Origin of the sequence: Promicromonospora iranensis (genome assembly GCF_028994775.1) — a bacterium.
In the GTDB taxonomy this organism is placed as follows: Bacteria; Actinomycetota; Actinomycetes; order Actinomycetales; family Cellulomonadaceae; genus Promicromonospora; species Promicromonospora iranensis_A.
In genome coordinates this window covers 1-57,671 of record NZ_JAJQMN010000015.1, presented here as the reverse complement: position 1 = coordinate 57,671, position 57,671 = coordinate 1, and the positions used below count along the sequence as shown (strand labels likewise).

Here is a 57,671-nt window from a genome sequence, read left to right as displayed (position 1 = left end):
ACACCCTGGCCCAGCACGCGCAGGCCAGCGGCGCCAAGCTGCTCCAGCGCACCAAGGTCACGGGTCCGCTCCGCGACGACGACGGGCGGGTCGTCGGTGTCACCGCCCAGCCGCTCGACGCACGCGGTCGCGCGGACGGCCCGGTCACGGAGCTGCGCGCGCCCGTGGTGGTGGCCGCCGACGGCGTCAGCTCCCGCTTCTCGCTCGCGATCGGCCGTGAACGTCGCGACGACCGCCCCATGGGCACCGCCGTCCGCGCCTACTACCGCACGCCGCGGCACGAGGACCCGTTCATGGAGTCCCACCTCGAGCTGTGGGACGGCGAGCCCGGCAAGAGCGACCTGCTCCCGGGCTACGGCTGGATCTTCCCGCTCGGCGACGGCACGGTGAACGTGGGCCTCGGCAGCGTCCACTCCACCCCCGCCAGGCAGTCGGCGGCGGGTATCGACTACCGGCGCCTCATGGAGACCTGGCTGGCCAAGAGCGCACCGGAGGGCTGGGACCTGGTGCACGAGCCGGAGCGCGGCCCGATCCGTGGCGCGGCCCTGCCGATGGGCTACAACCGCGGCCCGCTGTACGCGGACGGTGTGCTCCTGGCCGGCGACTCCGCCGGCATGGTGAGCCCGTTCAACGGCGAGGGCATCGCCTACGGGCTGCAGGCCGGCCGGGTCGCCGCCGAGGCGATCAGCCAGGCCCGCCACAAGAGCACCGACGCGGCCCGGGAGGCCACGCTCGGTACCTACGCCGACCGTATGCGCGAGGACCTCGGTGGCTACTACACGCTGGGCCGTTGGTTCGTGCGGCTCATCGAGCACCCCGAGATCATGCGGCTCTGCGTCCGGTACGGGCTGCCCCGCAAGGTAGTCATGCAGTTCACGCTCAAGCTCCTGTCCGACTGCTACGAGCCGCAGGGCGGCGACTGGATCGACCGCGTCATCGCGGGTCTGACCAGGGTGGTCCCCCGCTCATGAGCAGTCCCACGCAGAGCCGTCGCACGCAGCGCATCACGCATCGAGAAGGCACGTCGTCCACGAAGGGCACAGCATGAACCCCTACGTACCGATCCTGATCCTCATGGCGATCGGGGCCGTCCTGGCGCTCGGTGGTGTCGCCGCGAGCGCCGTCATCGGCCCCAAGCGGTACAACCGCGCCAAGCTCGACTCGTACGAGTGCGGCATCGAGCCGACGCCGCACGCCGTGGGCGGCGGGCGGCTGCCGATCAAGTACTACCTGGTGGCGATGACATTCATCGTCTTCGACATCGAGGTCGTCTTCCTCTACCCGTGGGCCGTGGACTTCACGACGCTCGCGACGTTCGGGCTGGTGTCGATGCTGGTGTTCCTGGCGTTGATCACCGTGCCGTTCGTCTACGAGTGGCGCCGCGGCGGTTTCGACTGGGTCTGAGCAAGCGACTTTTCATGCCCGGCGCCTGACGGTGCCGGGCAGCGACGCCGGGCGGGTCCCGGCAGCAAGGAGGGGACATGGGTGTCGAGGAAGCGCCGTCAGGTTTCCTGCTGACGACGATCGAGGATCTCGCCGGGTACCTGCGCAAGGCTTCGGTGTGGCCGGTCACGTTCGGCCTGGCCTGCTGTGCCATCGAGATGATGGCGGCGGGTGCGTCGCGGTTCGACCTGTCGCGGTTCGGCATGGAGGTGTTCCGTGCGTCGCCGCGCCAGGCCGACCTGATGATCGTCGCGGGCCGGGTGAGCCAGAAGATGGCCCCGGTGGTGCGCCAGGTGTACGACCAGATGAGCGAGCCCAAGTGGGTGCTCTCGATGGGTGTCTGCGCGTCGTCCGGCGGGATGTTCAACAACTACGCGATCGTGCAGGGCGTCGACCACGTGATCCCGGTCGACATCTACCTGCCCGGCTGTCCACCGCGGCCGGAGATGCTGATCAACGCGATCCTCGGGCTGCACGACCAGATCCAGAACGCGCCGCTCGGCGTGAACCGGATCGAGGCCGCACGTGCCGCGGAGGCCGCGGCCATGGAGGCCACGCCCACCTTCGAGATGAAGGGTCTGCTGCGATGAGCGACGTCACGCCAGGCGGGGACCAGAAGGTCGCGGCCGGCGCGGTCCAGCCACCCGAGGGCGCCTCCACCCTGGAGATCGTCGAGGTGAAGCGCGGCATGTTCGGCGCCGACGGCTCGGGCGACACGTCCGGCTACGGCGGTCTGATCACCCCGATCGCGATGCCGGCGGCGTCGGCCCGGCCGTACGGGAGCTGGTTCGACCAGGTGGTCGACGTGCTGACCGAGGTGCTGACCGAGGCGGGCGTGCCGCCCGAGGCGGCGATCGAGAAGGTGGTCGTCGACCTGCACGGCGCCGACAGCGCGGAGGCGCAGCAGGCGGAGCTGACGATCGACGTCGCCCGCGAGCACATCGTCGCCGTCTGCCAGGCGCTGCGCGACGACCAGGACCTGCGCTTCGAGCTGTCGCTCGGCGTGAGCGGCGTGCACTACCCGCACGACGCCGGCCGGGAGCTGCACGCGGTCTACCACCTGGCCTCGGTCACGCACTCGCGCCGGCTGCGGCTGGAGGTCGCGGCACCCGACGACGACCCGCACATCCCGTCGACCACGTCCGTGTACCCGTCGAACGACTGGCACGAGCGCGAGACCTTCGACTTCTTCGGCATCGTCTTCGACGGCCACCCCGCCCTGACCCGCATCGAGATGCCGGACGACTGGGTGGGCCACCCGCAGCGCAAGGACTACCCGCTCGGCGGCATCCCCGTCGAGTACAAGGGGGCCACGGTGCCCCCGCCGGACACGAGGAGGAGCTACTCATGAGCGCTCCGACAGACCACCGGCCGCACGCACCGCATGCGACCAGGCCCGCCGGGAACGAGGACATGGCGTCCACGGTGCGCGCCTTCGAGGCGTACGGCGACGGCGACTGGGACGACATCGCGCGCGAGGCGATCGGCGAGGAGCGGATCGTCGTCAACATGGGTCCGCAGCACCCGTCCACGCACGGCGTGCTGCGCTTGATGCTGGAGATCGACGGCGAGACCGTCACCGAGGCCCGCGCCGGCATCGGCTACCTGCACACGGGCATCGAGAAGAACATGGAGTTCCGGACGTGGACGCAGGGCACCACGTTCTGCACCCGCATGGACTACGTGGCGCCCCTGTTCCAGGAGGCCGCGTACTGCCTCGCGGTGGAGAAGCTCCTCGGCGTCACCGACGACGTGCCCGAGCGTGCCTCCGTGATCCGGGTCCTGATGATGGAGCTCAACCGGATCGCCTCCCACCTGGTCTGCCTCGGCACCGGCGGCAACGAGATGGGCGCCACCACCGTGATGACCGTCGGGTTCACCGCTCGTGAGGAGATCCTGCGTCTCTTCGAGGCAGTGACCGGCCTGCGCATGAACCACGCGTACATCCGGCCCGGCGGCGTCGCCATCGACGTGCCCGAAGGGTTCACCACGCAGGCCCGCGCGGCGCTCAAGAACGTGCGCGGCTACCTCAAGCAGCTGAGCGACCTCATGCTCGCCAACCCGATCTTCAAGGCGCGCCTGACCGGGGTCGGCGTGCTCAACCTCTCCGGGTGCATGGCGCTCGCGGTGACCGGCCCGGTGCTGCGTTCCACCGGCCTGCCGTACGACGTCCGCAAGGACAACCCGTACTGCGGTTACGAGACGTACGACTTCGACGTGCCCACCTCGAAGGGCGCCGACTGCTACGACCGCGTGGTGCTCCGCGTCGAGGAGTGCTACCAGTCCCTCAAGATCGTCGAGCAGACCCTGGAGCGGCTCGACCGCACCGAGGGCGAGCCGGTCATGGTGGCCGACAAGAAGATCGCCTGGCCGGCTCAGCTCGCGGTCGGCGGCGACGGCCAGGGCAACTCGCTGGAGCACATCAAGAAGATCATGGGCACCTCCATGGAGGCCCTGATCCACCACTTCAAGCTGGTCACCGAGGGCTTCCGCGTCCCCGTCGGCCAGGCCTGGCAGACCGTGGAGCACCCGCGGGGGGAACTGGGCGTGCACGTCGTGTCCGACGGCGGCACCCGCCCCTACCGCGCGCACTTCCGCGACCCCTCGTTCAACAACCTCCAGGGCGTGTCCGTGATGTGCGAGGGCGGCCAGGTGGCCGACGTCGTCGTCGCCGTCGCGTCGCTGGACCCCGTGCTGGGAGGTGTGGACCGATGACCGCAGATCCGGTAGAGACCGCGACGAGGACCCGCTACGACGCGGACACCCTGGCCGCGCTGACCGCCGACGCCACGGCGATCATGGAGCGCTACCCGAACCCGCGGTCCGGCCTGCTGCCGATGCTGCACCTCGTGCAGTCGATCGACGGCTACGTGAGCCGGGACGGCATCCTGTTCTGCGCCGAGATGCTCGGCATCACCGCCGCGGAGGTCTCGGCGGTCGCCACCTTCTACACCCAGTACAAGCGCCACCCCAACGGCACCTACACCGTCGGCGTGTGCACGAACACGCTGTGCGCGGTGATGGGCGGCGACGCGATCTTCGACGAGCTGAGCGAGCACCTCGGTGTCGGGCACGACGAGACGACCGACGACGGCGCGATCACCCTCGAGCGCGTCGAGTGCAACGCCGCCTGCGACTACGCGCCCGTCGTGATGGTCAACTGGGAGTTCTTCGACAACCAGACGCCCGAGACGGCGACGGCGCTCGCGGACAAGCTGCGCCTCGGCGAGGACGTCGCCCCGACGCGCGGAGCCGCGTCGGTGTGCTCGTTCAAGCAGATGAGCCGGGTCCTGGCCGGGTTCAACGACGGCCGCGCCGACGAGGACGCCGGCACGGGCGAGCCGACGCTCGCCGGCCTGCGGATCGCCCGCGAACGCGGCTGGACGGCGCCGGACGGTCCGGACTCCGAGCCCGACCGGCGGGGCGAGACCATCACGGGCGAGCCCGGGTCGAGCGCGGAGCGCCGGCCCACCACGCCGTCGGACACCCAGGTCGGCAAGGACAAGAAGCCCGGAGAGGACGCGAAGTGACCCTCACACCGGTTCTCACCGACACGTGGGACAAGGACCGCTCGTGGCGCCTGGCGACCTATGAGCGCGCCGGCGGCTACGCAGGCCTCAAGAAGGCGCTGAAGACGGAGCCCGCCGACCTCGTGCAGGCCGTGAAGGACTCCGGCCTCCGCGGCCGCGGCGGCGCAGGCTTCCCCACGGGCATGAAGTGGGGCTTCCTGCCTCCGCCCGACGGCGGCCCGCGCTACCTCGTCGTCAACGCCGACGAGTCCGAGCCGGGTACCTGCAAGGACATCCCGCTCATGCTCGCCAGCCCGCAGCACCTGATCGAGGGCGTGGCGATCACGAGCTACGCGATCGGCTGCGACCACGCGTTCATCTACGTGCGCGGCGAGGTGCTGCACGTCTACCGCCGGCTGCTGAACGCCGTCGAGGAGGCGTACAAGGCGGGCTACCTGGGCAAGAACATCCTGGGCTCGGGCTACAACCTCGACGTCACGGTGCATGCCGGGGCCGGCGCCTACATCTGCGGTGAGGAGACGGCGCTGCTCGACTCGCTCGAGGGCCTGCGGGGCCAGCCGCGGCTCAAGCCGCCGTTCCCGGCCGTCGCCGGCCTGTACGCGCGGCCGACCGTCGTGAACAACGTGGAGTCCATCGCCTCGGTCCCCGCGATCGTCGCCAAGGGCGCCGACTGGTTCTCCTCGATGGGCACCGAGAAGTCGCAGGGCCACGGCCTGTTCTCGCTGTCGGGCCACGTGACACGGCCCGGCCAGTACGAGGCGCCGCTCGGCATCACGCTGCGCGAGCTGCTCGACCTGGCCGGCGGCGTCCGCCAGGGGCACGAGCTGAAGTTCTGGACCCCGGGCGGTTCGTCGACGCCGATCTTCACGGCCGAGCACCTCGACGTCCCGCTCGACTACGAGTCCGTCGGCGCTGCCGGGTCGATGCTCGGCACGCGCGCGCTGCAGATCTTCGACGAGACGGTGTGCGTCGTCCGTGCGGTGTCGCGCTGGACCGACTTCTACGCGCACGAGTCGTGCGGCAAGTGCACACCGTGCCGCGAGGGCACCTACTGGCTCAAGCAGGTGCTGCACCGCATCGAGGCCGGCGAGGGGCAGGACAGCGATCTCGACCTGCTGCTCGACCTGTGCGACAACATCCTCGGCCGAGCGTTCTGCGCCCTGGGTGACGGCGCCACCTCGCCGATCACCTCCAGCGTCCAGCTGTTCCGCGAGGAGTACCAGGCGCACATCGACGGCCACGGCTGCCCGTTCGACCCGAGCGCGTCGGCACTCTTCGCGTACACCCCCAAGACACGGACTCCGGGTGCCCTCGCGGGCGCCGGCGCGGGAGGTCACTGATGACCGTCACCACGAACAACCCCACCAGCGAGGCCGCGCCGGTCGAGCTGGTCACCTTCACGATCGACGGCACGGAGGTCAGCGTCCCCAAGGGCACGCTGATCATCCGGGCCGCCGAGCAGGCGGGGATCCAGATCCCGCGGTTCTGCGACCACCCGCTCCTGGCGCCCGCCGGCGCCTGCCGGCAGTGCCTCGTCGAGGTGTCCATGCCGGACCGGGAGGGCAACGTCCGGCCCATGCCGAAGCCGCAGGCGTCCTGCACGATGACCGTCGCGCCCGGCATGATCGTCAAGACGCAGCACACCTCCGCGGTCGCCGACAAGGCGCAGCAGGGGGTCATGGAGCTGCTGCTCATGAACCACCCGCTGGACTGCCCGGTGTGCGACAAGGGTGGCGAGTGCCCGCTGCAGAACCAGGCGATGTCGAACGGCCGCGCGGACTCGCGGTTCACCGACGTCAAGCGGACGTTCCCCAAGCCGATCGCGCTCTCCACGCAGATCCTGCTCGACCGTGAGCGCTGCGTGCTGTGCCAGCGCTGCACGCGGTTCAGCGAGGAGATCGCCGGGGACGCGTTCATCGCGCTGCAGGACCGCGGCGCGCACCAGCAGATCGGCCGGTTCGACGAGGGTGTGCTCGGGTTCGCGGGCGAGCCCGTCGGCCCGGTGGACCGCCCGGTCGGTGAGGCCACGAACGACACCTCCGGCCGGCCGTTCTCGTCCTACTACTCCGGCAACACCGTGCAGATCTGCCCGGTGGGTGCGCTCACGGGCGCGGGTTACCGGTTCCGCTCGCGGCCGTTCGACCTGGTCAGCACCGAGAGCATCGCCGAGCACGACTCCTGCGGCTCCGCGATCCGCATCGACCACCGCCGCGGCCAGGTGCTGCGCCGGCTGTCGGGCGAGGACCCGGTGGTCAACGAGGAGTGGATCACCGACAAGGACCGCTTCGCCTTCACCTGGCAGTCCGCGGCGGACCGCATCACCACGCCGCTGGTCCGGGAGAACGGCGAGCTCCGCCCGGCCTCCTGGGTCGAGGCGCTGGAGATCGCGGCGGCCGGCCTGACGCAGGCCCGGCAGGCCGGCGGCGTCGGCGTGCTGCCCGGCGGTCGGCTCACCGCCGAGGACGCCTTCGCCTGGTCCCGCTTCGCCCGTACGGCGCTGGGTACCAACGACGTCGACCAGCGGTCTCGCGTGCACTCCGCGGAGGAGGCCGAGTTCCTGGCCCACGTGGTGGCCGGTTCGGGCGTCGGCGTGACGTTCGGCGACCTCGAGCAGGCGCCCGCGGTGCTGCTCGTCGGCCTGGAGGCCGAGGAGGAGGCGGGCATCACGTTCCTGCGGCTGCGCAAGGGCGCCCTGGGTGGCGGGGCGGGTGGCAGGACTGGCGGGACGAAGGTCTTCGCGGTGGCCCCCTACGCGACGCGGGGCCTGACCCGCATGAACGGCACGTTGCTGCCGGCCGCGCCCGGGACCGAGGCCGAGTGGCTGACCAGCCTGACCACCACCCTTCGCGGCGGTCTGTCCCCGGCGGACGCACCGACGTCGGACATCGACACCAGCGCCCTGGCCCAGCCGGGCGCCGTGATCCTCGTGGGCGAGCGCCTCGCCGGGTCGCCCGGTGCGTACGCGGCAGCCCTCGGCCTCGCGGAGGCGACGGGCGCACGTCTCGCGTGGATCCCGCGCCGTGCGGGTGAGCGCGGCGGCGTCGAGGCGGGCCTGCTGCCCGGGCTGCTGCCGGGCGGCCGCCCGGTGGCGGACCCCGCCGCACGCGCCGAGATCGCCCAGGCCTGGGGCGCCGAGGTCCCGGAGACCCCGGGCCGCGACACCGCAGGCATCCTCGCGGCGCTGGCGGACGGCACGCTGGGCGGCGCGATCGTCGGTGGCGTCGAGCTCGCCGACCTGCCCGACCCGGCCGCTGCCCGTGCGGCGCTCGACGCGGCGGGCTTCGTGGTGAGCCTCGAGGTACGTGCCTCCGAGGTGACCGAGCGGGCCGACGTCGTGCTGCCCGTCGCGCCGCCCGTGGAGCGTGCCGGCTCGTACTGGAACTGGGAGGGCCGCGTGCGGTCCTTCGGCGCCGCGCTCGAGTCGAGCGCACTGCCCGACCACCGCGTGCTGCACGTGCTGGCCCAGCACTTCGACGTCGACCTGCAGGCGGCGTCGCCGACCGAGGCGCACCTCTCCATCGCCATGACGCAGCGCAACGCCTGGACCGGTGACCGGCTGACGGTCGAGGCCGGCGCACCGGCCGAGCCGCCCACCATCGGTCCGGGGCAGGCGGTGCTCGCCACCTGGCGGCTCCAGCTCGACGCGGGGCGCGGCCAGGACGGCGAGCAGTTCCTCGCCGGCACGGCGAAGCGGCCGGTGGTCCGCATGTCCGCCGCCACGGCGGCCGGCTTCGGTGCGGCCGACGGCGACCGCGTCGCCGTCAGCACGCAGCGCGGTGCCATCGAGGCGCCCGCCGTGATCACCGACGACATGGTCGACGGCGTGGTGTGGCTGCCGCTCAACAGCGCGGGCTGCCGCGTGCACGACACGCTCGGCGCGGCGGCCGGCGACCTCGTCACCGTCACGGTGGCCGAACGCACGGAAGGAAACGCTCGATGAACCCGGTGATCCTGGCCGCGGCCGCACCCGGCGTGACCGCCGACTTCTCGCAGGAGACCATCTGGGCCTCCATCGTGAAGGCCGTGCTGATCGTGGTGTTCCTCCTGACCAGCGTGCTCTTCGCGATCTGGTTCGAGCGCAAGGTCGTCGCACGCATGCAGGTGCGCCCCGGCCCCAACTGGCACGGGCCGTTCGGCCTGCTGCAGTCGCTCGCGGACGCCATGAAGCTCCTGCTCAAGGAGGACCTGACGGTCACGCGGGCCGACCGGTTCGTGTACCTGCTGGCACCGATGATCTCGGTGTTCTGCTCGCTGCTCGTGTTCGCCGTCATCCCGTTCGGTCCGAGCCTGCCGTTCCCGTGGACGGACTGGACGACGCCGGCGCAGCTCACCGACTTCCCGGTCGCGATCCTGTACGTGCTGGCCGCGGCGTCGCTCGGCGTCTACGGGATCGTGCTGGGCGGGTGGGCCTCCGGCTCCACCTACCCGCTGCTCGGCTCCGTGCGCTCGACGGCTCAGGTGATCAGCTACGAGCTCGCGATGGGCCTGTCGCTGGTGAGCGTGTTCATCATGGCGGGGTCGATGTCGACGTCGCAGATCGTGGACAGCCAGACGCAGATCTGGTGGTTCATCCCGCTCGCTCCCGCGTTCGTGATCTACGTGATCTCGATGATCGGCGAGACCAACCGTCTGCCGTTCGACCTGCCCGAGGCCGAGGGCGAGCTCGTCTCCGGCTACATGACCGAGTACTCGTCGATGAAGTTCGCCTGGTTCTTCCTGGCCGAGTACATCAACATGCTCAACGTCTCCGCCGTCGCCGTCACGCTCTTCCTGGGCGGCTGGCGGGCGCCGGTGCCCGACGGGTTCCTCGGCGGCGCCCTCAACGAGGGCTGGCTGCCCATCCTCTGGTTCCTCGTGAAGCTCTGGGGAGTCATGTTCTTCTTCGTGTGGGTGCGCGGCACGCTGCTGCGCCTGCGCTACGACCAGTTCATGGTGTTCGGCTGGAAGGTCCTCATCCCGGTCGCGCTCGGCTGGGTCGTCGTCCTCGCCGTCGTGCAGTGGCTGCAGCGCATCCAGGGCGTCACCTTCCTGGACTTCATCCCATGGATCGTCGGGGGCGCCATCGTCTTCATAGCGATCATGTGGTTCTGGCCCGAGAAGAAGGAAGCGCCACCGGGCGCGGACGCCGACAAGGAGCCCGTCGACGCCTTCGCCGGCGGGTTCCCGGTGCCGCCGCTGCCCGGCGAGAAGCTGCCCCCGTCCAAGCGGTTCGGAAAGGAGGTCCACGGTGAGTGAGCGTCAGGCGAGTGAGTACCAGCCCCTACGGCCCCAGCCGGGGCCCATCGGGGAGATGTTCGCCCCCGTCGCGGGCTTCGGCGTGACGCTGTCGTCGATGTTCAAGCCCACGGTCACGGAGCAGTACCCGCGCGAGAAGGTGCCTACCCAGCGCCGCTTCCACGGGCGCCACCAGCTCAACCGGTACGCCGACGGGCTGGAGAAGTGCATCGGCTGCGAGCTGTGCGCCTGGGCGTGCCCGGCGGACGCGATCTACGTCGAGGGCGCGTCCAACGCGGCCCTGCCGCAGAACGCAGGCCTGGACGTGAACGCGGACGACTCCCACGGGGCCCACATGAGCCCCGGCGAGCGGTACGGCTCCGTCTATCAGATCAACTATCTGCGCTGCATCTTCTGCGGGCTGTGCATCGAGGCCTGCCCCACGCGTGCGCTGACCATGACCAACGACTTCGAGCTGGCCGGCAAGACGCGCGCCGGCATGATCTACGAGAAGCAGGACCTCCTGGCCCCGCTCTCCGAGGGCATGCTGGCCGCGCCCCACCCGATGGTCGAGGGCACCACGGACACCGACTACTACAGCGGTGACGTGCTGGGCCCGACGGCGGCGCAGGTCGACTGGGTCCGCGAGCAGCGGCCGGACGACCCGACGCTGGACGCCGCCGAGGCAGTGGTCTCGGGCAAGGCCCCGGCGCCCACGCAGAGGCAGCACGAGCTGCGCCCGGACGAGGGCCCCGGCGCGGCCGAGAAGTCCGCCGGTGCGGCGGCCGTCGGTTCCGTGCGGTCCGACGCCGGAGTCGACCCCGCCGAGACCATCGACGCATCGGGCGCGCACACCGGCGCCCACCTCACCGGTGGGTCCCGTGGCACGGAGGTGAACGCGTGACCCCCACCGGCCTCGAGATCTCGGGCGGCGAGACCGTCCTGTTCTGGGTGATCGCCCCGCTCATGGTTCTCGCCGCACTGGGCCTGCTGTTCGTCAAGCGGGCCGTGCACGCGGCAATGTGCCTCGTGTTCGTCATGGTCAGCATGGCGATCCTGTACATCGCGCAGGAGGCGCCGTTCCTCGGCGTCGTCCAGGTCGTGGTGTACACGGGCGCGGTGATGATGCTGTTCCTGTTCGTGCTGATGCTCGTCGGCGTCGACGCGTCGGACTCGCTCACCGAGACCATCCGGGGGCAGCGCTGGATCGGCCTGCTCATCGGCATCGGCCTCGCGGCGGTCCTCGGTGGCGTGGTGGCGAATGCCGCATTCCCGCCGGCCCGCGGCCTGGAGGGCGGGGACCCCGGTGGTGTCGCCAACCCACAGGCCCTGGCCCGCGTGCTGTTCGGCGACTACGTGCTGGCCATGGAGGCCGTCGGCGTGCTGCTCGTGACGGCGGCGGTCGGCGCGCTGGTGCTGACGCACCGGCGCCGGCTCACGCCGAGGAAGACGCAGGAGTCGGTGGCCGAGGCGCGCATCAAGGCACTGCCCGACGGTGTCATCCTCACCCCGCTCCCGTCGCCCGGCGTCTACGCCCGGTCCAACGCGATGGACACGCCGGCGCTCGGCCCGGACGGCGAGCAGGTACCGCAGTCCGTGTCGCGCGTGCTGCGTATCCGCGGGCAGGAGCGGCCCGCGCCGCACGGCCCCGCGGTGGTCGTCTCGACGAGCACGGCCCGCGAGAAGACCGGCTCGACCCGCGGGACGACGGCGAGCGCGACCACCGAGTCGGAGAGGGACGCCTGATGGACATCACCAACTACGTGGTCCTGGCCGCCGTGCTCTTCGCCATCGGTGCGACGACCGTGCTGCTGCGCCGCAACGCGATCGTCGTGTTCATGGGCGTGGAACTCATGCTCAACGCGACCAACCTCGCCTTCGTCACCTTCGCCAGGCTGCACGGCGACCTGACGGGCCAGGTGCTCGCCTTCTTCGTCATGGTCGTCGCCGCCGCTGAGGTCGTCGTCGGCCTCGCCATCATCGTGACGATCTTCCGTACCCGCCGTTCGGCCTCGGTCGACGACGTCAACCTGCTCAAGGGCTGAAGGGTAGAGACGTGAACGACGTGATCGGACTCGCCCCCTGGCTGGTCGGCTTTCCGCTGATCGGCGCAGCGATCCTGCTGCTGGGTGGCAAGGCCACCGACCGCTGGGGCCACTGGCTCGGGGTGCTGGCCTCGGCCGCCTCCGCGGTCATCGGCTTCATCCTGATGTTCCGCATGATCGGCACGCCGGCCGAGGAACGTTCCATCGACCACCACCTGTGGACGTGGTTGTCCGCGGGCGGCCTGGACGTGGACCTCGGCCTCCGGCTGGACCCGCTGTCCCTGACATTCGTGATGCTCGTGACCTTCGTGGGCACGCTCATCCACGTGTACTCGGTGGCCTACATGGACCACGACCCGCACCGGCGCCGGTTCTTCGGCTACCTGAACCTGTTCGTCGCGGCCATGCTGACGCTGGTCCTCGCCGACTCCTATCTCCTGCTCTTCGTGGGCTGGGAGGGTGTGGGTCTCGCGTCCTACCTGCTCATCGGGTTCTGGGACACGGGACGGCCCTCGGCCCGGGAGAACGCGGTGGCGGCGAAGAAGGCATTCGTCATGAACCGCATCGGCGACATGGGCCTCATCGCCGCGATGGCGCTGCTGTTCGCCGGGACCGGAGCCCTCGACTTCGGGACCACCCTGTCCGACGATGCTGTCGGCTCGCTCTCCGAGGCCACCGCCACCGCGATCGGCCTCTGCCTCCTGCTCGCCGCCTGCGGCAAGTCGGCGCAGTTCCCGCTGCAGGCCTGGCTGGGTGACGCGATGGCCGGCCCGACGCCGGTGTCCGCGCTGATCCACGCCGCCACGATGGTCACCGCCGGTGTGTACCTCATGGTGCGCTCCGGCCCGATCCTCGAGGCCGCGCCCACCGCGCAGCTCGTCGTGGTGATCGTGGGAGCCGTGACCCTGCTGTTCGGTGCGGTGGTCGGTACCGCGAAGGATGACATCAAGAAGGCGCTGGCCGCCTCCACGATGTCCCAGATCGGCTACATGATGCTCGCGGCGGGTCTCGGCCCGGCCGGGTACGCGTTCGCGATCTTCCACCTGCTCACGCACGGCTTCTTCAAGGCGGGGCTGTTCCTCGGCGCCGGCTCCGTGATGCACGCGATGGGGGACCAGACCGACATGCGGCGCTTCGGCGGCCTGTCGCGGTTCCTGCCGATCACGTGGATCACCATGGGCCTCGGCTGGCTCGCGATCCTCGGGATCCCGCCGTTCTCCGGCTTCTGGTCGAAGGACGGGATCATCGAGGCAGCCTTCATGCCCGTGGAGGGGCAGCCGTGGCGGGCCTGGGTGTTCGGCTCGGTGGCGGTGCTCGGCGCCGCGATCACGGCCTTCTACATGACCCGCCTCTTCTTCATGACGTTCGGCGGACGCCGCCCGCGCTGGACGGAGAACCAGCACCCGCACGAGAGCTCGCCGCTGATGTGGTGGCCCCTGGTGTTCCTGGGCGTCGGCTCCGCCGCGCTGGGTGCCGTGCTCGGTATCGGCGGCACGTTCGTCACCTGGCTGGAGCCGGTGGTGGGGCACGCCGAGCACCACGAGCCGGTGCTGCCGGTTCCCGTGATCATCACCACCACGCTCGTGGTCGTGGTGCTCGGGGCGCTCCTGGCGTTCCGGATGTACGCGGTCGCCCTCGTGCCGGAGGAGGCGCCGCGCGGCTCCGTCCTCACACGGGCGGCCCGCCGGGACCTGTACCAGGACACCGCCAACGAGACGCTGGTGCTCAAGCCCGCACACGGCGTGGCCCGCCTGGTCCAGGTCGGCGACCGTGACGTCGTCGACCGCGGCTGGAGCGTCCTGCCCCAGGCCGTGTCGTGGTTCGGCGCGGTGTTCCGGAAGGCGCAGAGCGGCTACGTCCGCTCGTACGCGGCGGGCATGGCGGGTGGCGTCCTCGTGATCGCCGTCGTCGTCTGGCTCGTGGTCGGCCTCGGTGGTGCCCAGTGATCGGAGGAGAGATGTTTCCCTGGCTGACCGCGCTCATCGCGTGGCCGCTGGTCGGCGCGGCCCTGGTGGGTCTGAGCGCGCTCGGCCTGTCCCGCACCGGTCCGGCGAGCGCCGGGGTGGGCCTCGCCCGTCCGATCGCGCTCCTGTTCTCGCTGGTCGAGGTGGGCCTGCTCGTGGGCGCGTTCATCGCGTTCGACACGGGCGCAGCTGCCGAGCACCAGCTCGCCGAGACCTACCGGTGGATCCCGCAGATCGGCACCTCGTACGCGGTCGGTGTCGACGGCGTCGGCCTCCTGCTCGTGGCGCTGTCCGTGGTGCTGGTCCCGCTGGTGCTGTTGGCCGCCTGGACGGAGCAGGGCCGGGACGAGGTGCGGCTGCGCAGGTTCGTCGGGCTCGTGCTGCTGCTCCAGGCGTTCATGGTCGCGGTGTTCTGCGCCCGTGACGTGTTCCTGTTCTACGTGCTGTTCGAGGCCATGCTGATCCCGGCCTACTTCCTCATCGGCGGGTTCGGGCAGGGCGCCGGACGGCGCAAGGCTGCCGTCAAGTTCCTGATGTTCAGCCTGGGCGGCGGGCTGATCATGCTCGCCGCGGTGGTCTCGCTGTACTTCCTCGGCATCGCGGCGGGCATCGACCGGAGCCAGGTGTTCCTCGTGGACGAGCTGGCGGCCGTCGACCTGGGCACCACCGCCGAGCGGCTGATGTTCGTCGGGTTCTTCATCGCCTTCGCGATCAAGGCACCGATGGTCCCTGTGCACAGCTGGCTGCCCGACGTCGCGGGTAACGCCACCCCCGGCACGTCGACCCTCCTGATCTGTGTGCTGGACAAGGTCGGCACGTTCGGCATGCTGACGCTGTGCCTGCCGCTGTTCCCGGAGGCGTCCCGCTGGGCCGCACCGCTGGTGATCGCGCTCGCCGTGATCTCGGTGCTCTACGGCGCGATCATGGCGATCATGCAGACCGACCTGCTGCGCCTGGTGGGCTGGACGTCCGTGAGCCACTTCGGGTTCATCATCCTGGGCATCTTCACGTTCACGCCGCTGGGTACGGCCGGGTCGAGCTTCATGATGCTCAACCACGGGCTGGCCACCGGCGCGCTGTTCCTGGTCGCCGGGTTTCTCGTGTCCCGGCACCCGGAGAAGTCGCAGAAGATCGCCGACTACAGCGGTCTGCGGTCGGTCACGCCGGTGCTCGCCGGAACGTTCCTCGTGGCGGGCCTCGCGACGCTGTCGCTGCCCGGCCTGGCCACGTTCGTCAGCGAGATCATGGTGCTGGTCGGCGCGTTCGGCGGGTCGCCCGCGGGCTCCGCCGGCTGGGCGGTCGCCGCGGTGCCGGGTGTGGTGCTCGCGGCGGTCTACGTGCTGCTGACCTACCAGAAGATCTTCACTGGAGCACCGGCGGCCGGGCTCGAGGCCCTGCCCGACCTCAGGCTGCGTGAGCGCGTCGTCGCGGCGCCGCTCGTCGTCGGACTCCTGGTGCTCGGCCTCGTGCCGGGCCTGGCCCTGACCTACGTCGACGCGCCGGCCGAGCAGTCGGTGGCGCTCACGTCGGTCGACGAACCGGCGGACGACGCCGCGCAGACGGGGAGCGACAACTGATGTTCGAGGCACCTGAGATCGACTGGCTCGCTCTCGCACCGCTCATCGTGGTGCTCGGCGCGGGCGTGGTCGGTGTGCTCGTCGAGGCCTTCGTGCCCGCACGGGCCCGCCGCATGACCCAGATCGTGCTGACCCTGGCCGCGCTGGCCGGCGGGTTCGCGTTCATCGCGGTGCTGTGGCCGCAGATCGTGGTCCAGCCCGTGCAGGTGGTCGGCGGCAGCGTGACGCTCACGCCCTTCGCGCTCGGTGCGCAGGGCATCATCGCCGTGCTCGCCTTCCTCGGCGTGCTCGTGGTGGCCGACCGCACGGCCACGGGACAGGACGCGTTCGCGCCCACCGCCTCGGCGGTGCCCGGCACCTCGTACGAGGACCTGGCCCGCCGTTCCGGTCTGGAGCAGACGGAGATCTACCCGCTGCTGCTCTTCGCGGCGGGCGGCATGATGCTGTTCGCCTCCACCGACGACCTCATCGTCATGTTCATCGCGCTGGAGGTGCTCTCGCTCCCGCTGTACGTCCTGTGCGCGACGGCGCGCCGGCGCAGGCTCCTGTCGCAGGAAGCGGCGGCCAAGTACTTCCTGCTGGGCGCGTTCGCCTCGGCGCTGTTCATCTTCGGCGTCGCGCTGATCTACGGGTTCGCGGGATCGGTGCGGTTCTTCGGCGATCCGAGCAGGCCGGGCGTCGGCGTCCTTCCGGCCATCCAGTCCGGTGCCGCGCAGGGGGAGGGCATGAGCGTGCTCCTCGTCGCCGGCGTGCTGCTGGTCGTCGTCGGCCTGCTGTTCAAGGTCGGGGCCGTGCCGTTCCACGCCTGGACGCCCGACGTCTACACCGGCGCGCCCACGCCTATCACGGGCTTCATGGCGGCGTGCACGAAGGTGGCGGCCGTCGCCGCGCTGGTCCAGGTGCTGTACCGGGTCGCGATCGGCGTGCAGACGGTCGATCCGGAGATCATGCGGCAGCTGCAGATGGTCATCGTCGTGGTCGCCGTCCTGACGATGGCCGTCGGCACGATCGTCGGTTCCGTCCAGACCGACGTGAAGCGCCTGCTGGCCTACTCGTCGATCGCGCACGCCGGCTTCCTGCTGGTGGGCGTCGCGGGCTTCAACTCGCAGGTCCAGGCGTCCACGCTCTTCTACCTGCTGGCCTACGGCATCGCCACGATCGGCGCGTTCGGCGTGGTCACGCTGGTCCGGGAGCGTCGGGTCACGCCCGGCTCGGGCGAGCACAACGGCCCGGTGGGCGACGACGGGGTGGTGCTCGGCGAGGCGACGGAGATCGCGCAGTGGGCCGGGCTGGGCCGCAAGGCCCCGTGGCTCACCGCCGCGTTCGCGCTGTTCCTGCTGTCGATGGCGGGCATCCCGCTCACCGCCGGGTTCATCGCCAAGTTCGGCGCGTTCACCGGCGCGGCCTCGGGTGGCCTCTGGTGGCTCGCGGTCCTCGGTGTGCTCGCGTCGGTGGTCGCTGTCGCGTTCTACCTGCGGCTGCTCGTCGTCATGGTGTTCCAGCGGGCGCAGGACGACCCGGCGGAGCCGCTGGTCAAGCTCGCCGAGACGACGCCGGGTGCCGCGCCCGGCGAGGCGGAGGTATCGACCAGCGGTGATGTCTCGACCGGCGCGACCGCCGGTGCCGGCGCGACCGCCACGCTGACCACGGTCCAGGTCACGACCGCGCAGCGCATCGAGGTGACGGTGGTGCGGTCCCGTGGACCGGCCGCCGTGGCCATCGCCGTCTGCGCGGTCGCGACAGTGATTCTCGGCGTTTTCCCGTCCCCGGTTCTCGCTCTGGTGGAACAGGCAAGTAAGTTCGTGCCGTGACCTCCGCACCGCTGCCGCCCCAGACGACGACGGGTACGTCCGCGTCGGCTTCTCCGGCCGCTTCGTCCAACCCGCCCGATCCGACCGCGCTCGGCCTGCCGATCTCCGACCCGGAGCTGGCGGCCCGCCTCGCGGAACGGCTGACGGGGGTCGACGAAGCGCTCCTCGAGGCCGTCGCCAGCACGGACAAGCTGGCCGACGGCGCCTCGCGGCACCTCATCGACGCCGGTGGCAAGCGGTTCCGTCCCCTGCTCACCCTGCTGACGGGTGAGCTGGGCGACGGCGCCGCGCCCGGCGTCGTCGACGCCGCGGTGGTGGTCGAGCTGACGCAGGTCGCCTCGCTGTACCACGACGACGTCATGGACTCCGCGCCGATGCGGCGCGGAGCGCCCGCCGCGCACATGGTGTGGGGCAACTCCGTGGCGATCCTCGTGGGCGACATGCTGTTCGCACGGGCGTCCGCGCGCGTCGCGGAGCTGGGGCCGGAAGCGGTGATCCTGCAGTCCAGGACGTTCGAGCGGATGTGCCTGGGCCAGCTGCACGAGACCATGGGCCCCGACGACGGCGAGGACGCCGTGGCGCACTACCTCCAGGTCCTGTCGGACAAGACGGCGTCGCTGCTCTCGGCGTCGGCCCGGCTGGGTGCGATGCTCGCCGGGGCGCCCAGGGACCAGATCGAGGCGGTGGGCGCCTACGGCGAGAAGGTGGGCGTCGCCTTCCAGCTCGCCGACGACGTGCTCGACGTCGCCTCGTCCGGCGAGACCTCCGGCAAGACGCCGGGGACCGACCTGCGCGAGCACGTGCCGACCATGCCGGTGCTGCTGCTGCGGCAGCACGTCGCGTCCGACGCGGCCACCGACGAGGACCGGGACCTGCTCGCCACGCTCGACGGCGACCTCTCCTCCGACGAGGCGCTGAACGCCGCGCTGGAGCGCCTGCGCGCGCACGCCGTCCTGGCGGAGACGCGAGACCTCGCCGTGCAGTGGGCGCGCGCGGCCTCGGCCGAGCTGGCGCCGCTGCCGGAGGGTCCGGTCAAGGAGTCCCTGGAGCAGTTCGCCCAGGTGCTGGCGGACCGCGCCGCCTGACGGACCGCGTCCGGCGGCGCCGAGTTCGATCGGACGGGATGAGATCGGGTCCGGCGACTGACTGATCTCATTCCGTCGGACCGGAGCCGATGAGCTCGGTCGGACGCCTCAGGCCGGCGGGGCGCAACCGTGACCTCGGTGCATGGGTACTTCTCCCCGCACGTTCCCCCCGCGGGATGGCTACGATGCAGCCTGACGAGGGAGCAGTGTGGTGGCGAACGACGTAGTGGCTGAGGGCAGGCGCGGGGCAACCCCGGGTGTGCTGGTGTCCTGGTTCCTGGTGACCCTGTTCGTCGGCGCGCTGACCGCCCTCGCCTTCCTGCAGGACGGCGAGGCCACGGCGGACCTTGATCTCAACGACTCCGGCGTCTGGGTCACGCAGACCGCGTCGGGCAAGCTGGGCCGCTTCAACGACGAGGCCAGGGCACTGGACAGCACGCTGCTGGCCGGATCGTCGACGTTCGACGTGCAGCAGGACGAGTACCGCGTGCTCCTGACCGACGAGGGTGCGTCGTCCGCGAGCCCGGTCGACCCCGCGCAGCTCGCGCTCTCCGGAACGGTCCAGGCCCCCCGTGACGCCCAGGTCGCGTCGGGCGGCCCGACGACGGCGATCCTGGACCCGGAGGACGGCCGGCTGTGGGTCCTGCCGTTCGACGGCGTGACCGCCTTCGACGAGGAAGAGCTCGACCCGACGGCTGAGCTCGGCACGGGCGGGCGGCTCGCCGTCGCGACGGACGGGACGGTGTTCGTCGCGGTCCCGTCGGACCGGACGCTGTACCGCGTGGAGACGGGTGCGCAGGGCGCGCCCGGCGAGGTCACCGAGAGCGAGCTCCCGGTCGCCGACGACGCGGAGCTGGAGCTCACCGCCGTGGGCGACGAACCGGTCGTCCTGGACCGGACCGCGTCCACGCTGGTCCTGCCCGGCGGCGACGTCGTCGATCTGCCCGGCGGCGCCGAGGCCCGGCTGCAGCAGCCGTCCGACACGCGGCGTTCGGTGGTCGTCGGTACCCCGAGAGGACTGGTGACGCAGCCGCTGGGCGGCGGCGAGGCGACGACACGCGTCGCAGAGGGAGTCCCCGCGGCCCCGGTACAGGTGGGCGTCTGCACGTTCGGTGCCTGGTCCGGCACCGGCCAGGTGGTGCGGGACTGCCCGGGTGCGGACCGGGACGTGGACGAGCACCTGGAGGGTGCGGACGGCGAGATCGCCTACCGGGTGAACCGCCACGTCGTGGTGCTGAACGACGTCTCGGCGGGCACCTTGTGGATGGCCGCGGAGGAGTTCGAGAAGGTCGACGACTGGGACCTGACGATGCCCGAGAGCTCCGAGGGCGAGAAGACCGAGACCGAGACCGAGACGCCCGAGCTCGTGGACCAGTTCGTGGCCGAGCGGGACAGGCCCAACCGGCCGCCCACGCCGGCGGACGACGACATCGGCGTCCGCGCGGGCCGCACCACCGTGCTGAACGTGCTGGGCAACGACACCGACCCGGACGGCGACGTCCTGACGGCATCGGTGGCGTCGCCCGCGAAGACCGACGGGATCACCGTCCACCGCGTGCTGGACGGCCTGGCGCTCCAGGCGGACGTCCCCGCGGAGGCGTCGGGTTCGGTCACCGTCCCCTACACGGTCGACGACGGGCGCGGCGGCATCGCCACGGCGAAGGTGCGGGTCCGCGTGGTCCCGGCGGACGCGAACGAGGCGCCGGCACCCGAGGGCGAGCCGGTGCTCCGGGTGGCGCAGGGCGGCACGGCGACGATCAAGGTGCTTCCGTACTGGCGGGACCCGGACGGCGACGACCTCGTGCTCTCCAGCGCCGTCACCAACGACCTCTCGGACGAGATCCGGTTCCGTCCGGACGGCACCCTCGAGTTCCGTGACGGTGGCACCACGATGGGCCGCAAGCTCGTCGACCTGACCGTCAGCGACAGCGGCGGGCTGGTCGGCGAGGGGCGCCTCCTGGTCGACGTGGTCGCCTCGGACCAGCCGCCGGTCGCCGTCGGCGACCACGTGGCGGTCCCCGCCGGGCAGCCGGTGACGGTGCATCCCCTGACGAACGACACCGATCCCAACGGCGACCAGCTCCGCCTGGTCGACGTCACCGAGCAGGCCCCGGCGACGATCACGCCGAACTTCCCCGCCGGCTCGTTCCGTTTCGTGAGCCAGGACCCGGGCAGCTATGACGTCACCTACCGGGTCAGTGACGGCCCGAACGCGACGCTGGGGCTGGTCCGCGTGGACGTGCTGCCACCCCCGGAGCAGGACGGCACGCCCGTGACGGTGACGGACACGGTGCTGCTGCCGGCCGGCGGCACGGCCCTGGTGGACGTCCTGGCGAACGACACGGACCCGGCCGGCGGCGTGCTCGTCGTGCAGTCCGTGACCCTGCCCGACGGCGCCCCGGTCACCGCGGCCGTGCTGGACCATCACGTGCTGCGGATCAGCGAGATCAAGCGTCCCGAGGGGCCGGTCACCGTCGAGTACACGGCGGCGAACGGCACGGGGACGGCCGTCGGGCAGGTGCGGGTGGTGCCCGTGGCGGCCGCGACCGAGCTGCGACCGCCGGACGCGGCGGCGGACGAGGCGACCGTGCACGCGGGTGACGTCGTCTCCGTGCCGGTGCTGCGGAACGACTCCCACCCCGACGGTCTGGAGCTGGCGCTCGCCGAGGACCTGGTGGAGCGGCCCGAGGCGGGCGAGGCGTTCGTCTCCGAGGACATGGTGCGCTTCAAGGCCGATCCGGGCCAGAGCGGCACCGTCCACCTGGTCTACGAGGTCACCGACCCCAACGGCCAGAAGGACTCCGCCCAGGTCACGGTGACCGTCCTGGACGACGGCGAGAACGCCGCCCCCCAGCCGCCCGACGTCACGGCGCGGGTGCTGGCCGGGGCGAGCACGCGGGTGGCCCTGCCGCTGGAGGGCAGCGACCCCGACGGCGACCACGTGCGGCTCGAGGCGATCACGTCGGCCCCGACGATGGGCACCGTCGACATCGTCGACGGGTACCTCGAGTACGCGGCCTCCCCGAACGCCGCGGGGGAGGACCGGCTCAGCTACGCGGTCACCGACACGCGCGGCGCCACCGCCACCGGCACGGTCCGCATGGGCGTCGCGTCCCCGCCGCAGGTCAACCAGTCCCCGCTCGCCGTGGACGACGAGGTGTCGGTGCGTCCGGGCCGCACGGTCGGCGTCGACGCCCTGGCCAACGACTCCGACCCGAACGGGGACCAGGTCGGCCTGGTGCCGAAGTCGTTCGACGGCGCGCCGGAGCTGGACCCGACCGTCACCGACGACCTCGTGGTCGTCACCGCGCCCGACGGTGAGGGCACGCACACCTTCTACTACGGCGTCGAGGACTCGTTCGCGGCGCGGGCGACCGGTGCGATCACCGTCGAGGTCGCCCGGGACGCACCGCTGCTGCGCCCGGTCGCGCGGGACGACGTCGTCCCGCCCGAGGACGTCACCGCCAGCACGGTGACCGTCGACGTCACGGCCAACGACCTGGACCCGGACGGGCTCGCCGCGGACCTGGAGGTCACGGTGCCGGGCCAGGGCCCCGACGGCGTCACCGCGACCGAGGAGGGTGAGGTCGTCGTGCCGCTCACGGCGCGGCCGCAGGTCATCACCTACGAGGTCACCGACAGGGACGGGCTGACGGGCAAGGCGTTCCTGCGTGTGCCGCGGGACGGCACGCTCCCGCGGCTCCGCGACGACCTCGAGCCGGTCGAGGTGGTCGCCGGTGAGCCGGCCGCGCTCGACATCACCGAGTACGTGGTCGTGGCCGAGGGCGGTGAGCCGCGGCTCACCGACGAGGAGAAGGTGGCGGCGACCGAGGGCAGCCACGAGGTCACCGGGCCAGCTGCCGTCACCTACACCGCGCACGACGACTACTCGGGCCCGGCGGCCCTGACCTTCGAGGTCACCGACGGTGCCGGCGCCGACGACCCCGACGGCCGCACCGCCCTGCTCACGCTGCCGCTCACCGTGCTGCCCGGTGCGAACGAGCCGCCGGAGATCACCGGGACGCCCAGCGTGGAGGCCGCGGCCGGCGACGAGACGGCGCTCGACCTGTCCCGCTTCGTGACCGATCCGGACGGTGATCCGCTGACCGTCGAGATCGACGGCGGCGCGACCGGCCTGAGCCTCGCCACCGAGGGCACGACCGTCCTCGTCACGGCCGCGCCGGACGTCCCGAGGGGCACCAGCACCGCGGTCCGCTTCACCGTGTCCGACGGCGGCCACCCACCCGTCGCCGGACAGCTCACGATCGCCGTGGTGGCCTCGACGCGTCCGCTCGCGCGCGCCACCGTGGACGAGGTACCAGACGCGCACCAGGGCGAGCCGGTCACGGTGGACGTGCTGGAGAACGACGTCAACCCGTTCCCGGAGGATCCGCTGGCCCTGGTCTCGGCCCAGCTCGAGTCCGGCCGGGGCACCGTCGAGAAGACGGGGGACAGCGTGACGGTCACTCCGCCGGCCGACTTCCACGGGGTGACGGTGGTGCGTTACCGGGTGGCCGACGCGACGGGCGACCGCACGCGTGAGGTCGAGGGAACAGCCCGTGTGACGGTGCTCGGCGCGCCGGAGACACCCCGCCGGCCCGTGGTCGAGGAGGTGCGGTCCGAGACGGTGGTGCTGACGTGGGACCCGCCGTCGGACAACGGCGCGGAGATCACCGAGTACCGGGTGCGGCCCAGCCGGGGTGCTGCGACGACCTGCCCCACGACCACCTGCACGATCACCGGCCTGACGAACAACCAGGTCTACACGTTCACCGTGACGGCGAAGAACGAGGTGGGCACCTCGGGGGAGTCGGGCGCCTCCGAGGAGGCCCGTCCGGACGAGAAGCCGGACCCGCCGGCCGCTCCGCGCCTGCGGTTCGGCGACGAGCGGCTCACGGTGTCGTGGAAGAACAAGGCGTACACCGACCGCTCGCCCATCGAGTGCGTCAACCTGGAGATCAGCCCGGCACCGCCGTCGGGCCGGATCCAGAAGACGTGCCTCGACGGGACGCAGACCGTGTGGGAGGGCCTGCGGAACGGCACCGCCTACACGGTGCGGGTGCAGGCGCGGAACGCCGCCCCCGACCCGTCCGAGTGGTCCGACCCGTCGGCCCCCGAGACGCCCGCGGCGCCGCCCGCCCAGCCGGCCGCACCCCGGGCGACGCGGGTCGACACGGCGGTGGGTGGGGAGATCACCGTGCGCTGGACGGCGCCCGCGAGCAACGGCGCCCCCATCGAGACCTATCACCTGAGCGTCTACCGCAACGGCGAGAAGCAGCGGACGACTGCCGTGTCCGGCACGTCGCGGAAGGTGCAGGACCTCGACCAGCAGGCCTCGTACCAGTTCACGGTCGTCGCGGAGAACAAGGCGGGCACGTCTCCCGCGAGCCCTCGGTCGGCGGCACTGGAGCCGTACGGGACGCCGGTCAAGCCCGGAACCCCTAAGGCATCGCTGATCAGCGGGGACACCAACGGCAAGGCCCGCGTGACGTGGAGCGAGGTCACCCAGTTCCGCGGCAACGGTCCCTACTACGAGGTGCGGGCGGACGGTTCCACGAGGAAGCGGGCAGCAGGTTCCCCGTACACGTTCGGATCGCTCGCGAACGGCCGTGACCACACCTTCGAGGTCCGCGCCTGCAACGCCTACACGTGCTCGGCCTGGACGGCGCGCTCGAACGCCGTCAACCCGTACACCGTGCCGGGGGCGCCGCGGGTCGACTGGTTCAAGGACCTGGGGGACGACGGCAACTTCCGGGTCTGGGCTCCCGACAACAACGGCGGGCGCAGGGTGGACCGTATCGAGTGGAAGCTGAGCGGCGACGCGACGCGCGAGGGCGAGCGCTCGCCCCTGGGTGACGGCTGGCAGGCAGGGTCGCACCCCTATCAGGTCAACGTGCCGACGGAGCCGAACCGCAGCTACACGCTGACGGCGCGACTCTGCAACGGTGCGGGGTGCGGGGTGTGGGCCAAGGCGTCGGGCCGTACGGGAAGCAACGAGAGCAATCGGACGCTCACGACGTACAAGGGCGCGAGCGCGGTGGGTTTCACGAACGACGACGGCTCCACCTGCACCAGGTCCTCGTGCCACTACCTCGGGCTGCGGCTGCGCAACGCGACGCCGAACTACGCGTTCGGCGTCTCGTGCTACGCCTCGGGGAACAAGTTCGCTCCGACTGCGAACGGCAACCTCGCCTTCGAGACGACGCGCGATGGCCGGAAGTTCGAGACCGACGCGAACGGGAACTTCACGGGTGAGCTGCCGTGCGCCTGGGGGACGACCGGCGTCCAGGTCAATGTGGGCACGTTCAACTGGGGCGCGGCCACGGCCGTGACGTGGTGAACGGGCGTGCGGCGGGTACGTCATGAGGTGCCACGTCGCCCCGTTTCACCCGGCCGGACCGCCCGTGGATTCTGCTCGTCGGCTCCGGTCCCGGCTAGGCTGCGGCCACCGCTGCTGACCGAAACTTGAGGAAGATCTGTGCCTGGACCGAAGGTGTCCCCGCGTTCGATCGTGTCGGGCGCTGTCGTAGCCCTCTTCACCGGGGCGCTGGTGCTGCTGATGCTGCTGCACGACGGCGAGGCGACCGCTGAGGTTGACCTCGACGACTCGGGGGTCTGGGTCACCAAGACCTCGGCGGGGCTGCTCGGCCGGTTCAACTACGAGGCGCAGGCGCTGGACGGCACCCTGCTGTCCGGGTCCTCGACGTTCGACGTGCAGCAGGCCGAGTACCGCGTCCTGATGACCGACCCCGGCGCCGCCACCGCGAGCCCGGTCGACCCGGCGCACCTCGCTCTGCAGGGCACCATGACTGTGCCCGCGGGTGCGGTCGTCGCTTCGGGTGGTCCCACGACCGCCGTCCTGGACCCGGACGACGGGCGCCTCTGGGTCCTTCCGTTCGAGGGGTCCGCCCAGTTCAGCGAGGCGGACCTGGAACCGACGGCGGAGGTGGCCCCAGGCGCCCGGCTCGCCGTCGCGATGGACGGCACGGTGTTCGTGGCGGTGCCGGCTCAGGGCCGACTCGTCACCGTGCGGACGGGCGTCACCGGCTCCCCGGGTGAGGTGAGCGAGGCGGAGCTCTCGGTGGGCGAGCGTGCGGAGGTCGAGGTCACCGCGGTGGGTGACCAGCCGGTGGTGCTGGACCGCACGGCCTCGACGCTCGTGCTGCCCGGCGGCGACGTCGTCGACCTGGCCGGCGGGGCCGAGGCCCGGCTGCAGCAGCCGTCGGGCGCCGGGACGGTCGTCGCGGTGGCGACGACCAAGGGCCTGGTGACGCAGCCGCTCGGCGGGGGCGACTCCACCACGCGGCTGGCACAGGGCACTCCGGCGGCGCCCGTACGGTTGGGCGACTGCACGTACGGCGCCTGGTCCGGAACCGGCCAGGTGGTCCGCGACTGCCCGGGTACGGACCGTGATGTGGACGAGCACCTGGAGGGCGCGGAGGGCGAGATCACCTACCGGGTGAACAGGCAGGTGATCGTGCTCAACAGCGTCGCGACAGGCACGCTGTGGATGGCGGCCGAGGACTTCGAGAAGGTCGACGACTGGGACCTCACGATGCCCGAGGAGGCAGAGGGCGAGAAGACCGAGTCGGAGACCACCACGCCCGAGATGGTGGATCACTTCATCGCCCAGCGGGACAAGCCCAACCGTCCCCCGAGGGCTGAGGACGACAGCCTGGGGGTGCGGCCGGGGCGTACCACCGTGCTCAACGTGCTGGGCAACGACATGGACCCGGACGGCGACGTCATGACGGTGTCGGTCGGCCGGGCCACGGCGGAGCCGGGAGCGTCGGCGACCAAGGCGTCGGCCGTCTCCGTGGACCGTGTGCTCGACGGCGCGGCACTCCAGGCGAACGTGCCGGAGACCGCCTCGGGCAGTGCCACCTTCGGATACACGGTGGACGACGGGCGCGGGGGCACGGCTCAGGCCGACGTGCGGGTGCGGGTGGTGCCGCTCAGCGAGAACGCGGCGCCCGCCCCGACGGGTGAGCCGGTCCTGCGCGTCGCGCAGGGCGGCGATGCGACGATCAAGGTGCTGCCGTTCTGGCGCGACCCCGACGGCGACGACCTGGTCCTGTCGAGCGCCACCACCGCCGAACCGATGGACGAGGTGCGGTTCCGCCCTGACGGGACCGTGGAGTTCCGGGATGGTGGGACCGCGACGGGCCGCAAGATCGTGGATCTCACGGTGTCGGACGGGCTCGACCAGGTGGGCGAGGGCAAGCTCCTCGTGGATGTCGTCGCGGTCCAGGAACCGCCCGTCGCGGTGGCCGATCACGTGTCGGTGCTGGCCGGCGACACTGTCACGGTGCGACCGCTGCGCAACGACACCGACCCGAACGGTGACCGGCTGCGTCTGGTCAGCGTCAGCGACCAGGCCCCGGCCACGATCACGGAGAACTACCCGGCGGGCACGTTCCGGTTCGTGAGCCAGAAGCCCGGCAGCTACGACATCACCTACCAGGTCAGCGACGGGCCCGGGTCCACGATGGGGCTGGTGCGGGTCGACGTGCTGGCACCGCCGGACGACGCGGGGCCACCTGTCGTCGTGGCCGACACCGTGCTGCTCCCCGCGGGTGGATCGGCGCTCGTGGACGTGCTCGCGAACGACACCGACCCGGCCGGAGGTGTACTCGTCGCCTCGTCGGTCGAGGCCGACCCGGGCGTGACCGCCGTCGTGCTGGACCATCACGTGCTGCGCGTGGCGGAGACGGAGCGGCTGAACCGGCCGGTGACCCTGCGGTACACGGCGTCGAACGGCACGCAGACCGCCGTCGGACAGGTGCGGGTGGTGCCCGTCGCGGCACCCACCAAGCTCCGTCCGCCGGAGGCGACGGCGGACGAGGCGACCGTGCACACCGGCGACATCGTCACCGTCCCGGTGCTGAAGAACGACTCCCACCCCGACGGGCTGGAGCTGACGGTCGCGCCCGAGCTGGTCGAGGAGCCGGAATCCGGCGAGGCCTTCGTCTCGGACGGCACCGTGCGGTTCAAGGCGGGATCCACCGCCGGCACGGTGCACCTGGTCTACGAGGTCCGCGACAGCAACGGCCAGAAGGACTCCGCGCAGGTCACCCTCAACGTGACCGACACCCCGGAGAATGCCGCACCACAACCGCCGGACACGACGGCCCGTGTGCTGGCCGGAGGCGTCACGCGTATCGCGCTCCCGCTGGACGCCAGTGACCCCGACGGCGACTACGTGACGCTCGACGGTTTGTCGGCGGCGCCCGCGCAAGGCACCGCCCGGGTGGTCGACGGGTACCTCGAGTACGAGGCGTCGCGAGACGCCGCAGGCGCCGACGAGTTCCGGTACGCCGTGACGGACACCCGCGGCGCCACGGCGGAGGGCACGGTCGCCGTCGGGGTGGCACAGCCGCCCGGGATCAACCAGCCGCCCACCGCGGGAGGCGACAAGACGCTCGTCCGGCCTGGCCGCGAGGTCGCCGTGGATGCCCTGGCCAACGACTCGGACCCGGACGGGGACCAGGTCGGCCTGGTGCCCCGGTCCTTCGAGGGTGCCGACGGCCTGGACCCGCGGGTCGTCGACGACCTGGTCGTGGTGACGACTCCCGACGACGAGGGCACGCATACCTTCTACTACGGCATCGAGGACGCGTACGCGGCCCGAGCCACCGGCTCGATCACCGTCGAGGTCGCCCGGGACGCGCCGCTGCTGCGCCCGGTCGCCCGCGACGACGTCGTCCCGCCCGCCGACGTCACCTCCGACACGGTGACCGTGGACGTGCTGCGGAACGATGCCGACCCCGACGGCGTCGCGGCAGACCTTGAGGTGGCGGTGCAGGACGAGCGTGGTGCGCTGCCTCCGGGCGTCACCCTCGGCGAGGACGGTGAGGTCACCGTGGCCCTCACCGAGGACCCGCAGGTGCTCACGTACACCGTGACGGACATGGACGGTCTCACCGCGAAGGCGTTCCTGCGGGTGCCGCGCGACGGCTCGCTGCCGCACCTGAAGCAGCCGGTGGAAGCGCTGCGGACGTTCGCGGGCGAGACGCTCGAGATCGACATCGCCGATCACGTGGTGGTCGCGGACGGCCACGAGCCACGGTTCACCGTCGAGGAGAAGGTCACGGCCGTCGAGGGGACACGGGAGGTCACGGGCACCACCACGCTGACGTTCACCTCCGACGAGGACTACGTCGGGCCGGCGTCGGTCACGTTCGAGGTGACCGACGGGGACGGTCCCGACGACCCCGAGGGCCGTACCGCCGTGCTGACCGTGCCGATCGACGTCCGCGCGAGCCGCAACCAGCCGCCGGAGATCAAGGGAACCGCCCTGCTCGAGGTGGCAGCGGGCGAGGAAGCGACGCTCGACCTGTCCCGCGTGGCGGTCGACCCCGAGGGGGACCCGCTGACCGTCGAGGTCACCGGCGGGATCGACGGCGTCACGTTCGGCACCGAGGGATCCCGGGTCCTGGCACAGGCACAGGTCTCGGTGCCGAAGGGCACGCGCGCGACCGTCCCGTTCACGGTGTCCGACGGCGGTCACCCGCCCGTCGTCGGCGAGCTGGTGGTCACCGTGGTCGCCTCCACCCGTCCCCTCGCGCGCGCCAACCCCGACGAGGTGTCCGACGCGCACCAGGGTGAGCCGGTCACGGTGGACGTGCTGGCCAACGACGCCAACCCGTTTCCGGAACAGCCACTGACCGTGGTGAGCGCGGGGGTCGAGACCGGCCAGGGCAACGCGGAGCCGTCCGGGTCGGGCGTGGTCGTGACGCCGTCGGACACCTTCGTGGGGACGCTCGTGGTCCGTTACCGCGTGGCGGACGCGACAGCCGACCCGAGCCGGGAGGTCGAGGGCACGATCCGGCTGACCGTGCTGGGCAGGCCGGAGGCGCCTCGCGCGCCACAGGTCGAGGAGGTGCGGTCCGGGACGGTGGTGCTGTCGTGGGACCCGCCGTCGGACAACGGGGCCGAGATCACCGGGTACACCGTGCGCTCCGGCAAGGGCGACACGACCGAGTGCCGGTCCACGACCTGCACCGTCACGGGCCTGAAGAACGATGTCGTCTACAACTTCACCGTCACGGCCACCAACGAGGTGGGGGAGTCCGAGGCCTCCGCACCGTCGGAGGATGCGCGACCGGACGAGAAGCCCGACAAGCCCGAGCCGCCGACGCTGACGTTCGGCGACTCCTCCCTGACGGTCGCCTGGCAGAACCGGGCGTACAGCGACCGGTCGCCCATCGAGTGTGTCAACCTCGAGATCAGCCCGGCCCCGGCCGACGGCGTGATCCAGAAGACGTGCGTGACCGGGACCCGAACGGTGTGGGACGGCCTGGCCAACGGCACCTCCTACACGGTGACGTTGCAGGCGGTCAATGCCGCGCCGGAGCCGTCGGACTGGAGCGACGCGTCGGCGCCCGAGACGCCGGCCGCCCCGCCGGCCAAGCCGGCGGCGCCCACCGCGCAGCGGGTGGACAACGCGCTCGGCGGCCAGATCACCGTCTCGTGGACCGCGCCGGCGAACAACGGCGACCCGGTCGAGCAGTACTACCTCGACGTGTTCGAGAACGGCACCAAGAAGGAGACCCAGACCGTCGCCGGGACCTCGCAGGTGGTCTCGGGGCTGTCGCCGGAAGCCTCTTACACCTTCGCGGTCACCGCGGAGAACAAGGCCGGCCGGTCGCCGGTGAGCGACCGGTCGCCCGAGCAGGTGCCCTACGGCCAGCCGCAGGTACCGGGCACGCCGACAGCGGAGCTGGGCAGCACCACGAGCGGACAGGCGACGGTGCGGTGGACCGGGATCTCGGGCGACGGGTTCCGCGGCCCCGGGCACCGGTACGAGGTGCAGGGCAACGGCGTCGCTGCCCGCACCGCGTCCTCCCCGCACACGGTCACGGGACTGACCAACGGCACGGCGTACCGGTTCCAGGTGCGGGCCTGCAACCAGTACACGTGCTCGGCGTGGACCGCCAGCTCGAACCCCGTGACGCCCTACACCACACCGGGTGCTCCGGGTGTCACCTGGGCGTTGCGGTCGTCCTCCGAGGGCCGCTTCACGGTGTCGCCACCCGGCGACAACGGCGGCCGCGCCCTGGACTCGATGCGGTACCGCATCAACGGTGGTGGGTGGCAAGGTCTGTCCGTGTCGGGCGGCAATGTCGACGTAGGCCCTGCGTACAGCACGACCTACAACATCGAGGTGCAGGCCTGCAATGCCGCCGGGTGCGGCGCGACGGCGTCGGGCAGCGGACGGACCAACCCAAACCCTGCCAACAGGAGCTTCACCATCTCGAAGGGCGCGGACGGGTCGACCTCGTCCGGTTGCCGCCAGGGGGCGGCGTGCCGGTGGATCAACATGAGCATCACCGGATGGGAGCCCAACATGACGTTCACGATGCGGTGCTTGTCCACGCAGCACGACCCGGCCGGCCAGGTGTACTTCCCCCGAGCGGAGCAGGGGCGCTGGTGGGGTCAGGCGTGGGGCGCGCCGCTCCGGACTGATGCCAACGGAAACTGGTCGGGCCAGTCGGACTGCATGCACGGCTACTCGGGTGAACACACCTGGGTGGAGACCCAGCAGCTGGGGGAGTCGAATCACCTTCTCTGGTGAACCGCTGACAGATGAGGTCCGGACGGCCGACTTTCCGCGACGGCGACCAGACAGACTCGTACAATTTGGGCGTTGGCCATGGGTAGTCCTGCCCACCGAAAGTCCACGACCATTCACCCTTCCTCCCGGTAAGGTGCTCCCGTTGCGCCTGTGGGGATTGACCGGGCGAGCAGACTTCGGTGGAGTGATGAAGAGGAGGACGCATGAGCTTTGCCTCACGCGTGTACGAGAATCGCCGGTCAGCGGCATCGATCGGAGCGGTCACCCTCTTCGGCGCAGGGCTGGTCGGCTTCGCACTCCTCTACGAGGGTGAGGCGACGGCCGACGTCGAGCTGAACGACTCCGGTGTCTGGGTGACCCAGACGGCGTCGGGCAAGCTCGGGCGGTTCAACTACGAGGCGAAGGCCCTCGACGGCACCCTCCTGGCCAACTCCACCAGCTTCGACGTCGAGCAGGACGCGCAGCGGGTGCTCCTCGACGACATCGGCGGCTCCGCCGCCAGCCCGGTCAACCCGGCGCAGCTCGCGTTGTCCGGCGTCATGAAATTCCCGGCGGGTGCGCAGGTCTCCGCGGGCGGCACCGCCACCGGTGTGTACGACGGGGAGACGGGCCGGCTCTGGGTGCTGCCCTTCGACGGTGCGGTCGGGTTCGACGAGGAGAAGCTCAAGCCGCAGCTGAAGGCCGGTACGAACGGCGAGCTCGCGGTGAGCAACGAGGGCACGGTGTTCCTCGCGGTGCCGTCCGAGGGCAAGCTGTACACGGTCCCGACCAGCACGCAGGGTGTCGCGGAGGAGCCGGAGGAGTCCGACCTGCCGGTGGAGGCGGATGCCGAGGTCCAGGTCTCCGCGGTGGGTGACGAGCCGGTGGTGCTGGACGAGTCGACCGGGAACCTGGTGCTGCCGGGTGGTGACACGGTCGCGGTGGAGGACGGCGCGCAGGGCGCGCTGCAGCAGCCGTCCGAGGCGGCCGACAACGTGCTGCTGGCGACGAAGAAGGGCCTGGTCACCCAGCCGCTCGGTGGTGGTGACGCGACGACGCGCACCGCGACCGGTGCTGCCACCGGTGAGCCGTCGGCTCCCGTGCAGCTGGGCGGCTGTGCCTACGGCGCCTGGTCGGTCTCGGGCCAGGTCGTCCGTGACTGCCCGGGGCCGGACAACGACGTCGACCAGGTGCTGGAGGGCGTCGACTCGTCCGCCAGGCTGGTCTACCGGGTGAACCGGAACGTCATCGTGCTGAACGACGTCGCGGACGGCTCCCTGTGGATGGCCGCCGACGAGTTCGAGAAGGTCGATGACTGGGACCTGAAGATGCCCGAGGACGCCAAGGGCGAGAAGTCCGAGTCCGAGGACGCCACCCCGGAGCAGGTCGACCAGTTCGTGGCCGACCGGACCAAGGCGAACCGTCCGCCGGAGCCGAAGCCGGACATGTTCGGCGTGCGCCCCGGCCGGACCACCGTGCTGAACGTGCTGGGCAACGACATGGACCCGGACGGCGACGTCATGACGGCGCGGGTCGCGTCCGAGCCGAAGGGCGACATCGCCGTGGACCGCGTGCTGGACGGCGCGGCGCTGCAGGCGAACGTGCCGGCCGACGCCAAGGGGACCACGACGTTCGACTACGAGGTCGACGACGGCCGGGAGAACGGCACGGCCGTCGATTCGGTCACCGTCAAGGTGGTGCCGATGGAGGAGAACAACCCGCCGGTGCAGTCGGGTGAGCCGGTGCTGCAGGTGGGCCAGGAGGGTCTGGCGACCATCAAGGTGCTGCCGTACTTCACGGACCCTGACGGCGACGACCTGTTCCTCTCCAGCGCGAGCACCGCCGACCCGCTCGACGAGGTCCGGTTCCGTCCCGACGGCACCATCGAGTTCCGGGACGGCGGTACGGCCATCGGCCGTAAGAACGTGGACATCACGGTGTCGGACGCCGAGGGCCTGCCCGTCGAGGGCAAGCTCATCGTCAACGTGGTCGCGAGCAACGCGCCGCCGGTCGCCGTGCAGGACCACGTCACGGTGCTCACCGGCGAGCCGACCACCGTCAGCCCGCTGAAGAACGACTACGACCCGAACGGTGACGAGCTGCGCCTGACGCGGGTGGACGGGCCGGAGTCGGTGACGATCTCCCCGAACCAGACGGCGGCCACGTTCAAGTTCGAGAGCGACGAGCCGGGCTCGTACGACCTCACGTACGAGGTCACCGACGGCCCCAACCCGGTGACCGGCCTGGTGCGCGTGGACGTCGTCGACCCGCCGGAGGGCGCGGGTTCCCCGGTGGCGGTGTCCGACCAGGTGCTGCTGCCCACGGGTGGCACGGCGCTGGTCGACGTCCTGGCGAACGACACCGACCCCGCGGGCGGCGTGCTCGTGGTGCAGGGTGTGACCGTCCCGTCGGACGCACCGGTGAAGGTCGCGGTGCTCAACCACCAGATCCTCAAGATCTCGGAGGTGAAGCGCCTCGACGAGCCGGTGCTCATCGACTACAAGGTCGCGAACGGCACCGGTGCGGTCACCGGCCAGGTGCGCGTGGTGCCGATCCCGGCGTCGGCGCAGCTGCGCCCCCCGGAGGCCGGACCCGACATGGCCACCGTGCACACCGGCGACATCGTGACGATCCCGGTGCTCAAGAACGACTCCCACCCGGACGGGCTGGAGCTCACGCTCAACGACGAGCTCCAGGAGGCGCCGCCGGCGTCGGCGGGCGAGGCGTTCGTCTCGGAGGACGACGTGCGCTTCCGCGCCGGCGACGAAGCGGGCACGGTGCACGCCGTCTACGAGGTGGTGGACAGCAACGGGCAGAAGGACTCCGCGCAGATCACCATCAACGTGGTGGACGCACCGGAGAACGGGGCGCCCGCGCTGCCGGACGTCGAGGCACGGGTGCTGAGCGACGGCATCGTCCGCATCCCGCTCCCGCTCGACGGCACCGACCCCGACGGGGACTACGTGACGCTGAGCTCGATCTCGGAGGCGCCGGCCAAGGGCACCGCCACCATCGTGGACGGCTTCATCGACTACAAGGCCGGCGAGGACGAGACGGGTCTCGACCAGTTCACCTACCAGGCGATCGACACGCGCGGCGCACCCGCCGAGGGAATCGTCCGCGTGGGTATCGCGACGAAGCCGGCGAGCAACCAGGCACCGCAGGCCGCCGACGACGAGACGACGGTCCGGCCGGGCCGTACGGTGGCGATCGCGGCCCTGGAGAACGACTCCGACCCCGACGGCGACGAGATCGGCCTGGTGGCCAAGAGCTTCGAGGGCACCGAGGACATGAAGCCCAAGGCCGTGAAGGACGACGTGGTGGTCACGGCGCCGAACGACGAGGGTGCGTACTCCTTCTTCTACGGCATCCAGGACAGCTACAAGGCCAAGGCCTCCGGTGCCATCACGGTGAACGCGGACGCGGACGCACCGCTGCTGCGGCCCATCGCGCACGACGACGTGGTGACCTCCGACGACGTCAAGGGCTCCGCCAGCGTCACGGTGAACGTCCTGGAGAACGACGTGGACCCGGACGGCGTCGCCGCCGACCTCGAGGTCTCGGTGGACGAGGACCTCGAGGGCGTGACGGTCACGGAGTCGGGTGCCGTCGAGGTGCAGCTCACCGAGAGCGCGCGCGTCATCACCTACACGGTGACCGACATGGACGACCTGGAGGCCAAGGCCTTCATCCGGGTGCCGGGCGACCAGTCACGTCCGCACGTGAAGCCAGGCGTCGGTCCGCTGCAGGCCGTCAGCGGCGAGCCGCTGACCATCGAGCTCGAGAAGTACGTGGTGGTCCGCGAGGGCCGCGAGCCGCGCATCACCGAGGACCGCACGGTCAAGGCCCTGGAGGGCCGGGTCCGGATCGTCGATGCCCACACGCTCGAGTACACGTCGGCCGAGGACTTCGCCGGTGCGGCGTCGGTCAGCTTCGAGGTGACCGACGGCTCGGGGCCTGACGACGAAGAGGGCCTGACCGCCGTGCTGACCCTGCCGATCGACGTGACCCCCGCCAAGAACCTGCCGCCCGAGATCACGGGTACCCCCGTGCTCGAGGTCGCGGCCGGTGACGAGAGCTCCGTCGACCTCAGCCGCTACGTCAAGGACCCGGACAAGGACGACCTGACGTTCGACGTCAAGGGTGCCGAGGGCATCGTTCCCTCGGTCTCCGACGCGACGGTGTCCGCCGACGTGGAGCCTTCGGTCCCCAAGGGCACGGCCCAGGAGCTGTCCTTCGCAGTCAGCGACGGCACGAACCCGCCGGTGAGCGGGACCCTCACGGTCATGGTCGTCAAGTCGACCCGACCGCTGGTGCAGACCACGCCGGACGAGGTGCCCGACGCCCACCAGGGGAAGCCGGTTTCGGTCCCGGTGCTCGCCAACGACACCAACCCGTTCCCGGAGGAGCCGCTGAAGGTGGTCGGTGCCGCGGGCGAGACCGGCCGGGGCGACGTGTCCTTCAGCGACAACGAGGTGGTGATCACGCCGGACGCTGACTTCCACGGTGTCATGACCGTGCGGTACACGGTCCAGGACGCCACGGAGGACCGGGACCGGCAGGTCGACGGCATCGTGAAGCTGACGGTGCTGGGCGCCCCGGAGGCGCCACGGGCTCCGCGCGTCGAGGAGGTGCGCTCCGAGACGGTGGTGCTGAGCTGGGACCAGCCGAACAACAACGGCTCCGACATCACGGGCTACACGCTGCAGGCGAGCAACGGGCAGGAGCACCAGTGCACCACCACCACGTGCACGTTCGGCGGGCTGGCGAACAACGTGAAGTACACGTTCAAGGTCATCGCGACGAACGAGGTCGGTGACTCGGACCCGTCGCCGGCGTCACGCGAGGCGCGCCCGGACCAGAAGCCGGACAAGCCGGCTGCGCCGACTCTCGAGTTCGGCGACAGCGAGCTCACCGTCAGCTGGAAGAACAAGGCCTACACGGACCGGTCGCCGATCGAGTGCGTGAACCTGGAGATCAGCCCGCCCCCGAACAACAGCGTGACCCAGAAGACGTGCGTCAGCGGTGAGTCGACGGTCTGGTCCGGCCTGCAGAACGGCACCGCGTACACCGTGCGCGTCCAGGCGAAGAACGAGGCCCCGGATCCGTCGGACTGGTCGGTCCCGTCGGCACCCGAGACGCCTGCCGCGCCGCCCGCACAGCCGGCTGCCCCGGCCGCGAAGCGCGTGGACACGGGGGTCGGTGGTCAGATCGACGTGTCGTGGACGGCTCCGGCCAACAACGGCGACCCGGTCAAGACGTACTACCTCGACGTCTACCAGGACGGCAGCAAGACCAAGTCGATGACCGTGGTCGGCAAGACGTCGCAGCGGGTGCAGCAGCTGAACCCGGAGTCGTCCTACACGTTCACGGTGCAGGCCGAGAACAAGGCGGGCAAGTCCCCGGTCAGCGCGCAGTCCGCCGCCGAGCCGGCGTACGGCGTACCGCTCGTCCCGAGCGGGGTGCAGGCCAGCAACCCGAGGAACCAGGCCGCCGACGTGCGCTGGAACGCGATCTCGAGCTCCGACTTCCGCGGCCCGGGGCACCGGTACGAGGTGCAGGCCAACGGGGCGCAGGGCAGGAGCGTCGGCGACACCACGTCGTACGCGTTCCCGAACCTGAACAACGGGACGTCGTACACCTTCCAGGTGCGCGCCTGCAACCAGTACGTCTGCTCCAACTGGTCCGCCTCGTCGAACGCCGTGACGCCCTACGGCCCGGTGCCGAAGCCGACCATCACCGCCAACGGCGGTGACCAGAAGGTCACCTTCACCTGGGACGGCCGGGCGACAAACGGCCGACCCATCGCGTCGGTGCGCGTCACCGGGGCGATCAGCAGCTCCGCCCCGAGCGGTTCGGAGAGCGCGTCGGCCGGCTACAGCGACACCAAGCAGGCCTGCGTCGAGGTCACGGACAGCGAGGGGCAGAAGAACTCGGCCTGCGCCTCGGGGACGTCGGATCCACGCCCCGACCCGAAGGCGTTCGTCACCCGTGGCTCGAGCGTCAACACCGGTGACTGCGACACATCGGCGTGCGCCTACTTCGTGGTCAACTGGTCCGACTTCAGCACGGGAAACCACTCCGTGGAGTGCTGGTCCGGTACGAACCCGGCTGAGTCGGGATGGCACAACATCGTAGGAGAGGGCCGCAGCACCACCCGTAACTTCGGGTCGCCGAGCGGCCGGATGCAGCTGACCTGCTACTACGGGTACGCGAACACCCAGGTGGCGGTCCGGATCGACGGCAAGCTGTACGAGGCGAGGAACTGGTAGAACTCCACCGTGGCCGGTCGCCGCGCCGTCGGCGGCCGGCCACGTCATGATCAACACGACTTCACCCGACGAACGAGCAGTAACGAGCAGTAGGGAAACATGAGATGACCACGATGACCCCCGAGCAGGCGGCCTGGTTCGCCCAGACCTTCGACCGGCTCGTCGGCAACGTCGGCCAGGCCGTCCTGGGCAAGGCACCGGTGATACGCCTGGCGCTCACCTGCATGCTCGCCGAGGGCCACCTGCTGCTGGAGGACGCACCCGGTACCGGCAAGACCATGCTCGCGCGCTCGATCGCGGCGTCGGTCCAGGGCACGCACAACCGCATCCAGTTCACGCCCGACCTGCTGCCGTCCGACGTCACCGGTGTGACGATCTACGACCAGAACAGCGGCAAGTTCGACTTCCACCCCGGCCCGATCTTCAACTCGATCGTGCTCGCGGACGAGATCAACCGCGCCTCGCCGAAGACGCAGTCCGCCCTCCTGGAGGTCATGGAGGAGGGCCGGGTCACCGTCGACGGTGTCGCGCACGAGACCGGTCGCCCGTTCATGGTGCTCGCCACCCAGAACCCGATCGAGCAGGCCGGCACCTACCGCCTGCCCGAGGCGCAGCTGGACCGTTTCCTCATGAAGACGTCGGTGGGCTACCCGGACCACGCGTCGACGGTGGAGATCCTGTCGGGCGCCTCGGTCAAGGACCGCAGCCTGGCGCTGCAGCCGATCATCACCACCAAGGCCGTCACGGAGATGGCGGACCTGGCGATGACGGTGCACACCGACACCGCGGTGCTGGAGTACGTCAGCCGGCTCAGCGAGGAGACGCGCAACGCCGCCGAGGTGCGGGTCGGCGTCTCGGTCCGTGGTGCGCTGGCCCTGGTCCGCTGCGCCAAGGTGTGGGCGGCCGCCCACGGCCGTAACTACGTGCTGCCCGACGACATCAAGGAGCTGGCCCAGCCGGTCTGGGGCCACCGCTTCGTGCTGGACCCGGAGGCCGAGTTCGCCGGCTCCCGCCCCGACGTCATCCTGGCCCGGATCATGGCCGACGTCGCGGCGCCGCAGGAGCGGGCCTCGGCATGACCGCGTCGGGCATCGCGTACGGGAAGCGGCAGGAGAAGCCGCGCGGCCTCGGCGGAGCCGTGGCCGCGGGGCGCACGCAGGTGCAGCGTGGCCGCCGCGGCCTGGTGACCCTCACCGCCGCCGTCCGTTCCCGGGCGGCGGCGGTCGGTCGCGTCCTGGCGCCGGTGCGCCGCACGTTCAGCACGTTCGGGATCGCGGTGACGCTGACGGCCGCGGGCGCCTGGGTGGCCGGCCTCATGCTCGGCTGGCTCGAGGTGCTGGTCGCGGCGATCGTCCTCACCGTCACGCTCGTGTGCGCCATCGTGTTCGTGCTCGGCCGGTTCAAGTACGACGTGGTGCTCGACCTGGCGCAGGCCCGTGTGACGGTCGGTGACCGCGCCGTCGGGCGCCTCGACGTGCGCAACGCGTCGAGCCGCCCGCTGCTCCCGTCGGTGATGGAGCTCCCCGTGGGCACCGGAACCGCCGCGTTCCCGGTGCCGCGCCTGCGCGGCGGCGACGCCCACGAGGAGATCTTCACCATCCCGACCCGGCGCCGCAGCGTGATCACCGTGGGCCCGGTCAAGTCCGTGCGCGCCGACCCGCTGGGGCTCCTGCGCCGCGAGATGACGTGGACCAACGAGCAAGAAGTCTTCGTGCACCCGCGCGTCAAGAACCTCACCGGCTCGTCGACGGGCTTCCTCAAGGACCTCGAGGGGCGCGTCACGAACGACATCACGAGCTCGGACGTGAACTTCCACGCCCTGCGCGACTACGTGCCCGGCGACGACCGGCGGCACATCCACTGGAAGACGACCGCGCGCACCGGCCAGCTGATGGTGCGGCAGTTCGAGGAGACCCGGCGCTCGCACCTCGCGGTGCTGCTGTCCACGCGCGCCGAGGACTACGCGAACGACGAGGAGTTCGAGCTCGCCGTGAGCGTGTGCGGCTCCCTCGGCCTGCAGGCCATCAAGGAGGACCGCGGCGTCACGGTGCTCGTCAACGAGGCGACGCTGCGTGGCGACCACCGCACCCGCCTGATGGACGACCTGTCCCGGATCGAGCTCGAGTCCCGCAAGTCCAAGCTGGTGGACCTGGCCCGTTCGGCCGCCATGGCCGCCGCCGACTTCTCGGTGATCGCGTTCGTCATCGGCAGCCGCGTCACGCCCACGGAGCTGCGCTCGGCGTCGGCCCGTGTCCCCGCGGGGGTGCAGGTCATGGCCATCCAGTGCGTGCCGGGCGCATCCCTCGGCCGGCACGCGATCGCGGAGCTCGGCGTGCTCACGCTGGGCCGCCTCGCCGACCTGCCCCTTGCCCTGAAGAAGATGAGCGACGGATGAGCGACGAGAACACCCGCGGGAACGTACCGGTCGGCGCGGGCTCCGGCCCGGGCCGACCGTCGTCCCGCACCCGCGGCACCCGTACCGGGTACGGCACCGGTACGGGCCGGGGCACCACGCGCCGCAAGGACGCCGAGCGCCCCCGGGCGCTGACCCGGTTCGCCCTCGTCGACGTCGCCGCGCTGGGCGTGATGCTCGGTGCCGTCGCGGTCGGCTTCGGCCCCGTCTGGGGCTCGCTGGGCTACCTGCTGCCCACGATCGGCGGCGCCGTCGTGGGCCTGCTGGTGGCCTGGGTCGGCGCCTGGCGGCGCTTCCCCGCCGTGACGGTGACCGCCCTCGCGGTGCTGGGCTACCTCGTGTTCGGTGGCGCGCTCGCGCTGCCGCACACCACCATCGCCGGCGTCGTGCCCACCCTCGACACGTTGCGCGAGCTGCTGCTCGGTTCGGTGGAGGGCTGGAAGCAGTTCATCACCACCGTGCCGCCCATGCGGTCGTTCCCCGACCTCGCCGTCGTGCCGTACCTGCTCATGCTGCTCGTGGCACTGGTCGCCGGCACCATCTCGTGGCGGGCGAAGCACGCGGTCTGGGCGGTCCTGCCGGTCATCGTCGGTCTCGTCGGCGTGATCCTGCTGGGCACGGTCGACGAGGCGTTCCCGGTGGTCCAGGGCCTCGTGATCGCCATCGTCGCTCTGCTCTGGGGCGCGGTACGCGTCATGGAGGCGCGCGTCGGCACGCACTCGATCAGCACGGAGTCCAGCCGCGAGGCCACGCGCAGGCTGCGCTGGTACCGCATCCGCACCGGCGCCACCATCCTCGGTGTCGCGGCGGTGGCCGCGGGCTTCACCGCGCCGATCATCATGCCGGAGCAGCCGCGCACGGTCCTGCGCGAGACGATCGTGCCGCCGCTGGACATCCATCAGTTCACGAGCCCGCTCGTCGCGTTCCGGCACTACGCGAAGGACGCCCGCGAGGAGGAGCTGTTCACGGTCAGCGAGCTGCCCGAGGGCAGCCGCATCCGGCTCGCGACGCTCGACCGGTACGACGGCGTGGTCTACGACGCGTCCGGCGACGGCGGTGACACCGGGTTCTACACGCGCGTCGGCGAGGAGATCGCGACGACCGACGACGGCACGCCGACGCCGATCGAGGTCACCGTCGCGGCGTACTCGGGTGTCTGGGTGCCCGAGATCGGCGACCTGACCGGTGTGCGCTGGTCAGGCCCGAACGGCGAGGTCCAGACGGACGGCACCTACTACAACTCGACCACCAACACGGCGCTCACCACGGCGGGCATCCAGCGTGGTGACAGGTACACGCTGAACACGCTGGTGGAGGAGGAGCCCGACGAGGAGACCCTGAAGAAGAGCGAGATCGTGCTCGACGCGGACCTGCCCGAGACCGATCCGAGCTCGCTCCCTCCGGGCCTGCCGGCCAAGGCGGCACAGTTCGTGGGCGAGGAGACCGACCCCGCGACCAAGCTGTTCCAGATCCGGGACCTCCTGCAGCAGTCGGGTGTGCTGTCCAGCGGGCTCGACGGCGAGACGCCGTCCCGCCCCGGCCACTCGGCAGAGCGGATCGACACGCTGGTCGCGGAGGAGAAGATGGTCGGCGACGACGAGCAGTTCGCCGTCGCGCTCGCCCTCATGGCCCGGCAGGCGGGTATCCCGGCCCGCGTCGTCATGGGCTTCTACCCGGACAAGACGAGCAAGTACGAGGAGGGCGAGCCCTGGACGGTGCTCGGCAGCGACGTGCACGCGTGGATCGAGGTGCCGTTCAAGGAGTACGGCTGGGTGCCGGTCGACGCCGTCCCGGAGGAGAAGCCGCAGATCCAGCCCGAGCCCAAGAGCAAGACGGAGCCGAAGCCACCGGTGCTGCAGGACCCGGAGCCACCGGAGGAGCCGGACAAGGCGAAGGCCGGCAGCGTCGAGGACGACGAGAAGGAAGAGGCGGAGAACGACCTCTTCGACTGGGGCCTGCTCGGCGTGATCCTGCTGGCGGTCGGCATCCCGCTCCTGCTGATCGCCGGCCCGATCCTGGCGATCCTCGCGTACAAGGCCCGACGCAGGGCCGCACGCCGCAGCGCCGAGCAGCTCGCGGACCGGATCAGCGGCGGCTGGCACGAGGTCGTCGACGTCGTGACCGATCTCGGGACGACGGTGCCGCGCGGGGCGACGCGGCGTGAGAGCGCCGGGGTGATCGCCGGGGCGCACCAGGTTCCGTCGACACTCATGCTCGCGCACCGCGCCGATGCGACGGTCTTCGGGCGGGAAGAACCCACCCCGGCCGACGTCGAGGCGTTCTGGGTCGAGGTGGACGAGCTCGTGGGAGGGCTACGCTCCACCGTGAGCACCCGACGGAGGGTGCGGGCAGCGTTGTCGCTCCGTTCCGTCTGGGCACGAATCGGTGGTCGCCGCGGGATCTTCGCGGCACTCGGGGGACTCGGGTCCCGTCGGACGAAGGAGAGTCGATGACGGACGTGGTCTGCGCTGGATGCGGGTCCGCACAGGATGGCAGCGCGCCGTACTGCGGCGTGTGCGGACGCCCGTTCCCGCGTACCCAGACAAGTGACGTAGGTACCACGGTGCCGGAGTCGCTCTCGCACACACGGGTGGGAGTCTCGGCGGTGCAGCCGGTACCCGTGGTGTACGCGGGCACCGGGCGCCGGTTCCTGGCGGCGCTCGTGGACGGCGCGGTGATCGGGGTGGTGGCCTGGGTGATCCTGATGATCGGGCTCGCCACCGCCGGGGGCACCGGCACCCTGCTGATGTCTCCGGACGTCATCGCGTCGAGGATGCTGGTGCCGCAGCTGATCAGCGGCGTGCTCGTGCTGGGCTACTGGCTGGGCGTCTCCGCGTGGGAGGGCAAGACCGGCAAGACGGTGGGCAACCTCGTCTGCAAGATCCGTACCGTGGACGTCGTCGCGCACGACCCGATCGGGTTCGGCCGCGCGTTCCTGCGCTGGCTCATCGTGGGTCTCGGGTCGCTGGTGTGCCTGGTCGGCCAGATTCTCGTGCTCGTGTCCCCGGCGTTCGACGGCGGCGGCAAGCGCCAGGGCTGGCACGACAAGGTCGGCCGCGCCGTGGTGCTCATGGCCTCCGACGTGGCGGGTGCCCCGGCGAGCCCGGTGGCGGGCACCGCCGCGAAGGCGCCCGCCGGTACGTCGACGGTGTGGACCGGCGCCGGCAACGGCGCCCAGTCCCAGGCGCCGGCGCAGCAGGCCCAGCCTGCCGCACCGGCCCAGGCACGGGACCCGTGGGCCTTCCCCGACTCCTCCGCGCCGGCCGGTGGCGGCGTGATCACCGGGATCCCGGGCCAGACCCCGAGCGCACCCGCGGAGGCGCTGCCCCCGCAGGAGGAGCCGGTGACGATTCGTCGGCCGCATCCCGGTTCCGGCGGTACGCCCCACCCGGCGCAGACCGCGCAGCAGCCGGTCCAGCAGCAGCCCGTCCAGCAGACGCCCGTCCAGCAGACGCCGGTGGCACCCGCGGCGCCGGTGCAGCAGCCGGCCCAGCCGGACCTCACGCGGCGTGCCCCGATGCCCGCGGAGCCGCAGCCCCAGCCGGTGCAGCAGGCGCCGCAGCCGGAGGCGGAGCAGCGCGACTCGGCGCCCGTCGACATGACGCGTACCCACATGAGCCGCCCGATGTCTCCGGCACCGGTGGCGACGGTGGTGCTGGAGGTCGAGAACGGCGAGCGCTACGTCGTCGACACCAAGGCGCTCGTCGGCCGCAACCCGCAGGCGCCGGACACGTCCGGATGGATCCTCATCAAGGTGGAGGACCCCACCCGTTCGGTGTCCAAGACGCACGCCGAGCTCGGCGTGGACACAGCGGGCCTGTGGCTGACCGACCGCGGTTCCACGAACGGCACGGTGGTCTCGGCGCCGGGCCTGCCACCACGCGTCGCGGAGCCGGGCGCCCGGGTCCGGGTGCCGGTCGGTTCGACGATCCACGTGGGTGACCGCCGCGTCGTCGTGCACCCGCAGGCGTCCGCATGAGCGAGGAGGCACTGACGCTGGCGTGGGGGGCCGCCTCCGACCGGGGGCTGCGCCGTCAGCTCAACGAGGACGGCTACTTCGCCGGGGGCGGCGCGTTCTTCGTGGCCGACGGCATGGGTGGGCACGCGGCCGGGGAGGTCGCCAGCGCCACCGCGCTGGACGCGCTGCGTCCGCTGTCGGACATCGAGCGCGTGGAGCCGCACCACGTGGAGGCGCTGCTGGAGACGGCGCAGGAACGGGTCCGGGCGATCGACACCTCCGGCCTGGGCCGGGGTGCGGGCACCACGCTCACCGGTGCCGTGGTCGCGTACCTCGACGACGCCCCGTACTGGCTCTTCGTGAACGTGGGGGACTCGCGCACCTACCTGCTCTCCAGCGGGGTGCTGGACCAGGTGAGCGTGGACCACTCGGAGGTCCAGGAAATGGTCGACGCCGGTACGCTGACCGCCGAGGAGGCGCGGAACCATCCGCGCCGGCACGTGATCACGCGGGCACTGGGCGGACGGGACGAGGCGCGGGCCGACTTCCGGTACATCCCGATCGGCGCGCACGACCGGATCCTGGTCTGCTCGGACGGGCTGACGGGCGAGCTGACCGACGCGCAGATCACCGAGATCATGCTGGGCCACCCCGACCCGCAGGTGGCGGCGGGCCGGCTGGTCGAGGCGGCGATCGCCGCGGGCGGCCGGGACAACATCACGGTCATCGTCGTGGACGCGACGGGCGTGGCGCACGAGACGGCGGGGTCGAGCACCTCGCCACGGGGTGGGTTCGCGGACGAGGACACCTTGCCGCGTGACTGACCGGAACCCGATCCGGGACCGATCTGGTACCGGACCGCGGGAACCGGGCACGGTCAATAGAGTCTGACGCGGGGTTGTGGCAGGGGCGGGACACGAGCAGAGCAACAAAACAGGAGGCGACCATGAGCACCTCGGACGCTGGACAGCGAACCGGGATCCGGTACACGACGGGGAAGGCGCGCGTCATCGTGCGCGGCGACGCCGTCGTCGTGCTGCCCGGTGAGGGGACAGCGGCGGACGGGACCGATCCCGCAGCCGGGCTCTGGGCAGACCTCGGGACGCCCGGTGCCGGGGTCGCGGAGGTCCTGGGTGCCCTGACGGCGTCCGCGGTGGGTGGCCTCAAGGGTGTCCCGCCGTTCGCGGTGGTGGTGCTGACGGGCGCGGGCACCGGCGAGCCCGCGAGCGCGCACGTCGTCGCGCGCGGTGACGGGCTGACCGTCACCATCGAGACCGGCGAGGACTCCCAGACCGTGTCCGGGGCCGGCGTGATCTCGTGGACCGAGCGGGTCGTCGAGGGCGTGACCGCCGTCGAGGTGGCGACGGGGGTGTCCGGTTTCGGTAGCTTCGCGGACGGTCTCCCCGTCGAGTCCGGTGTGGTCCTGGCAGGCGTGGTGCGGCACCAGGTCGTCGAGCCCGCGTCCTCGCCCGTCGAGCCCGCGCCTTCGCCGGTCGAGCCCGCGTCCGCGCTGGTCGACGCCGTGCCCTCCCCGGTCGAGCCGGTGCCGTCGCCGGTCGGGCCCGCTTCGTCGCGGGTCGAGCCCACTTCGTCGCTGGGCGAGCCCACTTCGTCGCTGGGCGAGCCGGTCGAGACGGAGCCCCCGACCGTGGAGATCGAGGGATCGACCGTCGGGACCACCGTCGAGTCCGGCTCCGAGACCATCGCGCCGATGGGTACCGTGACGATGGTCCCGGCCTCTGAGGAGACCATCACGCCGGCCGAGGACAACGGTGGCGAGACGCCGACGCCCGAGGTCGAGCCTGCCGAGGACGAGGGTCCGGACGAGGACGACTACATGCACCTGTGGGGCGCCACCGTCGCCCACGGTGTCGAGGCCGCCGCGGTGCGGCCGGAGAGCACGGAGGAGGGTGAGGACGAGGAGCCGGCCGCCAGCGTCGGCCCCCCGCCGCCCCCGCCGTCGCCCTCCACGCCCGCACCGGTCCCCTCGACACCCGCCCCGGCCACCACCGACGCGGACGGCATGATCTCCGGTGTCCCGATCTCCGGGGTGCCCGGCTGGTCCGGTGCCACGCCCGCGGCGGCGCACCGCGCGGCCGCGGTGGGCGCGGACGGTGCGGTGGAGGCGGACGCGGCCGACGACGACCACGACGGCCACACGGTGATGTCGTCGGCGATCGCCGACCTGAAGGCCGCCGCGTCGTCGCCGTCGTCGCCGAAGTTCTCCGTGCCGGCCAACCCGAACGCGCCGAAGATCCTCGCCGTGACCTGCGAGAACGGCCACGCCAACCCGACCGCCCGTGAGAACTGCCGGGAGTGCGGCAGCGCGCTGTCGGCGGAGGCGGAGCTCGCTCCGCGCCCGTCGCTGGGCCGCATGGTCGTGACCTCCGGCGCCGCGACGGGCGGTGCGACGGGGGTCCGTGGTGGTCAGGTGGTCGAGCTGGACCGTCCGGTGATCGTGGGCCGGCGGCCCCGCACCAACAACACGTCGGCCGACCAGATGCCGCGCCTGGTCACGGTGTCCAGCCCGCAGCAGGACATCTCGCGGTCCCACGCCGAGATCTCGCTCGAGGACTGGCACGTGCTCGTGACGGACCTGGCCACGACGAACGGGACCACGCTGCTGCGGCCGGGCCAGCCCCCGCGCCGCCTGCACCCGAACGAGAAGGAGCTCGTGTCCGACGGCGACGTCGTCGACCTGGGTGACGGCGTGACCCTGACGTTCGAGGGCATCTGGTGAAGGCCCCGACATGCTCGACCGTTGACGAAGGAGCAGTGTGAGCAGCAAGAGGAAGCCGTCCCCACCACCCGAGATCGAGGGCTTCGAGTACCGGAAGCTCATCGGTTCGGGTGGTTTCTCGGACGTGTTCCTGTACGAGCAGCAACGACCGCGCCGACAGGTCGCGGTCAAGGTGCTGCTCAAGGAGTGGTCGAGCGAGACGCAGCGCGCGGCGTTCGACGCCGAGGCGGACCTGATGGCGACGCTGGGCAACCACCCGTCGATCGTCACCATGTACGAGGCGGGCGTCGCGAACGACGGCCGCCCTTACCTGGCCATGGAGTACTGCTCGCGCCCGAACCTCGGTGCCCGCTACCGCTCCGAGCGGTTCTCGGTGGCCGAGGCCCTGCGCATCACCATCCAGATCGCCGGCGCGGTGGAGACCGCGCACCGGCTGGGCATCCTGCACCGTGACCTGAAGCCGTCGAACATCCTGGTGACGCAGTTCGGGCACCCGGCGCTGACGGACTTCGGCATCTCGTCGACGGTGGACGAGGCCGCGGCGGCCGAGGGCATGTCGATCCCGTGGTCGCCGCCGGAGTCGTTCGGCGACCCGCCGATGTCGGGCATCGCCACCGACGTCTGGGCGCTGGCCGCCACGTGCTACACCCTGCTGGCGGGGCGCACCCCGTTCGAGACGCCGGGCGGGTCCAACACCTCGGCGGACCTCGTGCGGCGCATCGGGCAGGACGAGCTGCCGGCGGTGAGCCGCAGCGACGTCACGCCCTCGCTGGAGCGCGTGCTGCGCATCGCGATGTCGAAGCACCCCTCCTCGCGGTACCCGACGGTGCTGGCCTTCGCGCGCGAGCTGCAGAAGGTCCAGGTCGAGCTCTCCCGCGACGTCACCCCCATCGACCTGCTGGACGAGTCCGGCGCCATGCAGGAGGACGAGGCCGAGGCCGACGGCACCCGGCTGCGCCAGGTCGTCTCCATCGACCCCGCGGGCCCCGGTGCGGCAGGCCCGAGCGCGTTCGGACCCGGCCGGAGCAACTTCGGCCCCGGCGGCTCGGGCGGCGCCCAGCAGGCCGCGGTCGCCAGCGCCTACGCGCCGGCCCTGCCGACCGCGACACCGTCGCCGTCACCGACGGACGACACCGTCTTCCGCGGCTCGACCGACCCGTCGACGCAGAGCACGCAGGCGACGCCCGGCGCCGTCGGGCAGCTCGCACCGGCCGAGCAGGCCCCGGCACCCGAGGCCGAGGAGCAGCCGCGGCGCGGCGTCTGGGCGCTCGTGGTGGGTGTGGTCGTCGTCGCCGTGGTCGGGGTGTCCGTGTGGGCGCTGAACGGGGCCGGCGGCCAGGAGCCCGAGGGTGAGGAGACGGCAGTGACGTCCACCTTCGTGCCGCCGCCGCCCGCCGGCGGGTACGTACCGCCGGTGGTCGAGCTCACGGGCAAGGTGCAGGGCAAGGAGGCGGTGTTTTCATGGACGGCGCCCCGGACCCTGGAGGAGGGTGACACCTACGCCTACAGCGTGCTGGAGCTGACGGGCGACCCCGTGCCCCAGCCGGTGCCGGGCAACGGCACATCCGTGAGCGTGCCGCTCAAGGGCAAGCAGGAGCTCTGCGTCGAGGTCGTCGTGGTGCGCTCCAGCAAGGCGTCGAGCGGGGAGAACGCCTGCGTGACGCCGTAGGGCCGACGTGTCGGCAGAGAGCTCCGGGCGGGACCTGCCCGGAGGAGGACATCAAGGAGGTGAGTGGATGAACGGCCTTGCGATCGAGTTCGCCGGTGAGTGGTTTCGACCGTCCGAGGAGGGCGCGCCGTTCGACATCGGCCGCGAGGGCGACCTCGCGATCGACGACAATCCCTACCTGCACCGCCGGTTCCTGCGCATCACCCACGAGGACGGCATCTGGTGGCTGTCCAACGTCGGCTCCCTCATCTCCGCGACCGTGTGCGACGCCGGGGGCGGCGTGCAGTCCTGGCTGCCGCCGGGCAACCGCCTGCCCATGGTGTTCCCCACGACGTCGATCGTGTTCACGGCCGGACCCACGACGTACGAGATCACCGCGCAGCTCGACAACGCGCCGTACCACGAGATCCGGTCCGAGGACGATGACGACTCCGGCGCGACCACCATCGGCGCGATCAGCTTCACGAAGAGCCAGAAGCAGCTCATCGTGGCGCTCGCCGAGCCGATGCTGCGGCGCGAGGGCACCGGCCTGAGCGAGATCCCGTCGTCGGCTTCGGCCGCGCGGCGGCTCGGCTGGGCGAGCACACGGTTCAACCGCAAGCTCGACAACGTCTGCGAGAAGCTCGACCGGATCGGCGTGAAGGGGCTGCGCGGCGGTCCCGGCGCGCTCGCGACGAACCGGCGCGCGCGGCTGGTCGAGTACGCGGTGGCCTCCCGGCTGGTGACCTCGTCGGACCTGCCGCTCCTCGACGAGTCGGACGACGACAAGGGAGCCACGGCATGAGCCGGATCGTGCGCAGCACACCCGAGCTCGTGGTGGCCGGAGCCCTCGGCGGCGGCCTGATCGTCTGGGTGATCGTGGTTTTCGGGTCGGTGCTGCTCACGGGCGCCGGCACCGGTGACTTCCTCGACCCCTACCGCGCCCTCGGGCGCGTTCTCGCCACGGGGTCGACGTGGCTGATCTCGGCCGGTGGTGCCGTGGTCGGTGGGGTGGTGGGCGCCGTCGTCGGCGGCTCCCGGGACAAGAAGAAGTGACGGGGAGGATTCATGCGCGTCAAGGTGACGCTCGTACGCTCGGACGGTAGTCACGACGATGTCGTGGTGACCGCCGACGCCGGTGCCCGGATCGGCGAGATCGCCGACACGATCGCTCGGGTGGACCCGTCGGCGCCCGGCGCCCCGGGGCGGCCCCGCACCCTGGAGGCCCAGCTGCCGGGCCAGGACCGGCCGGTCCGCCTCCCGGCCGACGCCGCGCTCGGTGAGGCGTGGATCGGCTCGGGTGCGTTCGTCGCCTCGGTGGAGCAGGCGATGCCCGGCTTCGACTACCCGGGTTCCGACGCCGTCCGCGCGGCGGTCCGCATCGAGGGCGCCGGCACCGTGGAGCTCACGGAGGGCTCCTGGGTGCTCGGCCGCTCGCAGGAGTGCGACGTCGTGGTCGACGACCCGATGGTGTCGAAGAAGCACCTGCGCCTGGACGTGTCCGAAGACGTCGAGGTCGTCGACCTCGGGTCCGCCAACGGCATCCTGGTCGACGGCGAGCACGTGCAGCGCCTCCGCATCGAGGGCTCGCAGCGGGTGGTGCTGGGTGACACGGCCGTCACCATCGAGAGCCGCCGGCCGAGCACCATCACGGGTGTGACGCCCAAGGCCGGCCCTGTCGCGTTCACGCGGTCGCCGCGGGTCGAGGCGCGCTACAAGGGGGAGGAGTTCGACTCCCCGGAGGCGCCGAAGGAGACGGACCCGACGGAGTTCCCGTTCCTGGCACTGCTCGCGCCGGTGCTGATGGGCGGCGCGATGTTCATGCTGACCGGGCGCCCCGCGTCCCTGCTGTTCGTCCTCATGGCACCGCTGATGATGATCGGCAACCACGTCACGCAGAAGCGGCAGAAGCGCAAGCGGATGGAGCGTGACGTCGAGCGGTTCGAGGAGCGGCTGTCCTCGCTGCGTGCGGTCCTCAAGGAGGAGAAGGAGACGGAACGTTCCGTCCGCCTCCGTGAGGCGCCTGCCACCCAGCACGTCTACGTCGAGGCGATGCGTCACGGCCCGCTGCTGTGGACGCGCCGCCCGGAGCACTGGAGCTTCCTCAACGTCCGGTTCGGGCTGGGCACCATGCCGTCGCGCAACACCGTGAAGACGGGCGGCAAGGGCGCGCTCATGAAGGAGTACCAGGACATCCTGGACGACCTGGTGGAGCAGTACAAGGACGTGGACGGCGTCCCCGTGGTGGAGAACCTGTACGACGCGGGCGCGCTCGGCTTCGCCGGACCGCCGCCGCGAGTCATCGGATCCCTGAACGCGACGCTGCTGCAGCTCACCGGCCTGCACTCGCCGTCGGAGCTCGTGGTCACCAGCATCGTGAGCCCGGTGTGGACGCAGCACCTGCAGTGGCTCACCTGGATCCCGCACACGTCGTCGGCCCACAGCCCGATCGACGGGCACCACCTCGCGGACTCCGCCTCCGGCGCGCAGCGCCTGCTGGCGCAGCTCGAGGAGCTGATCTCGACCCGGCTGAAGGCGGTGCGCGGCAACCAGCGCCGAGGTGCCCTGGCCGAGGACGCCGCGGCGCTGGAGCGCGGCAGCGACGTCGGCGACAAGAGCAAGACCGACACCGGGACCAAGTCGCCCGTGCCCGCGGTCGTCGTGGTCATCTCCGACGACATCGACGTGGACCGCGCGCGGCTCATCCAGCTCGCCGAGATGGGCGCCGACGCCGGCGTCTACCCGCTGTGGATCTCCGCGGACACGTCGGGCCTGCCCGCCGCGTGCCGTACGTTCGTCGAGGTGGGCCAGGAGGGCCCGCGCGTCGGCATGGTGCGCCTCGGCCGCTGGGTCGACGACATCGTCCTGGAGGAGGTCGACGGCAAGTCGGCCCTCGAGTACGGGCGCCGGCTGGCGCCGGTGTTCGACGCGGGCGCCATCGTCGAGGACGCGTCCGACCTGCCGCGCTCGATCACGATGCCGGCCCTGCTGGGCCATGACCTGTTCGAGAACCCCGACGCCGTCATGGAGCGCTGGCGCCAGAACCTGTCGGTCTACGACCGCACCGGTCAGGGCGTGCGGCGCAAGCGGCCCGGTTCCCTGCGTGCGATCGTCGGCTCGGCCGGTGTGGACGCCCAGCACCTCGACCTGCGCAGCCAGGGCCCGCACGCCCTGGTGGGCGGTACCACGGGTGCCGGTAAGTCGGAGTTCCTGCAGGCGTGGGTGCTCGCGATGGCCGCCGAGTACAGCCCGGACCGTGTGACGTTCCTGTTCGTGGACTACAAGGGTGGTTCGGCGTTCGCCGACTGCGTGAACCTGCCGCACTGCGTCGGCCTGGTCACCGACCTGTCGCCGCACCTGGTGCTGCGGGCGATCACGAGCCTCCGGGCCGAGCTGCACCACCGGGAGCACCTGTTCAACCGCAAGAAGGCGAAGGACCTGCTCGAGCTGGAGAAGCGCGGCGACCCGGAGACCCCGCCGGCCCTGGTCATCGTGATCGACGAGTTCGCCGCCCTCGTGGGTGACGTCCCCGAGTTCGTGGACGGCGTCGTCGACGTCGCCCAGCGAGGCCGCTCGCTCGGCATCCACCTGATCATGGCCACGCAGCGTCCGGCCGGTGTCATCAAGGACAACCTGCGCGCCAACACCAACATGCGCGTGGCGCTCCGCATGGCCGACGAGTCGGACTCCACCGACGTCGTCGACGTGAAGGACGCGGCCTTCGTCGACCCGTCGATCCCCGGGCGCGGGCTCGTCAAGACCGGCCCCGGCCGCGTGCAGGCGTTTCAGTCCGGCTACGCCGGCGCATGGAGCACCCGCGCGCCCGAGCGTGCCAAGGTGGAGGTCGCCCGCCTGCACTTCGGCCGTGAGGAGAAGTGGGAGGAGCCGGTCGTCGAGTCGGACGTCTCCGTCGACGAGAAGGACCTCGGCCCCAACGACCAGCAGCGCCTCGTCGCCCGGATCCAGGAGGCGTTCGAGCGTGGCCGCCTGCCGGTCCCGCGCAGGCCGTGGCTGGACTCGCTCGCCGACGTCTACGACCTGACGCGGCTGTACCAGCGCACCGACACCGAGCTGCTCATCGGCGTGGCGGACATCCCGGAGCACCAGGCCCAGGCGCCGCAGTACTTCCGCCCGGACCAGGACGGCCACCTCGGTGTCTACGGCACCGGCGGTTCCGGCAAGTCGACCACGCTGCGCACGCTCGCGGCCGTCGCCGGCATCACGCCGCGCGGCGGTCCGGTGCACGTGTACGGGCTCGACTTCGCGGCCGGTGCGCTGCGCATGCTGGAGTCCCTGCCGCACGTCGGCACGATCGCCCGGGGCGACGACACCGAGCGCGTGGTGGGTCTGATGCGGATGCTGCGCGACGAGCTGCTGCGCCGCGGCGAGTCGTTCGCCGCGGTCAACGCCGCGAGCGTGACGGAGTACCGCCAGGTCACCGGCCGCCAGGACGTGCCGCGCATCCTCCTGCTCGTGGACGGGTTCGCGAACTTCCGCGACGAGTACGAGGTGGGGGCGGGCCGCGCCGAGTGGTTCGAGGCGTTCCGCGACATCCTCAACGACGGCCGCGGCCTCGGCATCCACGTGGTGTTCACGGCCGACCGCTCGGGTGCCGTGCCGACGTACGTGCGGTCGCTGGTGCAGCGCAACATCCTGCTCCGCATGACCGACGACGGGTATCTCGCGTTCAACGCGCCGCGCGACATCGTGACGCCGACGTCGCCCAGCGGGCGCGCCGTCGTCGACGGCCTGGAGGTCCAGGTCGCCGTGGTCGGCGGCACCAAGTCGGTGCAGGAGCAGGCGCTCGCCACCGACCGGCTCGCGGAGTCGATGCGCCGGGCCGGGGTACGTCCCGCTCCGTCCGTCCGCGTGCTGCCCGCCGAGTACGACGCGCGGGAGCTGCCGGCCTCGGTCAACGGCCAGCCGGTACTCGGTCTGGACAACATCGCCCTGGAGCCCCTGCCGTTCGACCCGACGGGCACGCTCGTCGTCGCGGGCCCGCCCGGAGCCGGCCGCTCGAACGCGCTGGTCCACATCGCACGGGCGGTCCAGCGGGCCAACCCCGGGGCCCGGCTCTACCTGTTCGCGCAGTCGCGGTCGCCGATCGCGGGCGAGGTCACGTGGGCCGACGTCGCGATGGGTGTGGACAAGGTCGCCGAGATGGCCAAGGAGCTGCTCGCGGCGGTGCAGGACGAGGACACCGCGCCCGGCGTCGTCGTGGTCATCGAGGGTCTCAACGACTACCTGCAGACGCCGGCGGACAAGCCGATCCAGGACCTCACCAAGGCCATCAAGAAGTCGGACCACCTGCTGGTGGCCGAGGCCGAGACCGGCTCGTGGGGGGCCACCTGGCCGCTGCTCTCCGAGGTCAAGAGCGGTCGCCGCGGTCTGCTGCTCCAGCCGGAGAACCTGGACGGCGACACGATCCTCAAGACCTCGCTCCCGCGTGCGGCGAAGGGCGAGTTCCCGCCGGGGCGCGGCGCGTGGATCGCGCGCGGCAAGAGCGTCCGGGTACAGGTCCCGCTCGTTCTGGGGTCCGAGGGCTGACCCGCGGGCTGACCGAGGGCTGACCGACAGAACGGCCATGGGGAGTGCTCCCCATGGCCGTTCTGTCGGCAGCCCAAGTACGGTTCCCTTGGACGCAGGACCTGGCCCGAGAAAGCAGGGGGAACGATGGCTGGCTACGATCTGTCGATCGACATGGATCAGCTGACGACGTTGAAGGACGATCTCAAGGCGATCACCAGCGAGCTGGAGAATGCCGACGGGAACGCTCAGGCCGCAGCCGACGCGACCGGCGACGACGAGCTCCGCGACCGCGTGAACGAGTTCGCGGACAAGTGGGAGATCAAGCGCGGCGAGATGCTGGAGAACGTCAAGAAGCTGTCCGACATCATCACGCAGATCGTGGACACCTTCAAGCAGATCGACACCGAGCTCGGCAAGGCGCTCGAAGACGCGGCAGCGAAGTAGGGGGAAAGCAGCAGATGAGCGACACACAGTGGGAGGAGCTCGACGGTGAACCCGGCACCGTCGAGGCGAAGGGCCGCACGTACACCGAGCTGGCCGAGGCGATCACCCGGTCGGTCCGGACGCTCCAGCAGATCGTCGACGACACGAACACGACGGCGAAGTCGATGGAGAAGACCCGCAAGCTCGCCGGTGAGGTCCGCGAGGACATCGAGAAGGCGAAGGAACGGTACTCCTACACCGGCGAGGCGCTGACGACCTACGGTTCTGCCCTCCGAGCCGCCAAGAACGAGGCCGATCCGGCTGCTCACAGGCTCAAGACCCTCCGGAACCAGCTCGAGGACGCTCAGGCCGCCGCGGCGACCGCCGCGGAGACGGTGGACGACCTGCCGAAGGACGCGAGCGACGCCGACGTCACGGACGCGAAGCGCGCGGAGAGGATCCGCGGCGACGTCGTGAGCGACCTGCAGGCGCAGATCAGCGACGCCGAGGCCCAGTGGAACGGCGGCCACGGCGACAAGGTCACGGCCGCGCGCAGCGCCGTCTCGAAGATCGAGGAGGTCGTGACCGGCGACAGGGTCAACGGCCTCGAGGACAGCGGCTGGGACAAGGTCAAGAACGTCGTCAAGGGCATCTACAAGGTCTTCAAGATCGTCTGCGACATCGCCGGGATCCTGGCCATCTTCCTGTCCTGGGTACCGATCCTCGGGCAGATCCTGCTCGTTCTCGCCGCTATCGGCGCGATCATCTCGATCGTCGAGAGCATCGTGAAGTTCTCGAGAGGCGAGATCGGGTTCGGCGCGATGCTGCTGGGTGTCGGGCTCGGTGTCATGGGGCTCTTCGGCGGCAAGGCGATCGGCTCGATCGCCAAGTACGCCAAGGCACGGTCGGTCGTGTCGACCGCCGGGCGGATGAGCAACACGGCCGCGAAGGCCCGCTTCGGCAAGGCCCTTCTCAAGACGTCCCGGAAGACCATGGCCATGACGAAGGGCCAGCGCGTGACGGAGGTGCTGAAGTCTCCGTTCGTCCGCAGCGCGGGCGACAAGGCCGTCGCGGGCATGGTCAAGAACGGCCTGTACAAGAACGCCTTCAACTCGTGGCAGGGCGCCAAGTTCCCGCTCCCGTACAAGGACGGCGCTGCCCGGTTCGCGCTCGGCAACGACGACGTCATCGACATGATGTCGACGCTGGGCAAGTCGGGTATGCGGATCGACGGCGTCACGAGCACGGCGCAGAGCATCGCCACCGTCGGCGCGGTCTTCAACCAGAGCGCCAACCTCGCCAACAACGCGGCGAAGCTGGGCAACAGCATCGCTGGTGGCGACGGGTGGGGCATCTACGGCGAGGGCAACTCGATGGCGACCGGCCCCGCCGGCGGTGACTGGGGCAAGATCACCGGCCTCCCCGGCAACATCAACAACGCCGTGACGGGCGTCTCCGACGTCTTCGGCAACAACGGCTACGTGGCAGGCAAGTGGTGAGCCGGCGGATCGCGGGCTTCGAGCTGCGCCTGCCCGAGTCCTGGCACGTCGTGCCCACCGAGGTGCCGGAGGAGATCGATGCCTGGGCGCGGGCGACGGCGGAAGCCCTCGTCGCCGAGGTTCCGGCGTCCGACCGGCCGGAGGCGGTGACCACCGACATCACGGACGTCCTGGCCGAGCAGCTGGCGGACGTCGGGCGCGCCGTCGTGGACACCCGGATCGGCGGGCTCCAGACCGCGGTGCTCGTGCGGCACCCCGAGATCGGGGCCGTCGACGCCATGTTGACGATCGGCTCGCAGCTGGACCTGGGCTATGACGTGTTCGCGGCACAGCTGGCCGCGATCGTCGAGAACTCCGAGGAGCACGACTTCGCGTTCGCCGGCCGGGTGGACGGCACGGCGGAAGCCGGCGAGGTGACCGGGATGCACTCGATGATCAGCCACTTCGGTGATCTCGGAATCGAGGGTACGGCGGTCCTGGAGGAGCGGGTCGTGCTCGGCGTCTTCCCCGACGGATGCCCGGACATGGTCGAGCTCACGGCGATCGCGCGCAGCGTCGGCACGTTCGACGACATGCCACAGGAGATGCTGGACCTGCTCGCGGGGCTGGCGCTGGAGCTGGAGGCGGCATGACGCAGGATCTGAAGGTGCTGGGTAGCCAGGTGCGGGTCATCGTGCCCGGGACCTGGGTCAGCATCCCCCTGGAGAGCCCGGAGAAGGCCGCCGCGTTCATCAAGCGCCTGGTTCGCGACCAGGTGGGTCCAGCGGATCGCCTCGCGCGCATGCGACGACAGGCCGTCGAGGAGGTCTTCGCGACCGCACGGGACGCCGCGGCGATCGGCGTGCACACGTACCTCATGTCGCTCGAGATCGCGCCGGGGGTGCCGTTCCCCGCCGCGCTGCTGATGGTCGACGAGGACTGGCCGGAGGAGGTGCGCCCACTGGTCGCGGAGGGTGACTACGCGGGGGCGCTCAGGGCCGCCTACCCGGAGGGCGAGGTCGCGGTGCAGCGCAACGGCCGGCCGGCGGCGCGTGTCGTCGAGATGTCGCAAGGGCAGGCCGGCGACGGTGACGAAGCGGTGGACGTGCTGACCATGCGCCTCGAGTACCACATGCCCCATCCGGTCGACCCGTCGAAGATGCTGTTCGTCCGTGCGAACGCCTCGGACATCCCGTCGGCCGAGCCGTTCGCCGTGCTCTTCGACGAGATCGTGGACTCGATCATGTTCCTCGAGGACGAGTCCGCCGGCGACGCGCCGGTGCCCGGCGATCCGGTCGCCGCCGAGGCCTGACCCGCTGAGCGGTCTGGTCAGTCCGTGCGGTCGGCGTTCTGGTTCGTGCTGCGCACGATGGCGAGCCCGGCCCACACGGCGATGACGAAGAAGATCACGATCACGGTGAGCCAGCCGCCGAGTGCGACGAAGACGGCCGGTGCGGCGTTGGCGAGGATCACCCCGACCACGCAGATCAGGGCGGCCGCCACGAAGGCGTACATCGCCGGCCGTGCGGCACGGTTGGTCGCGGCGTCCCCCGCCGCGTTCCGCTTCTTGCTCATGGGTGTCCACTCCTGTTTGTCCGGTTCGGGTGCCCTGGCTGGCGGTCATGCGCCCGATGAATCTAGCGGTACGGAACATCTCGTGCAGCCCTGCCCGGGGCGCGTCCGCCCTGCCCAGGGCGCCGTCGGCCCTGGTCACGCGGTCTGCGCGGCGCACGGGTGACTGTGTGGTGGCATGGGGACTAATACCCATCGACGGAGTCTGGTGGGTTGGTTACTGTCTGGGTAGTCGGATCGGCCGTGGGGGCCGGCCGGGATCTGAGAAGGGGAATCTTCATGGCGAACATGAACGTGACGTACGAGGAGCTCCGTGGGACCGCTGGTCAGCTGCGTAACGGCCAGACCGCGATCATGGACCAGCTGACGAATCTGTCCTCGCAGGTGAACAACCTGGTGGCGTCCGGCTTCCA

General features: G+C 71.3%; 34 protein-coding genes (1 of these 34 running past the window's edge). 33 read left to right on the top strand and 1 reads right to left on the bottom strand.

Going from position 1 to position 57,671, the window contains the following annotated elements; genetic code table 11:
• The 33 genes from LUU90_RS22840 to LUU90_RS22680 form a co-directional block, all read left to right on the top strand.
• Nucleotides 1-971 carry the 3' portion of a geranylgeranyl reductase family protein gene (locus tag LUU90_RS22840; protein WP_275006257.1) on the top strand. The gene continues 334 nt to the left of window position 1, outside the view, so 971 of the gene's 1,305 nt are visible here — the last part of the coding sequence; the start codon falls outside the window, past its left edge; it ends in the stop codon at nucleotides 969-971.
• Between the two features lie 73 nt (nucleotides 972-1,044).
• The gene (locus LUU90_RS22835) at nucleotides 1,045-1,404 is read left to right on the top strand and encodes an NADH-quinone oxidoreductase subunit A (protein WP_275006256.1); all 360 of its coding nucleotides are present in this window, start codon (nucleotides 1,045-1,047) and stop codon (nucleotides 1,402-1,404) included.
• Between the two features lie 77 nt (nucleotides 1,405-1,481).
• Nucleotides 1,482-2,033 carry a NuoB/complex I 20 kDa subunit family protein gene (locus tag LUU90_RS22830; RefSeq protein ID WP_275006255.1) on the top strand — a complete coding sequence of 184 codons (552 nt, stop codon included), beginning with the start codon at nucleotides 1,482-1,484 and terminating at the stop codon, nucleotides 2,031-2,033.
• The gene (locus LUU90_RS22825) at nucleotides 2,030-2,794 is read left to right on the top strand and encodes an NADH-quinone oxidoreductase subunit C (RefSeq protein WP_275006254.1); all 765 of its coding nucleotides are present in this window, start codon (nucleotides 2,030-2,032) and stop codon (nucleotides 2,792-2,794) included. The genes LUU90_RS22830 and LUU90_RS22825 overlap by 4 nt, the downstream gene beginning before the upstream one ends.
• 62 nt (nucleotides 2,795-2,856) lie before the next feature.
• On the top strand, nucleotides 2,857-4,158 hold the full coding sequence (locus LUU90_RS22820; RefSeq protein ID WP_425596292.1) for an NADH-quinone oxidoreductase subunit D: 1,302 nt from the start codon (nucleotides 2,857-2,859) through the stop codon (nucleotides 4,156-4,158).
• The gene (gene nuoE, locus LUU90_RS22815; RefSeq protein WP_275006252.1) at nucleotides 4,155-4,973 is read left to right on the top strand and encodes an NADH-quinone oxidoreductase subunit NuoE; all 819 of its coding nucleotides are present in this window, start codon (nucleotides 4,155-4,157) and stop codon (nucleotides 4,971-4,973) included. Before LUU90_RS22820 ends, nuoE begins: the two co-directional genes overlap by 4 nt.
• Nucleotides 4,970-6,313: an NADH-quinone oxidoreductase subunit NuoF gene (gene nuoF, locus LUU90_RS22810; RefSeq protein ID WP_275006251.1), complete on the top strand. Its 1,344-nt coding sequence runs from the start codon at nucleotides 4,970-4,972 to the stop codon at nucleotides 6,311-6,313. Before nuoE ends, nuoF begins: the two co-directional genes overlap by 4 nt.
• On the top strand, nucleotides 6,313-8,913 hold the full coding sequence (locus LUU90_RS22805; RefSeq protein WP_275006250.1) for an NADH-quinone oxidoreductase subunit G: 2,601 nt from the start codon (nucleotides 6,313-6,315) through the stop codon (nucleotides 8,911-8,913). Before nuoF ends, LUU90_RS22805 begins: the two co-directional genes overlap by 1 nt.
• On the top strand, nucleotides 8,910-10,208 hold the full coding sequence (gene nuoH / locus LUU90_RS22800; protein WP_275006249.1) for an NADH-quinone oxidoreductase subunit NuoH: 1,299 nt from the start codon (nucleotides 8,910-8,912) through the stop codon (nucleotides 10,206-10,208). Before LUU90_RS22805 ends, nuoH begins: the two co-directional genes overlap by 4 nt.
• A gap of 55 nt (nucleotides 10,209-10,263) precedes the next feature.
• Nucleotides 10,264-11,091 (top strand): NADH-quinone oxidoreductase subunit NuoI, encoded by an 828-nt coding sequence (gene nuoI / locus LUU90_RS22795; RefSeq protein WP_275006301.1) that lies wholly within the window; start codon nucleotides 10,264-10,266, stop codon nucleotides 11,089-11,091.
• Nucleotides 11,088-11,933, top strand: a complete 846-nt coding sequence (locus tag LUU90_RS22790) for an NADH-quinone oxidoreductase subunit J (RefSeq protein WP_275006248.1) — start codon at nucleotides 11,088-11,090, stop codon at nucleotides 11,931-11,933. The genes nuoI and LUU90_RS22790 overlap by 4 nt, the downstream gene beginning before the upstream one ends.
• Nucleotides 11,933-12,232, top strand: a complete 300-nt coding sequence (gene nuoK / locus LUU90_RS22785; protein ID WP_116673522.1) for an NADH-quinone oxidoreductase subunit NuoK — start codon at nucleotides 11,933-11,935, stop codon at nucleotides 12,230-12,232. Before LUU90_RS22790 ends, nuoK begins: the two co-directional genes overlap by 1 nt.
• Before the next feature lie 20 nt (nucleotides 12,233-12,252).
• Nucleotides 12,253-14,178: an NADH-quinone oxidoreductase subunit L gene (gene nuoL, locus LUU90_RS22780; protein WP_275006300.1), complete on the top strand. Its 1,926-nt coding sequence runs from the start codon at nucleotides 12,253-12,255 to the stop codon at nucleotides 14,176-14,178.
• Nucleotides 14,179-14,189: 11 nt separating this feature from the next.
• Nucleotides 14,190-15,773 carry an NADH-quinone oxidoreductase subunit M gene (locus tag LUU90_RS22775; RefSeq protein WP_275006247.1) on the top strand — a complete coding sequence of 528 codons (1,584 nt, stop codon included), beginning with the start codon at nucleotides 14,190-14,192 and terminating at the stop codon, nucleotides 15,771-15,773.
• Nucleotides 15,773-17,584 (top strand): NADH-quinone oxidoreductase subunit NuoN, encoded by a 1,812-nt coding sequence (gene nuoN, locus LUU90_RS22770; RefSeq protein WP_275006246.1) that lies wholly within the window; start codon nucleotides 15,773-15,775, stop codon nucleotides 17,582-17,584. Before LUU90_RS22775 ends, nuoN begins: the two co-directional genes overlap by 1 nt.
• Nucleotides 17,581-18,669 carry a polyprenyl synthetase family protein gene (locus LUU90_RS22765; RefSeq protein WP_425596291.1) on the top strand — a complete coding sequence of 363 codons (1,089 nt, stop codon included), beginning with the start codon at nucleotides 17,581-17,583 and terminating at the stop codon, nucleotides 18,667-18,669. Before nuoN ends, LUU90_RS22765 begins: the two co-directional genes overlap by 4 nt.
• Nucleotides 18,670-18,880: 211 nt before the next feature.
• A complete protein-coding gene (locus tag LUU90_RS22760; protein ID WP_275006245.1) occupies nucleotides 18,881-25,009 on the top strand; it encodes an Ig-like domain-containing protein in 6,129 nt (2,042 codons plus the stop codon).
• A gap of 138 nt (nucleotides 25,010-25,147) precedes the next feature.
• Nucleotides 25,148-31,246 (top strand): Ig-like domain-containing protein, encoded by a 6,099-nt coding sequence (locus LUU90_RS22755; protein WP_275006244.1) that lies wholly within the window; start codon nucleotides 25,148-25,150, stop codon nucleotides 31,244-31,246.
• A gap of 203 nt (nucleotides 31,247-31,449) precedes the next feature.
• Nucleotides 31,450-37,497, top strand: coding sequence for an Ig-like domain-containing protein (locus LUU90_RS22750; protein ID WP_275006243.1), 6,048 nt, complete (start codon nucleotides 31,450-31,452; stop codon nucleotides 37,495-37,497).
• 104 nt (nucleotides 37,498-37,601) lie between these two features.
• Nucleotides 37,602-38,576: an AAA family ATPase gene (locus LUU90_RS22745; RefSeq protein ID WP_275006242.1), complete on the top strand. Its 975-nt coding sequence runs from the start codon at nucleotides 37,602-37,604 to the stop codon at nucleotides 38,574-38,576.
• The gene (locus LUU90_RS22740) at nucleotides 38,573-39,892 is read left to right on the top strand and encodes a DUF58 domain-containing protein (protein WP_275006241.1); all 1,320 of its coding nucleotides are present in this window, start codon (nucleotides 38,573-38,575) and stop codon (nucleotides 39,890-39,892) included. The genes LUU90_RS22745 and LUU90_RS22740 overlap by 4 nt, the downstream gene beginning before the upstream one ends.
• Nucleotides 39,889-42,363, top strand: coding sequence for a transglutaminaseTgpA domain-containing protein (locus LUU90_RS22735; protein ID WP_275006240.1), 2,475 nt, complete (start codon nucleotides 39,889-39,891; stop codon nucleotides 42,361-42,363). Before LUU90_RS22740 ends, LUU90_RS22735 begins: the two co-directional genes overlap by 4 nt.
• 152 nt (nucleotides 42,364-42,515) lie before the next feature.
• Complete coding sequence (locus LUU90_RS22730; RefSeq protein ID WP_275006239.1) at nucleotides 42,516-43,889, top strand: RDD family protein; 1,374 nt, start codon at nucleotides 42,516-42,518, stop codon at nucleotides 43,887-43,889.
• Nucleotides 43,886-44,692, top strand: coding sequence for a PP2C family protein-serine/threonine phosphatase (locus LUU90_RS22725; RefSeq protein ID WP_275006238.1), 807 nt, complete (start codon nucleotides 43,886-43,888; stop codon nucleotides 44,690-44,692). Before LUU90_RS22730 ends, LUU90_RS22725 begins: the two co-directional genes overlap by 4 nt.
• A 122-nt stretch (nucleotides 44,693-44,814) precedes the next feature.
• Nucleotides 44,815-46,608 carry an FHA domain-containing protein gene (locus LUU90_RS22720; protein WP_275006237.1) on the top strand — a complete coding sequence of 598 codons (1,794 nt, stop codon included), beginning with the start codon at nucleotides 44,815-44,817 and terminating at the stop codon, nucleotides 46,606-46,608.
• A gap of 37 nt (nucleotides 46,609-46,645) precedes the next feature.
• Entirely contained in the window at nucleotides 46,646-48,277 is a 1,632-nt protein-coding gene (locus LUU90_RS22715) for a serine/threonine protein kinase (RefSeq protein ID WP_275006236.1), read from the top strand.
• Nucleotides 48,278-48,344: 67 nt separating this feature from the next.
• A complete protein-coding gene (locus tag LUU90_RS22710) occupies nucleotides 48,345-49,061 on the top strand; it encodes a hypothetical protein (protein WP_275006235.1) in 717 nt (238 codons plus the stop codon).
• Complete coding sequence (locus tag LUU90_RS22705; protein WP_275006234.1) at nucleotides 49,058-49,312, top strand: hypothetical protein; 255 nt, start codon at nucleotides 49,058-49,060, stop codon at nucleotides 49,310-49,312. The genes LUU90_RS22710 and LUU90_RS22705 overlap by 4 nt, the downstream gene beginning before the upstream one ends.
• A gap of 12 nt (nucleotides 49,313-49,324) precedes the next feature.
• On the top strand, nucleotides 49,325-53,803 hold the full coding sequence (locus LUU90_RS22700; RefSeq protein ID WP_275006233.1) for an FtsK/SpoIIIE domain-containing protein: 4,479 nt from the start codon (nucleotides 49,325-49,327) through the stop codon (nucleotides 53,801-53,803).
• 126 nt (nucleotides 53,804-53,929) lie between these two features.
• Nucleotides 53,930-54,229, top strand: a complete 300-nt coding sequence (locus LUU90_RS22695) for a hypothetical protein (RefSeq protein ID WP_275006232.1) — start codon at nucleotides 53,930-53,932, stop codon at nucleotides 54,227-54,229.
• Between the two features lie 14 nt (nucleotides 54,230-54,243).
• A complete protein-coding gene (locus LUU90_RS22690; RefSeq protein WP_275006231.1) occupies nucleotides 54,244-55,707 on the top strand; it encodes a hypothetical protein in 1,464 nt (487 codons plus the stop codon).
• Nucleotides 55,704-56,339, top strand: coding sequence for a hypothetical protein (locus LUU90_RS22685; RefSeq protein WP_275006230.1), 636 nt, complete (start codon nucleotides 55,704-55,706; stop codon nucleotides 56,337-56,339). The genes LUU90_RS22690 and LUU90_RS22685 overlap by 4 nt, the downstream gene beginning before the upstream one ends.
• Nucleotides 56,336-56,998 carry a hypothetical protein gene (locus LUU90_RS22680; protein WP_275006229.1) on the top strand — a complete coding sequence of 221 codons (663 nt, stop codon included), beginning with the start codon at nucleotides 56,336-56,338 and terminating at the stop codon, nucleotides 56,996-56,998. Before LUU90_RS22685 ends, LUU90_RS22680 begins: the two co-directional genes overlap by 4 nt.
• Nucleotides 56,999-57,015: 17 nt before the next feature.
• Here LUU90_RS22680 and LUU90_RS22675 read toward each other — a convergent pair whose 3' ends face one another.
• Nucleotides 57,016-57,261: a hypothetical protein gene (locus LUU90_RS22675; protein WP_275006228.1), complete on the bottom strand. Its 246-nt coding sequence runs from the start codon at nucleotides 57,259-57,261 to the stop codon at nucleotides 57,016-57,018.
• Nucleotides 57,262-57,671: the final 410 nt, after the last annotated feature.

Coding starts and splice junctions, on each gene's coding strand:
- LUU90_RS22835 (WP_275006256.1), top strand. CDS start 1,045: ATGAACCCCTACGTACCGATCCTGATCCTCATGGCGATCGGGGCCGTC.
- LUU90_RS22830 (WP_275006255.1), top strand. CDS start 1,482: ATGGGTGTCGAGGAAGCGCCGTCAGGTTTCCTGCTGACGACGATCGAG.
- LUU90_RS22825 (WP_275006254.1), top strand. CDS start 2,030: ATGAGCGACGTCACGCCAGGCGGGGACCAGAAGGTCGCGGCCGGCGCG.
- LUU90_RS22820 (WP_425596292.1), top strand. CDS start 2,857: ATGGCGTCCACGGTGCGCGCCTTCGAGGCGTACGGCGACGGCGACTGG.
- nuoE (WP_275006252.1), top strand. CDS start 4,155: ATGACCGCAGATCCGGTAGAGACCGCGACGAGGACCCGCTACGACGCG.
- LUU90_RS22805 (WP_275006250.1), top strand. CDS start 6,313: ATGACCGTCACCACGAACAACCCCACCAGCGAGGCCGCGCCGGTCGAG.
- nuoH (WP_275006249.1), top strand. CDS start 8,910: ATGAACCCGGTGATCCTGGCCGCGGCCGCACCCGGCGTGACCGCCGAC.
- nuoI (WP_275006301.1), top strand. CDS start 10,264: ATGTTCGCCCCCGTCGCGGGCTTCGGCGTGACGCTGTCGTCGATGTTC.
- nuoK (WP_116673522.1), top strand. CDS start 11,933: ATGGACATCACCAACTACGTGGTCCTGGCCGCCGTGCTCTTCGCCATC.
- LUU90_RS22775 (WP_275006247.1), top strand. CDS start 14,190: ATGTTTCCCTGGCTGACCGCGCTCATCGCGTGGCCGCTGGTCGGCGCG.
- nuoN (WP_275006246.1), top strand. CDS start 15,773: ATGTTCGAGGCACCTGAGATCGACTGGCTCGCTCTCGCACCGCTCATC.
- LUU90_RS22750 (WP_275006243.1), top strand. CDS start 31,450: ATGAGCTTTGCCTCACGCGTGTACGAGAATCGCCGGTCAGCGGCATCG.
- LUU90_RS22745 (WP_275006242.1), top strand. CDS start 37,602: ATGACCACGATGACCCCCGAGCAGGCGGCCTGGTTCGCCCAGACCTTC.
- LUU90_RS22740 (WP_275006241.1), top strand. CDS start 38,573: ATGACCGCGTCGGGCATCGCGTACGGGAAGCGGCAGGAGAAGCCGCGC.
- LUU90_RS22735 (WP_275006240.1), top strand. CDS start 39,889: ATGAGCGACGAGAACACCCGCGGGAACGTACCGGTCGGCGCGGGCTCC.
- LUU90_RS22725 (WP_275006238.1), top strand. CDS start 43,886: ATGAGCGAGGAGGCACTGACGCTGGCGTGGGGGGCCGCCTCCGACCGG.
- LUU90_RS22720 (WP_275006237.1), top strand. CDS start 44,815: ATGAGCACCTCGGACGCTGGACAGCGAACCGGGATCCGGTACACGACG.
- LUU90_RS22710 (WP_275006235.1), top strand. CDS start 48,345: ATGAACGGCCTTGCGATCGAGTTCGCCGGTGAGTGGTTTCGACCGTCC.
- LUU90_RS22705 (WP_275006234.1), top strand. CDS start 49,058: ATGAGCCGGATCGTGCGCAGCACACCCGAGCTCGTGGTGGCCGGAGCC.
- LUU90_RS22700 (WP_275006233.1), top strand. CDS start 49,325: ATGCGCGTCAAGGTGACGCTCGTACGCTCGGACGGTAGTCACGACGAT.
- LUU90_RS22695 (WP_275006232.1), top strand. CDS start 53,930: ATGGCTGGCTACGATCTGTCGATCGACATGGATCAGCTGACGACGTTG.
- LUU90_RS22690 (WP_275006231.1), top strand. CDS start 54,244: ATGAGCGACACACAGTGGGAGGAGCTCGACGGTGAACCCGGCACCGTC.
- LUU90_RS22680 (WP_275006229.1), top strand. CDS start 56,336: ATGACGCAGGATCTGAAGGTGCTGGGTAGCCAGGTGCGGGTCATCGTG.
- LUU90_RS22675 (WP_275006228.1), bottom strand. CDS start 57,261: ATGAGCAAGAAGCGGAACGCGGCGGGGGACGCCGCGACCAACCGTGCC.